The sequence below is a fragment of the Streptomyces sp. NPDC086835 genome (assembly GCF_044745705.1).
Classification (GTDB): Bacteria; Actinomycetota; Actinomycetes; order Streptomycetales; family Streptomycetaceae; genus Streptomyces.
The window spans coordinates 97,354-155,024 of the sequence record NZ_JBIVAU010000009.1; the positions used below are offsets into that span (position 1 = coordinate 97,354).

Genomic DNA, 57,671 nt, shown 5'->3' on the forward strand with positions numbered 1-57,671 from the left:
CTTCTTCCGGGAGATCTGGTCGACGGTCACGGCGAGGATGACGAGAATGCCGGTGATCAGCGTCTGGTAGATCGACGCGACGCCCATCAGCTGGAGCCCGTTGCGGAAGACGCCGACGATCAGAACGCCGATGAAGGTGCCGAGGACGGCGCCCCGGCCGCCGAAGAGGCTGGTCCCACCGAGGACGACGGCGGTGATGCTGTCGAGGTTGTCGGTCTGTCCGGCCTGCGGATCGCCCACGCCGGTACGGGAGACGAGCAGCAGGGCCGCTACGCCGTACACGAGCCCGGCGAGCGTGTAGACGCCGATGGTCAGCCGGGAGGTGCGGATGCCGTTCAGCCGCGCGCTCTCCGGGCTGTTGCCCAGGGCGTAGACGTGGCGGCCCCATGAGGTGCTGCTGAGCGCGTAGGCGAAGGCCAGGAACAGGGCGATGGTGACGAGGGAGCCGTAGGTGATGTCGGTCCGGCCCAGCGGGAAGGTCTCGCCGAGGGCGGTGAGCGGCGCGGGCAGGTCGGTCACCGTCTGCTCGGCGGAGTAGATGTGCGTCAGCGCGAACGCCACGTTGAGCATGCCCAGCGTCACGATGAAGGGCGGCAGCGGGATCATCTGCACGAGCAGGCCGTTGAGGAGCCCGAAGCCGCCGCAGACCACCAGTCCGAGGGCGATCGCGGCGAGCGGGGGAAGCGTTCCCTGAGCGGCCATCTTGGCGATGACGATGCTGCCGAACGCCATGACGGCGCCGCAGGACAGGTCGATGCCGGCGGTCAGGATGATGAGGGTCTGGCCGATGGCGAGGGTGCCCACGACCATGACCTGCTGGACGATCAGGGAGAAGTTGCCGCCGGACAGGAACTGCTCGGTCGTCAGCGAGAAGAACACACAGGCGAGCAGGAGTGCGGCCAGGGGGCCCGCGGTGGGTGTGGCGATCAGCCGGCGGACCGCGGTCGGTCCTTTCAGCTGGTCGTAGGGCGTGGTCGTGGCAGTCATGGTGGTCCTTGCCGGTGATGGACGCCCCGTTGCGTGCCGGGAACGGGCACGCGGGGCGGGTGCTGGAAGTCGATGCCCGAACGTGGTGACCGCTACGGGCTCAGCCCCAGCAGTTCTCCAGGCCGTACGCGGTGTCCTTGGCGTCGACCCCCGTCTGCTCCCGGTCGGTGATCAGCGTGACGCCGGTGTCGGTGTAACCGGAGGTCTTCTTGCCGTCCTCGGCGAAGTCCGCGACGGCCTTGACGCCGAGGGACGCCATCTTGAGCGGGTACTGCTGCGAGGTGGCGGCGATCTTGCCCTCCTTGACGGCCTTGGTGCCGGTGCAGCCGCCGTCGACGGAGACGACGAGCACCTTCTTCTCCAGACCCTTGGCCTTCAGCGCGGTGTAGGCGCCCAGCGCGGCCGGTTCGTTGATCGTGTAGACGACGTTGATGCCGGGGGCCTTCTGGAGGCAGTTCTCCATGGCGGTCTGGCCCTTGGCCTGGTCGCCGCCGGTGTCCTGGCTGCACACGATCGACGGGTCCCCCTCGGGGACGCCGAAGCCCTTGAGGAAGCCCTCGTGCCGCTGCACGCCCACGGCGACTCCGGGAGCCAGGTCGAGTGTGGCGATCTTGGCCTTCTTGCCGGCCATGGCTGCCTTCGCGTACTGGCCGATGAGTTCGCCGGCCTTGACGTTGTCGGTGGCGAACAGGGCGTCGGTGGCGTCCTGGGGCTCGGTCGGGCTGTCCAGGGCGATGACCAGTACGCCCTTGGCGCGGGCCTTCTCGAGCGCCGGCACGATCGCCTTCGAGTCGTTGGGCGTGATGAGGATGCCCTTCACGCCTGAGTTGACCATGTTCTCGATCGCGGTGACCTGGCCCGCGTTGTCCCCGTCGAACTTGCCTGCGGCGCTGACCAACTCGACGCCGCTCTCCTTCGCGGCCTGCTCCGCGCCCTCCTTCATCTTCACGAAGAAGGGGTTGGTGTCCGTCTTGGTGATCAGGCCGACCTTCACCCCGCCGGCGTCGGAGCCGCCCTGCGCGCCGGAGCCGCAGGCCGTCAGAGCCAGGGTCGCGGTGGCGGTGCAGGCTGCGACCCTGACCAGGGTGGTAACGGCACGGTTGTTTCGGGGCATGACTGACTCCTGCTGGTTTCGGCGGAGCGGCCGCGCTGTTCAAAGGCTCTGCGGCGCGAGGAGATGGCTGGGTGGGCGGTGTCATCGTTGACCGATGTCATCGTTGACACCGCTTGCGGAGGATGATGGACTCCGGCTCCCGGCAACGTCAATGCCTTGACGCCGTCACAAATCCGCAACGCCGCGACAGCCGCACTTCGGCGACGCCGGCCCTCGGCCCCCCTTCGCGGCGCGCCGCCCCCGCGCCGCCCTATCCGGAGAGAAGCAGTCATGCGCCTGCCTCAGATCACCGTCCTCGGTGAATGCGTCGCCGACGCCTTCACCGTCCCCGCACCCCCACCGGACGAGCTGACCCTGCGGGTCCTGCCGGGCGGCGGCCCGGCGAACACGGCCGTGGCACTCGCCCGGCTGGGTACGCCCGCCCGCCTGCTGGCCCGGCTCTCGGACGACGTGTTCGGCCGACTCTTCCGCGCCCGCCTCGAGTCCTCGGGCGTCGATCTGTCCCAGGCCGTACGCGCCGGCGAGCCGAGCACGTTGGCCGTCGCCGAGCTCGACGCGGCGGGTCAGGCCGCGTACTCCTTCCACGCGCAGGGCACCGCGGACTTTCAGTGGACGGCTGACGAACTGGCCGCGACGGACCTCGCGTCCACCGCCTGCCTGCACTCGGGATCGCTGGCCCTCGTACGCGAACCCGGCGGCCGGGCCGTGGAGGAGTTCCTGGCCCGCGCGTCGGCCACCGCCACGATCTCCCTCGACCCCAACGTCCGGCCGCTGCTCGTGGCGCCCGAGGTCTACCGGGAGCGCCTGCCGCGCTGGTGCGCGCTCGCCGACGTCCTGCGCGTGAGCGAGGACGACCTGGAGCTGCTGCTGCCCGGTCACCCGATCGACCGGGCCTGCGACGTCTGGCACTCCGCGGGCACCCGGCTCGTCGTCGTCACCCTCGGGGGACGCGGCGCGATCGCCTCGCTGGACGGCGAACGGGTCACGGTCGCGGCGCCGCCGACCGCCGTCGTCGACACCGTCGGGGCCGGCGACTCCTTCACCGCGGGCCTGCTCCACCACCTCGGGGCCAAGGGGCTGCTCGGTGGCCGGCTGACGGATCTGCGCATCGACGACGTCACCCAGGCGTGTGCGTTCGCGGCCAGGGTCGCGGCTCTCACCTGCTCGGTCAGCGGCCCGAACCCGCCGTGGGAGCGTGAGTTGCGGCAGCCGGTCACCTCGGTCGGGACGTAGGGCCGCGATCGTCTCCCGTCCCGGCGTCTCTGCCGGAACCATTGACGGACCGCCTCGGGCGCGCTCATCATCACTGGCCAGCGGGTGTCATCGCTGACATATGTCAGCGATGACACCACTGTTCCGGGCCGCCCCCACCGCCCGGCACTGCGATCCCCTTCGGCGTCGTGTCCCCGCAGCGGACGCGGGCAGGACGCCGCCGCCCACAGTGCAGGAGAGACCATGAGCCCAGGCCCCGTGTACCGACGTGCCCGGCTGCGCCTCGCCGCCGCAGCAGCCGCGACATGCGCGCTCGCCGTCACCGCCGTAGTCCCCCAGGCGGCGGCGACCGGCACAGCGCCCCACACCGAGACCTACCGGCCCCAGTTCCACTTCTCCCCGGAGAAGAACTGGATGAACGACCCCAACGGGCTGGTGTACTTCAAGGGCGAGTACCACCTCTTCTACCAGTACAACCCGAGCGGTAACACCTGGGGCAACATGTCCTGGGGCCATGCGGTCAGCAAGGACCTCGTGCACTGGGAGGAGCTGCCGCTCGCCGTCCCGCACGACGACGAGGAGATGGTCTTCTCCGGCAGCGCGGTCGTCGACCACGAGAACACCAGTGGCTTCGGGACCAGGGAGAACCCCGCGATGGTGGCCGTCTACACCAGCGCCTACAAGAAGGACGGCCGGCAGGCACAGTCGCTGGCGTACAGCACGGACCGCGGCCGCACCTGGACCAAGTACGCGGGCAACCCGGTCCTCGACATCGGCTCGAAGGAGTTCCGCGACCCGAAGGTGCAGTGGTACGCGCCGACGAAGAGCTGGCTGATGACGGTGTCCCTGTCCACCGAGCACAAGGTCCGCTTCTACTCCTCGAAGGACCTCAAGAGCTGGACGCACCTGAGCGACTTCGACCCGGCCGGCGCCGTCGGAGGCGTATGGGAGTGCCCCGACCTGTTCCCGCTGCCCGTCGACGGCGACAGCGGGCGCACCAAGTGGGTCCTGGTCGTGAACATCAACCCCGGCGGCATCGCGGGCGGTTCGGCCGCCCAGTACTTCGTCGGCGACTTCGACGGCACCCGCTTCACCCCGGACGACGACGGCTCGTACACGCCTCCCCCGGGCCGGGTCGTCCAGGACTTCGAGGCAGGCGACTACGGAAGCTGGACCACGACCGGCACGGCCTTCGGCGGCGGACCGGTCCCCGCGCCGGCGCCGGGCTCTTCGGGCACGAGCGGCGTCGAGGGCCAGGGGTTCGTCGACAGCTTCCACGGCGACGACGCCGAGACCGGCACGCTCACTTCACAGCCGTTCACCGTGGACAGCGCCTACCTCAACTTCAAGGTGGCCGGCGGCCGTCACCCGCACGTCCCCGGCTCTGTCCTGGGTGACGCACCGGCTCCGGAGGGCACGGTCCTCGCCGACTTCGAACAGGAGGGCTACGGATCCTGGACCGCCACCGGCACCGCCTTCGGCGACGGCCCCGCCACGGGAACACTCCCCGGCCAGCACCAGGTGTCCGGGCACACCGGCGACCGGCTGGTGAACAGCTTCCGAGGCGGCGACTCGACCACGGGCACCCTCATCTCGCCCGAGTTCACCGTCACGGCGAAGCACATCAACTTCCTCATCGGCGGCGGCCGTCACCCCTCGGGAGCCGAAGCGCCCACCGCCGTACGCCTCGTCGTCGACGGCCGGACCGTACGCAGCGCCACCGGCGCCGACTCGGAAGCGCTCAACTGGGCCTCCTGGGACGTCGGCGACCTCGCCGGCCGCACGGCGCGCATCGAGGTCGTCGACGAGAACACCGGCGGCTGGGGTCACATCCTGCTCGACCAGGTCATGCTCTCCGACACACCGGCACGGCCGCGTTCGACCGAGACGGCGGTCAATCTCCTCGTCGACGGCAAGGTCGTCCAGAGCGTGTCCGGTGCGGACAGCGGAAGCCTGGACTGGGCGTCCTTCGATCTCCGCGCCCACCGGGGCGAGCAGGCCGTCGTCCAGCTCGTCGACATGAACAAGGGCGGCTGGGGCCACATCCTGGCCGACCACTTCGTCGCCGCGGACCAGCCCGCGACCTCCAGCGTCCAGCGGGCCCACTGGGTCGACCACGGCAAGGACTACTACGCGGCCGTCTCCTGGGAGGATGCGCCGGACGGCAAGCGCCGCATGATCGGCTGGATGAACAACTGGCAGTACGGCAACAGCATCCCCACGTCCCCCTGGCGCAGCGCGCAGAGCATCCCGCGAGAGATGGCGCTGCGCACCGTGGACGGCCGGATCCGCCTGACGCAGCAGCCGGTGACGTCCGTGCGGTCGCTCCGTACCGGGCAGGCGGTCGGTGCCCGCGACCTCACGGTCACCGACGGCTCCACGCCACTGGCCGGGGGACGGGCCGACGGGAAGGCGCTCGATCTCGAGGCCACCTTCTCCCTCGGCGACGCCGAGCGGTTCGGGCTCAAGGTCCGTACCGGTGAAGGGCAGGAGACCGTCATCGGATACGACGCGAAGACCCAGGAGCTGTACGTCGACCGCACGAAGTCGGGCGCGGTGGACTTCCATCATGACTTCCCCGGCGTCCAGCGCGCACCGCTGGCCGCCGAAAACGGCAAGGTCAGGCTCCGGATCCTGGTCGACTGGTCGTCGGTGGAGGTGTTCGGCGGCGACGGCCAGGCCGTGATCACCGACCAGATCTTCCCCGACCCGGACAGCGAGGGCATCCAGCTCTTCGCGGAAGGCGGCTCCGTCGGCGTGGACAGGATCAAGGTCTGGCAGCTGCGGTCCTACCGCGACTGACCCGCTCACGGCGGAGCGGGCGGGGGGCGGCGACCGCCCCCCGCCCGCATCGCTGCCTGCTCCGGCACAATGCAAGGCCCCGCAGCTTGCTCAGCCCGCTCGGAGCATCGGACACACCTGAGAGGCACAGCACCCATGAGTGAATGGCAACTGGCCGAGACCTTCCGCAGCGTCTCGGGCGACGTCCGCTGGAGCAGCCTCGGACAACCCGGCCGGGATCCGGTCGTGCTCCTGCACGGCACACCCTTCTCCTCGTATGTCTGGCGTGCTGTCGCCCGTGCACTCGCCCGCCGCCACCAGGTGTTCGTGTGGGACATGCCCGGTTACGGGACATCGGAGAAGTTCGCCGGCCAGGACGTCTCCCTGGCTGCCCAAGGCAGGGTCTTCACCGAGCTCCTGGCTCACTGGCACCTTGAGGAACCCTTGGTGGTCGCCCACGACTTCGGCGGTGCCGTCTCTTTGCGGGCACATCTGCTGCACGGAGCTCGCTACCGAGCGCTCGCTCTGGTCGACCCGGTCGCGCTGGCCCCGTGGGGTTCGCCCTTCTTCCGGCTCGTCGGCGAGCATTCCGGGGTCTTCGAACAACTACCGCCCGCACTGCACCACGCGTTGGTACGCGAGTACGTAAGCTCGGCCAGCAGCCCTGGCCTGCACCCTGCCGTCCTCGACCGGCTCGTCCGGCCCTGGCTCGGCGACGTCGGTCAGGCCGCCTTCTACCGGCAGATCGCCCAGGCCGACCAGCTCCACACCGACGAAATGCAGGATCGGTACGGCGAGATCGGCATCCCGACGTCGGTGTGCTGGGGTCAGGACGACACCTGGATTCCCGTGGAGAAAGGACGGGAGCTCGCTGCCCGGATCCCAGGCGCGCGATTCGAGCCGATCGCCGGTGCGGGGCACCTCGTCCAAGAAGACGCACCCGCCGAGCTCACAGCCGTTCTTACGGCCTTCCTCCGGAAACCGCACTGACACACAGCACAACTCTGGTGAACACCATGGTCTGGAATCGGAGTGACACGCGTCCGATCGTCCGGCCGACCGATCAAAAGACACGCGGTGGTTGTGTCATGTGGCGGTGTGATCCGGGTGGCGCTTGCTACGGCGGGCCTCTTTCATCTCCGCTTCGTACAAATGGTCCTTCCCTTCCACGAGTTCATCGCGGATCGACTTTTCCAGATCCTGGAACGGACGGTAATAGGTGGCGTTGTAGTCTTCGATGATCTGGAACGTCCAGTGTCCCGGAATGACGTTGCGGCCCAAGATCTCGCGCTCCACACGATCTGCGTGCGTGTGATGCCCGGCCTTACGCAGGAGCCGTACGGCGTCGTCCAGGCAGAGGTCGGCGCTACCGGTGAGCTGGTGGAATTCGTACAGGGCGCCGCGTGCCCGTTCAGTCGTCTCGAGAGCTTTGGACAGGGCTCCGAGGGCGTGCACGGTGACGTCGGTGACGCCTTCCGGCCGTCGGTTCCGCGGGTCCCAGCGATCTTGTTCAGAGGCCATGTTTCGTCTGTTCCCTGCACGGTCGCCTCCTCACGGTTTCTCGTCCGGATGCCGCAGCCGGGGGCCGGCGATTTCAAGCGCAGCTGAATACCGGCCATGCGATCGCCGGCACCTCCGGTGATCCGTGTGGGTACATGTACCGCATGCAGACTTTCCTGCCTTTCTCCGACTTTGCGAGATCAGCGGCCGTGCTCGACCCCGGACGGCTGGGCAAGCAGCGGGTCGAAACACTGCAGGTGCTCCGTGGTCTGACCGTTTCGGGCTACGGATGGCGCAACCATCCGGCAGTCCGCATGTGGGCGGGATACGAGGAGGCACTGGTCCGGTACGGGTTGGACATCTGCCAGGTGTGGACGGCCGAGGGCCGTGCCGACACCTGTGCGGTCACTCTCGTGAACGACTTCCGAGCCTGGATGCCGAACGTGACGCCGCGTACCCAGGCCCGGCTCGGGGCCGCCGGCGATCTTCCTCCGTGGCTCGGCAGCTCGGAGTTCCACCGCAGCCATCAGTCGGCACTGCTGCGCAAAGATCCCGACTACTACCGCAGCCGCTTTCCCGGGGTCCCGGACGATCTGCCGTACGTGTGGCCGGCGTCGGACCGCGCCACGAAGCCGGGCACAGGCGCGAGGTAGGGACGGGGCCGTGACCCCGGCTGTCGCCGAGCTGACCGCCGTCTTCAGCGAACACCGGGCGCCCGTCGGCCTGGCGTGTCCGCGCGCCGGGTCGCCGTTACTTCTGTCGTGGTGGTTGCCGGTCCGTGCTGCGACGCAGCATGATCACAGAGGCAAGCACGCCGAGGCCCCAGGCAATCAACAAGGCGCCCCACAGCGGCATGGTCACCTCGGGGACGAGCAGGCGGATCTTCACGCTCTCGCGGTTCTCGAAGACGAAGACCAGCGCGATCGCGGTGATCACAGCGAACGGTACGAGGCGGCGGACACCAGGGCGCGAAAGGAATGACGTATGCGGCTTCTGCTCTTCTGTTCTGCTCCGAGCCATGAGATGCCTCTCAATCAGGTGGCTTCTGCGCCGGCGTCCCCTTCCGGCATGTTGCTCGCCCCCGAGGCCGGAGCAAGGCCGGTCGGGCTCAGCTCGGCAGGCGGCGCATCTCGGCCACATGCAGGCCCAGGGCATGCAGACACGCGAGCAGCCCGTAGAGGTGCGCTTCGTCGGTGACGGGGCCGATCAGGACCTTCTGGTGAGGCACGACGAAAGGTCTCCGGTTCGGGGAACGCTTCGGCCGGCGTCTGCGACATGTGTCCGTCGACGCGGATCTCGTAGTGCATGACCACGCTTCTCTACAGCCGTACAGATGGCTCGTTATCCCTCGTACCTCGTACCCCATGGTGGGTGGTACGTCCGGGCCCGGCATCACCCGGAACAGGTGACCCCGCTGGTGGCCGTCGCGCGTGACGGGTCATAGGAGACGCAGTTCGCGGGCCCGGCGCACCGCGTCCCGGCGCCTGGTCGTGGCGAGTTTGCGGTAGACGCTCTTCAAGTGGGTCTTGACGGTGTTGACTGACAGGTGGAGATCGTCGGCGATCTCGTTGGTCGACATCATCTGTGCCAGTCGCCCCAGGACCTCCTGTTCGCGGTCGCTGAGATGCTCGACGACGGGCGAGGGCACCGGCTCGCCCCGCTCCGCCGTCGACCGCTCCGGAAGCAGTTCGTCCGGCAGCCAGTCGTGGGTCAGTGTCAGCGCGGGCTCGGCGTGCAGCAGGCGGCGCAGCCACGGCCCGGCCTCCAGGAACGGCCGTCTCAGGCTTTCCGGCCGGGCGGTGGCGAGGGCACGGGTGACACGCTGACGGGCAGCGGCCGCGTCGTCGAGTGTGTCGGCGGCTTGTGCCTGCGCCAGCAGGACGCGCACAGCGACGGCCGGCGCGTCGCGGTGGTGGTAGCGCCCTGCGAGCGTGTCCAGGATCTTCACGGCACGCTCGGTGTCGCCCGCCGCCAGCCGGGCACGGGCGGACGCCACCGCCTGGTCCGGGCGGTCGGTCTCCCGATGCGCCAGAGCCTCGACCGCCTCCTGCGGGCGCCCCTGCGCCAGAAGTGCGTTGGACGCCGCCAGGGCCACCCGGTCGTTCACCCAGGGCGACTGCGCGGCGTGCGGTGGCCGGAGGGCGGCATCGAGGGCATTCAGCGCCGCGCCGGGCCGGCCCTTGGCCAGCAGCATGCGCGAGCGAAGGATTCCCAGTTCCGCGGTGACGATCGGATCGGGACGTGCCGCGGACGAGACAGCCGCCTGATCGAGGTGGCGCCCCGCGGCGCCAAGGTCGTCGCGGTCGATGGCGACCGCGGCCAGCACCAGCTCTCCCATGCCGGTGCGGGAGGCGGGCAGGAGACCCGAACGCTCCGCCTCCGCGACGGCCGCCCGCGCGTGCGCCTCGGCCCTGGACGGCCGGCCGTCCAGAAAGTCGATCAGCGCCAGCCTGCTCAGGGACTCGTGCCGGGGCAGCGCCGTGGCAGCACCGCCCGGCGCCTGTACGGCGGCGGTGAGTGCCGACCGGGCGGCCTCGAAACGGCCTGCCCACAGCTGGGCGGACCCGAAACCGGTGAGCAGCAGGGCGCGCAGTTCGGGGTGCTCGTCCAGGCACGCCGCCGGGAACTCCTGCTCCACGTCCTGGGCGTCCTTGGCAGCGGCTTCCGCCATGTCGACGCAGCCGATGACCCGGCTGGCGAGGACGCGCAGGACCGCACAGCTCAATCGTGCTGCCGGGCTCGGGTCCTTGGCCCTGTCGAGGTTCTCCTCGGCACGGCGCAGATGCCGGAGTCCCCGCTCGGCGTCGTACTCGCCGAGCGCCTGGGCAGCGCGGATCAGGTCTGCCGCGGGACCCGTGGTATCCGGTGGCATGGCGGCGAAGAGCTCGATGAGACGGTCGGACTCGAGTCCGGTGAACAGCCTCCCGATCGCCAGGTGGTCGACCAGCTGCGAGGCCGCGAAATCCCAGTCGCCGGCGTCGGCGGCATGCCGCAGGGCTTCCGTGAGGAGGCCGGCATCACTCAGCCAGCGTGCCGCTGACCTGTGCAACTCCGGCTCCAGGCGGGGATGGCGGGCACGCAGATGCACGCGCAGTATTTCGGCGAACAGCGGGTGCAGCCGGTACCAGGAGTGCCCGATGGGCCGCATGAAAGCGTTCGCACGCTCCAGCTGCGCCAGGATCGGCGCGGCGTCGTCCCGGCCGGTGAGGGCGTTCGCCAGATCCGGGTGGATCTGGCCGAGGACGCTGCTCCTCAGCAGCAGATCCTGCACTTCGGCGGTCTGGGAAGCGAGCACCTCCGTCAACAGGAAGTCGGCGACCATGCTCTGTCCCGCCTCGAACTCCTTCAGGAAGGCTTGGGGGTCCTCTGCCTGCTGCGCGGCAAGGACACACAGGCGTAGCCCGGCCGCCCATCCTCCCGTCCGGTCGGTCAGCGCCTGAACGCCTTCGGCCGCCAGGCTCATGCCGTGCCGGTCCCCGAGAACGGCGGCCTCCTGCGGGCGGAACGCCAGATCGGCGCCACGGATGTCGGTGATGTCCCCGGCGGCGCGGTACCGGTGCAGGGGCACCAGGGGCTCCGTACGGCTGATCATCACCAGGCGCAGACCGTTGCCCGCATGGCGGAGTACGAACTCGAGCCCCTCGGCGATCTCCGGCGTGCCGACGCGTTCGAACTCGTCGAGGACGAGGACCACCGGTTCACTGCGTCCGCTCAGATGAGCGGCGAGGCGGGCCAGCACCCCGTGGTCCACTTCACCAGGGCGGGCAGGGCTGCCGATGTCGGCGGGGAGCGCCGGCCCGTGGTGCCGGAAGGTCCCCAGTACGTACGCCCAGAAGATGCCCGGTGCGTTGTCCTCGGCCTCCACCGTCAGCCAGACCACCGGCCAGGAGCACGGTGACACGGCGATCCAGTCGGCGACAAGCAGTGTCTTGCCGGCCCCGGCAGGCCCGCCGACCAGTGTCAGAGGATGCTCCATGGCGCGAGTAAGGCGGTCGGTGAGACGCCGACGGCGGACATAGGTACTCGGCACGGCGGGAACGGCGAACCGTGCGGCAAGGAGCGGCTCTCCGCTCGGCAAGAGAGGTTCCTGAGCGGGATCCGGGTCACCACCCGTCGCGGAGGGCATCAGGCTCACCGCGGACCGCGGGGCGACTGCTCTGTCAGGCAACAGGTCACGCTTTGATCCTCACCCCGCCGTCCCGCGATCGCAAGGCAACCGCAGGTCGACGGCTCCGCCCGCCGTCGTGCGGGAGAGGAGCCGGCGGACACGGGTCATGTCCCGAGCGCGGCCTCCGTCCACACGGTCTTGCCCTGATCGGACCATCGCACGCCCCAACTGTCCGCGAGTTCACCGCAGATGAACAGTCCACGTCCCCCCTCGTCACCGGCCCGCGCGTGACGCAGATGCGGCGCGGCAGGGCCGGCGTCCAGGACTTCGCAGGTCAGGGTGTTATGGACGGTGTTGCGGACGAGGCGCAGCCGGACGGGGGGACGGCCGTGCCGGATCGCGTTGGTCACCAGCTCGCTCACGATGAGTTCGGTGGCCAGGGCAGCATCGTCCAACTGCCACTGTCCGAGTCGGCCGGTGGCATGTCGGCGAGCCTCGGACACGGAGCTCAGCTCGGCGGGGATGTCCCAGGACGCCACGTCGGCCGGATCGAGTGCGCGGGTACGAGCCACCAGCACGGCCGCTTGGTCACCGGGGAGCATGTCGGCGACAACCTCCGTCGAGCCGGGGGCCGTTCCCTCGCGAAGCCGACGCAGAAGCCCGACGTCGGGGACGTGGCCGGAGGACAGAACGAGCATGCTGCCGACCGGGAGGGAGAATTCGTCGGCCGCGAACGGCGGCCCGTCCTCCCCCAACTCGGGCGTCTCGGGCAACGGAACGTCGTTCCAGGTCCCGTCCGGGCAGCCGACAAGCAGAAGCTGGCGGCCGGCGCGGGCGATGGAGCACTCCGATTTCACCGGGTCGTGGATCGCGTAGACGCACCCGGCGGTCAGAGGCTCGGACGGTGCGGCGGACGGACGTTCCTCGTCCAACCGCCGCACCGTGTCGTTCAAGCGGGCCACCACGTCATGGGGCTCGAGGTCGAGGGCGGACAAGGCATGTACCGCCGAGCGGAGTTGGACCATTGCGGCCGCCGCCTTGGGGCCCTGCCCGTCGACTTGGCCGACCACCATGGCGATCCGTGCGCCGGAGAGCGGGAGGACGTCGAACCACGCACCGGCCCCCCGGCCTGTGGGCCGGTAGCGGTGCGAGACGTCCACCGCACCCTGGCGGGTGAGGGACGGCCGGAGCAGATGTCCTTGCAGTGCGAGGGCCACGGCGTGCGCCTGCTCGTAGCGCCGGGCGTTGTCGATACACAGGGCGGTGTGCGAGGCGAGATTCATCGCCAGCCGCACGTCCTCGTCCTCGAAGGGGTCCCTGCGGTCCCGCCGGAACAAGGCGGCGCCCAGCGGCACGCCTCGGCATGCGAGCGGGGTGACGAGGTCGTCGGTGTTCTGCGACCGCTCGATGCGCGGCTCGAGTCGGCGCACCACGTCGTCGAATGCCGCCTGATCGGCAGCCTCGCCGACGACGGGGGCCTCGCCCGCCCCGCTCGGCCAGGCGGCCGCCCACCGAAGCGGGGGATGATGTCCTTCCGGTAGCGCCGACTCCTCCCTGTAGAGCACCGCGTCGGTCAGGGCGACTGCCGCGACATCGGCCAGGACCGGTACAGAGACCTCTACGAGGGAGTGCGCGCAACGCAGTGGATCCAGGCTGCGGCCGATACGCCGACCGGCTTCGTGCATGACGGAAAGGCGCTCGCGGGCCTGCTCACGGTGCGTGATGTCGACAGCCGCGGCCACCACGCCGATGGGCATGCCCTCGTCGTCCTCCAGCCGGAACATGGACGCGGAGAAGACATGTTCGCGGTCCGGGTCCACAGGTGGACAGCCGCGAACGCGCAGATCGAAGACGGGTTCGCCGGTGGCGAGCACCCTGCGTACGACAGGCTCGACCTCGTCGGCGTCGAACGGGGCGTAGACCTCGGCCAGTGGCCGGCCGACAACCGCCGACGGCGGGACGCCGCGCATCCCTATCGCTCCGGAATTGACGCGCAACACCCGCAGGTCGGGACCGAAGACATGCAGACCGACCGGCGACTGACTGAACATCGCCTCCAGCACCTTCGCGCCGACCTCGCCCGGTATCGACATCGTGCTCGCTCCTCGCCGGCTGATCACCGCGGACCGGTGTCACATGTGATGAGCGCTGCTGCGGCCGCCGGTGCTCCCCGTGGGGCCGAAGTCGTCCTTGCGGACCACGCACAGTCCCCAGATGACAAGGGCGTACAGGGCGATGGCCACGATCGACCAGACCGGGTAGTACGGCAGCGACAGGAAGTTGGCGATGATGAGCAGCCCCGCCAGAGCCACGCCGAGGACGCGCGCCCAGACGGCGGCCTTGAACAGGCCGATGCTGACGAGGATCGCCAGTGCACCGATGATCAGGTGCAGCCAGCCCCACGTGGTGAGGTCGAACTCGAAGACGTAGTTCGGGGTGTTGACGAAGACGTCGTCCTCGGCGATGGCCATGATGCCGCGCAGGACATCGAGTATTCCGGCGATCAGCAGCAGGACGGCGGCGAACACCACCAGCCCGCTCGCAACCGCTGTCGACTTGTGGGTGTCCCGCTCAAGAGTGGAGGTCATGGTTCCTCGATTCGGTTCTCGTCGGCCGTGTGCGCGGAGCACACGGTCCGGCCTGGCGGCGACCGGGCGGTCAGCGCGGGATCGCCTTCCTGCCGGTGGACCCGTCCAAGATCCACCGCGCAAGCCGATGCCGGCTCACATCCAGTCATCATGGTTCGCTCTGCGCGGAGGCGCTTCACCCGGAAGGGGTGATCGACGGGGCAACACACCGTGACCGCATCACTGTCGAACGCGCCATGCCCGCATCACTGGTCGACCATGAGGACATGGACGATGGTCGCTACGGGCAGCGAAGCGGAGGCTTGATCCCATGAGCAGGCGCTGGGCCGCGAGACTGGCACTGACCGGGGGTGTCGCGGCAGTGGTGGTGCTCCTCGCCTTCGCCGGGGTGCGGAGCCTGGCTCTCGCGGCGTTGGGACTGGCAGGGCTGGCCGTCGCCGCCGCCGGTGCGTGGTGGGTGATCGCGCACAGGGGCCCAGTCAGGGCGCTCGGCGTCCTGCTGGCCGTGGCCGCTCCGGTGGTCGTCGTCGTGCTCTACGTGACGGCCGGTCTGCTGTGGGTCGTGGTCGTGTCGTTCGCCCTGTGGGCACTGGCCGTCACCGCCGGCAGAACCGCGCTGCGCGCGGATCTCGGCCAGGTGGTCACGCCGGAGCGTCCCGCCCCTCCGGCGACGCGACCGTTCCTGATCATGAATCCCCGCTCGGGCGGGGGAAAGGTCGGGAAGTTCCGGCTGGCGGACAGAGCGAGGGAGATGGGCGCCGACGTCGTCGTGCTGGACCCTGCCCGTCCCCAGGACGTGGCAGAGCTGGCGCGACAAGCCGTTCACAAGGGTGCCGACCTGCTGGGCGTCGCAGGCGGTGACGGTACGCAGGCCCTGGTGGCCGCGGTGGCCGCCCAGTACGACGTTCCCTTCGTGGTGATCTCCGCCGGGACGCGGAACCACTTCGCCATGGATCTGGGACTGGATCGCGACGACCCCTCGGCGTGCCTGGACGCGCTGACGGAGGGCGTGGAGCTGCGCGTCGACCTCGGAGTCATCGGTGACAGGATCTTCGTCAACAACGCCTCCTTCGGGGCGTACGCCGCCGTGGTGGAGAGCCCTGCCTACCGGGACGACAAGATCCGAACGACCCTGCAGATGCTGCCGGACCTGCTGACGCATCACAGCGGGCCACGTCTGACCGTCCGCGCCGGCAACGTGACCATGAACGGGCCCCAGGCCGTGCTGGTCAGCAACAACCCTTACGCGATGTCCGACCCGGCAGGGCTGGGCCGCCGGGATCGGCTGGACTCAGGCGTTCTCGGAGTACTCGGGGTCAACGTCGCCAACGCCGCCCAGGCGGCCCTGCTGCTACGCGGCAAGAACGCGCCAGGTCTCGACGTGATCAAGGCCCGGGAAGTAGTCGTCGACGCCGACCCTCCCGTCGTACAGGTGGGCATCGACGGCGAGGCAGTCACCCTTCCTGCCCCCGTCCGTTGCCGCATCCGGCCCGGAGCCCTCCGGGTGCGCGTGCCTCTCAATCGTCCCGGTGTGGTGCCCTCCGCACCGCCGATGAACTGGCGCAGGGTGCGGCAGCTCGCCCTGACGGTCGGCCGGGCAGCGGCGGGCCAGTGAATCACCCGTCGCGGGTGATGGCATCGTCGGTGCGCCTGCCGAAGCTGGTGGCCACGACCGGTGCCGCACTCCGGCAGGCACCGTGGAGGGCCACGAGGAGTGACGATGGACAGCCACCTGTTCCTGGCGTACGACTACCCGGTGCTCGGCGCGTTCTGGACCGTGATGTGGATCTTTCTGTGGGTGATGTGGCTTCTGCTGCTGTTCCGCATCATCGTCGATGTCTTCCGCGACGACAGGATGAACGGGTGGCTGAAAGCGGCCTGGTTGATCTTCGTGCTGGTCGTTCCCTTCCTCGGTGCGCTGGTCTATGTGATCGCCCGAGGCAAGGGGATGGGTGAACGGGAGCGGCGGCACACCCGGGAGCAGAAGGCCGCCGTCGACGCCTACATCCGGGAGGCCGTCGGGGCCGGCAGCAGCACGGACGAGCTGGCCAGGCTGTCCGAGCTCAAGGCAAAGGGAGACATCACCGAGTCGGAGTTCCAGAAGGCCAAGGAGAAGATCCTGCACTGAGGTGGGGTGCGCGGACGGACAGGGACGGCACGCCGTGCGACGGCGTGCCGGCTCAGGACACCTGGATGCCGATGAGGCAGGTGTCGTCGTCGGTGTCCGACTTGCTGTGCGTCAGCAGTCGGTCCAGGCGACGGTCGAGGGTCGCGGCGGGGGTCTGAGCGGTCGTGAGCAGCTGGGTGAGCGAGTCGTGCACCGCCGTGTCCCGGCGCTCGACGAGTCCGTCGGTGTACATCAGCAGGGTGTCGTCCGGTTCGAGCTGGACCTCGCCCTCCTCGTACCGGGCGTCCGCCATCGCGCCGAGGAGCATTCCGCCGAGCAGCGGCAGGGTGTCGGCCTGCGGGCCGCGTACCAGGACGGGCGGCAGATGACCCGCTCTCGCCCAGCGCAGGACGCGGGTGTCCGGGTCGTACAGGGCGCAGACGGCGGTGGCGGTGACCTGTTCGGTGAGATGGTGCGCGACGATGTTCAGCCAGGACAGCAGCTGGCCCGGTCCGGCGCCGGTGACGGCAAGGCCGCGCATCGCGTTGCGGAGCACCACCATCCCCGTCGCCGCCTCGATGCCATGGCCGGCGATGTCGCCGACGCAGAGCAGGACCTGCTTGGACGGCAGCACCACGGCGTCGTACCAGTCGCCGCCCACGAGGGACTCCGCCTCCGCGGGCCGGTAGCGCACGGCGACCTGCAGGCCGGGTGCGGCGTCGAGCGGGGCGCGGGTCGGCGGCATGATGGCGTGCTGGAGCTGCAGCGCCAACCGGTTACGTTCGGCCGACTCCTGTTCGGTGTGGGCGAGTTGGTCGCGGGTGGCGGCGAGGGCGACCTCGGTCCAGTGCTGTGACGAGATGTCCTGGTAGGCGCCGCGCAGGGCCAGGAGGCGGTCGTCGGAGTCCAGGACCGGTTCGGCGATGACCCGGATGTGCCGGGTCACTCCGTCGGGTCGTTGCAGGCGGAACGCCGTCGACGTCGGGCGCCGGTGGTGGAGCACCGTCCGCAGGAAGCGGCCGATGGCCACCGCGTCGTCCGGGTGGGCGTACTCGGCGAGGTCCTGCAGCGACACCGGGCTGTCGCTGACGGCGCGGCCGTACAGGCCGTAGAGCTGTGCGTTCCAGGTGATCCCGCCCGTGACGAGATTCTCCTCGAAACCGCCGATCCGGCCGAGGCGCTGCGCGTGCTGAAGCAGGCTGGCGAGCCGAGCCGTCTCGTCCTCGATGCGCCAGATGAGGAGCAGGCAGCCGCCGTGCCGGCTGATGCTGAGGTCCGTGACGGACGCGAGCGGCACCTGGTCGACGAGGGCGGTGAGCGTCATCCGCTCGGCGCGGAAGGGCTCGCCGGTGGCGTAGACGCGTTCGATCTTTCCGAACAGTTCGGCGTCACCGGCCGCCATGGGGTACGCCTCCAGCAGCAGGGCCCCGTGGACCGCGCTGCGGGGACGCCCCGCGGGGTCGAGGAAACGGCTGTTGGCGTGCCGGATGAGGAAGTCGGTGAGGTGTCCGTCGGCGTCGAGATGGGGTACGAGCACCAGAGTGGGGTCGTACAGCCCGTCGGCCAGGTCCACGAGTTCCGAAACGCCGGCCGGTTCCGTTGCGCCGGCCAGGCCGGCGGCAGGGAGGCTCTCCAAGGTGTGCGCGCACAGCTCTGCGAGGGCCTCGATCTGACGGGCGATCGCCGGGGACTGCGGCGCCAGCGGCTGGGGCCAGCAGATCTCCAGTACGCCGTGGATACGGCCGCCGGTCCCGGCGGGCAGGGCGATCCGGCCTCCGTCCCGAGACTGGTTCTGCCCGATCGAGGGGACGCCGGCCTCTGCGAGGGACGGGATCCGTACCGTACGGCGCTCGCCGAGGGCCTGCCGGGCGACGGTCGCGACGCCGGGCGGCACGTACCGCCAGCGTCCTGCCTCGTCGGCACTGAATCCGGCGTGGCCGCGGAGGGTGAGGGAGGAGTCGGACCCGGCGGTCCAGACGGCCACCGCGGTCGCTCCGAGCGGTGCGAGGGCGTGTTCGAGGAGGGATTCCGCGACGGCCTGGGTGTCGCCGGCCGCCAGCGCGGCGCTCTCCGCGGTGCGCAGCCGGACGGAGACGGCCGACCCGGCGTTCTCCGCGCCGGACACGGGGCCGTTCTTCACCTGCCGGACGAAGTCCTCCGCAGCCTCGGTGACCTGGTCGCGTGCCGCCTGGTTGATGATGTCTGCGGCCAGCTCCAGCTGTGACATGTGGGCCTGCTCGGCGAGTTCGGCGAGTTGCCGGGCCGCTTGGGCAGGACCGCACCGGAGCCGTTCGATCATGATGCCCTTGGCCAGTTCGACCAGCGCACGGCCGTCGGCGGCGGCGTGGGCCGCCCGTACCTCCGCGCGCAGCCGCTCGACCGTGGCCGCCAGACGGCCGACCGACGAACCCTGCCGCGAGCCGCCCGGCGATTCCGGGGCGTCGGTCGCGGCCGTGGACCCTGAGTCGGCACCGGGCACCGGGTCCACAGGGCCGGGAGTGGGCGCGAGGATGTCGGGACCGGCCGTCGGCCCTGGGACGTGGGGGCCGGTCCGGGGCCCGGCGGGGGTGATCACCCGGCGGGCGACGACACGCGCCGGGGCTTCGGCCGGGGCGGTGGCCGCACCGTCCTGACGGCCTACGGGATCCGGAAGCGGGCCCTCACCCGTTCTGTTCGTATTCTCGGGGACGGTCACGACACCACCTGCGCGTCGCCGGATCCCTTGGTCAACCAGTGGCGGACGCACGCGATGAGGTCGTCGGCGTCCACCGGCTTGGTGACGTAGTCGCTGGCACCGGAGGCGAGGCTCTTCTCCCTGTCACCCGGCATCGCCTTCGCGGTGACCATGATGATGGGCAGGTCCTGGTGACCGGGCATCTGCCGGATCTCCGCGGTCGCGGCGTAACCGTCCAGCTCCGGCATCATCACGTCCATCAGGATCAGGGAGATTTCGGGGTGCTCGGCGAGCGCCTCGATCCCCTTGCGGCCGTTCTCCGCGTGCAGGACCTGGACGCCGTGCAGCTCCAGGATGCCGCTGAGGGCGTAGAGGTTGCGGGCGTCGTCGTCGACGACGAGGACGGTACGGCCGCGGAGCGAGCCGTCCACGGCCCGCGGCGTCTGCGGGCGCGGTTCGTCACCGCGTACGAGCGGGACGACGTCGCCGGGCTGGTCGGCGGACAGGTGCAGCGCGATCCGTTCCCGCAGTTCGTCCAGGCTCGACAGCAGCTCCAGCGGGCGCTTCCGGGAGCGTGCCTCGAGCGCCCGCTCGTGCGCCGCGTCGAGGCGGCGGTTGTTGTGCGCCAGTACGGGGACGGTCCGCAGGGCGGTGTCGCCGTCCATCGCGTCGAGGAAGCGCAGGGCCTCGCTGTCGGCCATGTCGAGTCCGAGGACCACGCAGTGGAACGGCGCGGCGGCGAGCGCCCCGGCAGCCTCCTGCGGTCCGACCGCCGAGACGAGCTCGATGTCGTCGCGGTCGCTGAGGTCTCGGCCGCCGGTGAGTTCTGCCACCGCGCTCTCGGCGACGAGGGACAGCAGTCCGCGCGGCCGCTCCTCGATCACGAGCAGCCGGCGCGGTCCCCGCGCCTCGGTCTCGGCGACCGCGTGCCGACGGTGGTCGGAGGGCTGCGATGCGTCGGCGGCCGTGTCGTCGGTGGGGTGTTCCGGCGCGCCGTCGACCTGGTCGCGGAAGTCGGCGCGGGCCACGGGGAGGTACAGCGTGAAGGTACTGCCCCGGCCGGGTGTGCTCTCTGCGGTCAGGGCGCCGCCGAGCAGGTGCGCGATCTCTCGGCTGATGGACAGGCCCAGTCCCGTACCACCGTACTTGCGGCTGGTCGTGCCGTCCGCCTGCTGGAAGGCGCCGAAGATGACCTCGAGCTGCTGCTCGGCGATGCCGATACCGGTGTCCTTGACCCGGAAGGCGACGACGGAGCCGCCACGGTGGACGGGCGCGGGCAACTCGCCGTCGGCGGCCGGCTCGATGCGCAGTTCCACGCTGCCGCGTTCGGTGAACTTGACGGCGTTGGAGATCAGGTTCCTCAGGACCTGCCGGAGCCGGGAGTCGTCGGTGAGGAGGTCGACCGGGACGCCGGGTGCGGTGCTGATCGTGAAGTCCAGGCTCTTCTGGGTGGTCAGGGGGCGGAAGGTGGCCTCGACGTAGTCGAGCAGCTGCCGCAGGTCGACGACCTCCGGATTGATGTCCATCTTGCCCGCCTCGACCTTCGACAGGTCGAGGATGTCGTTGATCAGCTGGAGCAGGTCGGACCCGGCCGAGTGGATGATGCCGGCGTATTCGACCTGCTTGGCGGTGAGGTTGCGGGTCGGGTTCTGGGCCAGCAACTGAGCAAGGATGAGCAGGCTGTTGAGCGGGGTCCGCAGCTCGTGACTCATGTTGGCGAGGAACTCGGACTTGTACCGGGACGCCAGCGACAGCTGCTGGGCGCGGTCCTCCAGTTCCTGCCTGGCCTGCTCGATCTCCAGGTTCTTGCCCTCGATGTCGCTGTTCTGGGCGGCCAGCAGGGCGGCCTTCTCCTCGAGTTCCGCGTTGGAGCGCTGGAGCTCTTCCTGCTGGACCTGCAACTCCTCGGAGCGCGCCTGGAGTTCGGCGGCGAGCCGCTGCGATTCGCCGAGCAGTTCGTCGGTGCGGGCATTGGCGACGATGGTGTTGACGTTCACGCCCAGCGCTTCCATGAGCTGTTCGAGGAAGTCCCGGTGGACGGGTGTGAAGGCGGTGAACGACGCCAGTTCGATGACACCGAGGATCTGGTCGTCGACGACGATCGGCAGGACGATCAGGCTGCCGGGCGCCGTGCGGCCGAGTCCGCAGGAGATGCTGATGTAGTCGCCGGGGACACCGTCGGCCAGGATCACGCGCCGGCTGCGGGCCGCCTGCCCGACCAGGGACTCCCCGAGCTTGAAGCGGTCGTAGCCGCTCCGGCCGGCGGGACGCCCGTAGGAGCCGACGAGCCGGAGTTCGGTGCCGTCGGCGGTTTCCTCCGCGAGGTAGAAGGCGCCGTACTGGGCGTTGACCAGCGGGGTGAGTTCGTCCATGACGAGCTCGGCGACCACTGCCAGGTCGCGGTGGCCCTGCATCAGACCGGAGATGAGGGCGAGGCTGGACTTCAGCCAGTCCTGTTCCTGGTTGGCCCGGGTGGTCTCGCGCAGCGAGCCGACCATCGCGTTGATGTTGTCCTTGAGCTCGGCGACCTCGCCCGAGGCGTCCACGGTGATCGACCGGGTCAGATCACCCTCGGCCACGGCGCTGGCGACCTCGCCGATGGCCCGTACCTGACGGGTGAGGTTGCCGGCCAGTTCGTTGACGTTCTCGGTGAGGCGCTTCCAGGTGCCGGAGACCCCTTCGACCTCGGCCTGGCCGCCGAGGCGGCCTTCGCTGCCGACCTCGCGGGCGACCCGGGTGACTTCGGCCGCGAAGGAGGAGAGCTGGTCGACCATGGTGTTGATGGTCGTCTTCAGCTGAAGGATCTCGCCGCGGGCGTCCACGTCGATCTTCTTGGACAGGTCTCCGTTGGCGACGGCCGTGGTGACCAGGGCGATGTTGCGCACCTGTCCGGTCAGGTTGTTCGCCATGGAGTTGACGTTGTCCGTGAGGTCCTTCCAGGTGCCGGCGACGTTCGGCACTTTGGCCTGGCCGCCGAGCCGGCCTTCGGTGCCGACCTCACGGGCCACACGGGTCACCTCGTCGGCGAACGACGACAGCTGGTCGACCATCGTGTTGATGGTCTCCTTCAGCTCGAGGATCTCGCCCCGCGCCGCCACCGTGATCTTCTGCGACAGATCGCCCTGCGCCACCGCCGTCGCCACCTGGGCGATCGAGCGCACCTGGCCGGTGAGGTTGCCCGCCATGGAGTTCACCGAGTCGGTGAGATCCCGCCAGGTCCCGGAGACGCCCTTGACGTCGGCCTGGCCACCGAGATTGCCCTCGGTGCCCACTTCACGGGCCACACGGGTCACCTCGTCGGCGAACGACGACAGCTGGTCGACCATCGTGTTGATGGTCTCCTTCAGCTCGAGGATCTCGCCCCGCGCCGTCACCGTGATCTTCTGCGACAGATCGCCCTGCGCCACGGCGGTGGTGACCTGTGCGATGTTGCGGACCTGGGCGGTGAGGTTGCCCGCCATCGCGTTGACGGAGTCGGTGAGGTCGGCCCATGTACCGGACACTCCCGGGACCTCGGCCTGCCCGCCCAGCGCCCCTTCGGTGCCGACCTCGCGGGCGACACGGGTCACCTCGGAGGTGAACACGGACAGCTGGTCGACCATGCCGTTGAAGACGCCCGCGATCTCGCCGAGCAGGCCGTCGGCGTCGTTCGGGAGACGGGTGCCGAAGTCGCCGTCGCGCACCGCGGTGAGCCCGGCGAGCAGCTGCCTCAGCTCAGGCTCCCCGACCTTGCCTGCGCCTCGGGCGCGTGAGCGCGGCACCGGACGCGGGTTCTCGACGGAAGTCTCAGCCATTCCCATTCCTCGTCATCCCTCGGCAGGTGTCCCGTCGAGCGACGCGACACCGACACGGCCCAGGAAAACCGGCCGCGCCCCACGACGTGTCGCCACCAGGCGCGACTGTTGTCGTACGGCAAATACGTCGGGGAGGCTACCCCGGAGGGAGGGACGGGGGAAAGCTGGGAAGGCGCGGGGGTAGGCTTTCCGCCGTGCCGCACGACGCGCCGGCAGTCGGCGTCGCCGGACCAGGGGCGCGGCAGACCGTCCGGCCGCCTTGGCCCGCGCTCCACCCGCAGACATGCACGCAGCCCGGAGTCCCCCTGTGACGAACCCCCCCACGCATGCGCCTCGCGAGCGCTCCCGCGAGACCGCGCGTGCGGCATGCGACGTCGTCGAAGTCCTGGAGGTCGTGTGGGAGCGGGGCAGGGACACCGTACTGACGGCCGTCTCGACGCCTCAGCTACGGGTGCTGCGCGCCCTGGAACGCGAGGACGGGGTCAATTTGCGCACCCTCGGCCACGCCCTCGGCTCCACCCCTCCCTCCACGAGCCGGCTGTGCGACCGGCTGGAGGGCCTCGGGCTCGTCGAACGGTCGTCGAGCGCCGTGAGCCGACGGGAACTGGAACTGCGCCTGACGAGCCGCGGCAAAACGTATCTGCGCGAGCTGCGGGAGAAACGGGAGCTGGAGTTGTCGGCAGCGCTGAACGTGATGTCCCCCGCACGGCGCGCGGATCTGCTGCGCGGCCTCAGAGGACTGAAGCAGGCGCTACCGGGACTGTGAGCGGCCCCAGCTGGCGCGCACCGTCTTGCCGCCGGAGTTCTCGAACACCTCGACACTGTCGGCGAGATGCTGCACGATGCGCCAGCCCCGTCCCCCGACCGCGTCCGAACCGGGATTGCGGAGCGCGGGAGGAACCCAGCTGGAGTCCTCGACGTCCACCACCAGGCCCCGCGGCTGGACCTGGACCTTCAGGCGCCACCAGCCGACGGTGTGCCTGACGGCGTTCGTGACCAGTTCGGACACCACCAGCACCACATCGTCGACGGCGGCGGAGACACCGCTGCGTCCGACGAATTCGGAAGTGGCCCGGCGGGCAGCCCCGATGTCGGCATCCGCCGAAGTAATGATCATCACGCTTCGTCCTCCCTTTCGTTTCACGGCTTTCACGCTGCCTCCCTATGGCGGCTACATGTGCAGCGTCAGCGGCCCCAAGTCCCCTTTCACAAACCCTGGTTATCGCGTGCCCCTGTTTGCGTACATGACACGGCCATGTTGCAAACCGGTACGGGTACGGCAATCCGGCCGCGACCGTCGCCCGCGGAAAGATATGGTTGCCGAAAGGACGTCTGATACGGAGTGCCACCAGCAATGGACGCGAACGCAGCCGCCGGGAGCGAGTCGCAGGACGCCACGCGGGCGGCACGCGAGCTCATCGAGCTGCTCGAAGTGCTGTGGGAGCGAGGCAAGGACATCGTGCCCTCGAACCCCGTGTCGGCCTCCCAGCTCCGTGTCCTCTACAGCCTGGACCGGGAGGAGGGCATCAACCTCCGCACCCTCGCCGAGCTGCTGGGCTCCACCCCTCCATCGGTGAGCAGGCTCTGCGACCGGCTGGAAGCCCTCGGCTATGTGCAGCGGGCCGCGAGCCCGGTCAGCCGCCGGGAACTGGAACTCCGCCTGACCACCCACGGCAGGACCTATCTGCGGAACCTGCGGGCGAAGAGACAGGACGCGCTGCAGACGGTGATCGCGGAGATGACCCCTGCGGAGCGCAGGGCGCTGCTCGCGGGGCTCACAGGCTTCCAGGACGCCTTGGACGAGACGGGCTCCGTCCCGCGGCGCAAAGTAGCGGGCGACGACGCCCGGTCCGCCTGACCGCAAGGACCGCCGGGCGTCGACGGGCTTGGTCCCTGCCGGACGGTCCGCACGACCGCGGGCCGGCCACGTCCGGCAGGGACCGGCGGGCCGGCCTCGCCGCAGAGGCCGACCGGCGGCCGATGACTGCGTCGTCGGCGCGCCGCCTGTGCGGCCGCCTCGAGAGGCTGGGCTTCGTGGAGCGCACCCCCGAGCGCGGTGTGCCGGCGTGAGCCGACGCTCCGCCTGACGAGCCGCGGCAGGGCGCCCCTGGACGAACTCCGGGTGCGGCACGTGAAAACGCTGCTGCCGCCGATCGGCGGCGTGACGGAGTGCAGGCCTCGGGATGCGGGCGGTTCGGCAGCCGGGCGGAAATGGAAATTCCAGGATTCATCGGAATCCTCGGTAAGGCCAGAACGCACTTCGGATCGCCGCGCCGCCGTGCCGGAAAAAATCCTCGAGCATGTCGGAGCGGAGGCCGAAGAACCTGCCGAGGCGCATTCCGAAAAGCCTGCCGGAGCAGAATCCAGCGACCGGCCCGAGCACATTCCGGGACGGCCGGAGGAAATTTCGGTAACGGCCGGAGCGGAAGCCCGAAACGGGGGCGAAGCGGGAAATCCCCGGTCCGCCCCCGCTCCGGGGAGTCGCCGCGTCAGCCCATGAAGCCGCCGTAGTAGCCGCCGAGCCTTTCCCGGTAGCCCGCGTCGTCCGCGTGCTGCTCCTTTTCGAACTCGGGCGCGTTCTTGATCTCTTCCTTGGTGCGGGAGACATGGATCGTCTCCGCGGCGATGTCGATGCCCGAAATGATGCCGGCAGGCAGCAGGACGTGCTTGCCGAAGATCCACGGGCCGGTGTCGACCACGATGTGCGCGGAACCCACCTCGTCGGAGTGCTTGTCGACCTTTCCGATGCCGCCGTCCGTCGCCTCGACCTTGTAGCCGACGAGACTGTTGTGCTCGGTGCGGCCGGAAGCGGGGGTGTAGGCCCAGAGGTTCGGGTCCATAGGATTTCCTCTCGTTCACGGGTTTTCGCGGGACGCCGCTGGTCGGCGACCGCCGGGAGTCAGGGAAACAACTACCTACCAGCGGTACCAGCGGCCCCGTCGTCCGCCTGAAGCGGGCGGCCGGACCACGAATCCGAGCAGCCACACCACAAGGACGATGACCGCGATCCACCAAAGCGCCTTGAGCGCGAAACCGGCTCCGAAAAGGATGAGCGCGAGCAATAGGACGAGAAGCAGGGGAACCATTTCTCATCACCTCCGGAATTCCGTCTGCCCGGTTCCGGAAGTGACATTCGCACAAGTTGTTCGGTTTCTCGGACGCCTCGCCGGGTACACGCGCGCGTCCGAAAAGGGCCGGACGATCACTCGGAGGCGGCCGCTTCGGTGCGTCCGTACCAGTCGAGGCAGACGACCAGGGCGTCGTCCTCGAGCGGGCTCTGTCCGTGGTGCCCGGCGAGTTCTCGCAGCACGGCTCCGGGCACCTGGGTCGGCGGCAGCAGAGCGGTGCTGGTCAGCGCCCGGGCCAGGGCTCGGTCCCCGTAGTGCTCCCCTGTCGGGGACACGGCGTCGTAGACGCCGTCGCTGCCGAAGAGCAGCCGGTCGCCGGGGCGCACGGTGAAGTGCTGCGGCGTGTAGACCGTGTCCTCGAACATGCCGAGGGGAAGCTGCTCGTCGAAGGGGATCGGCTCCACGGAGCGATCGCGCAGGCGCCACAGCCGGGGCGAGCCGGCGTCGACCGCTTCCACCGCGCCGGTGTCCAGGTCGAAGCGCAGCAGCAGTACGGAGACGTGGGCTTGCCCCTGGTACTCGGCGTAGACCGCCTGGTCGGCGAGGGTGGCCTGACCCGCGAGGTCGAGGCCGGCACGTCTGGCGTTGCGCAGAGCGTTCACGGCGAGGTTGGTGAGCAGGGCCGCTTCCATGCCCTCCCCCATGCCGTTGGTGATCGCGAGGGTCAGGTGGTCCGCGGAAGCGGACCAGTCGTAGTTGTCACCGAAGATCGCGTAGGCCGGCTCCAGTTGCGCGCCCAACGAGAACTCCGGACGGGCGCAGGAGCGGCCCGGTAGCAACTGCCACTGCATCTCGGCGGCCAGCGTGAACCGAGCGGCCCGGCGCGCCAGTACGTAGAGGTCGGTGTCCCGGTCGGCGACCACGATCTCGTGCCCCAGCGCCTCGCAGATGTGCAGCAGCTCCGGCAGGACCGCCTGAGTGAAGCCGTCCTCCGGCATGGTCACGGACAGCACGCCCATCCGGTCGCCGCGGACGGTGACCGGGAGGTGCACCTCGACCGCCCGGGCGGCGGGATCGTCGGAGACGACCGCTTCCTGGGCCCCGAACGCGCGACCCTGGGGGCTGTCGTGGACGGGCACGGAGTCGGGGGCGAAGGGCGCGGTCCCGACGATCTGAAGACTGCGCATGCTGTGGTCGGCGAGCCTGAGCTCGACCCGCCGGGCGCCGTAGCGCTCGCAGAGCTCAGCCGTCACGACGTGGAGCAGAGCATGGGGGGCGGCCGTGCGCAGCGCCCGTTCGACAGCAGTAAATGTGTCCACGTCGTTCCGCTTCTCATGGAGGGCGCCGACCGCTTCTCGCGCGGGCACCGTGCGTCCTCATCTTAGCGAACAGACAACAGTTGCCGTGAAGCAACACTTTCGGTCGCGGCCATTCCGGGCCGCCGCCGCTGCTGACCTGCGTCCGGGAGCCGCGTACAGTCGTCGGGCCCCAGGGCACGTGGACGAGCCACGCGCCCGCTCCCCCACCAGGTGATCCCATGTCGACAGGGCTCGAGCAGCCTGAGAGCGTCCCTTCGTGCCGGGAGAGACCCCGTACGTCCCGGGAGCGCAAGCAGCGCCTCCGCCGCCGCCTGGAGCGGCTGATCGGGATCGCCGCCACCGAGGGCAACGCACTGACCGTCCTGCGGAACGGCGACGAGATCTTCCCCGCCATGCTGTCGGCGATCGAGAACGCCCGGTACACCGTCGACATGATGACCTTCGTCTACTGGCGCGGGGACATCGCCCGGCAGTTCGCAGCGACGCTCGCCGCGAGGGCCCGCGCGGGTGTCCGCGTCCGGCTGCTGCTCGACGGTTTCGGCAGCCGGCTCATAGAGAAGGACCTGCTCGACGACATGGACCGGGCCGGTGTCGAAGTGGCCTGGTTCCGCAAGCCGTTGTCGCTGTCACCGTTCAAGCAGAACCACCGCTGTCACCGCAAGGTCCTTGTCGTCGACGAACAGACGGCCTTCACCGGCGGAGTGGGGATCGCCGAGGAGTGGTGCGGAGACGCCCGCAACGAGCACGAATGGCGCGACACCCACGTCCAGGTGCGCGGCCCGGCGGTCGACGGCATCGCGGCCTCCTTCGCCCAGAACTGGGCGGAGTGCCACGACCGCCTCTTCGACGAGCACGACCGGTTCGTCGAGCACCGCCCGAGCGGTAGCGCGACGGTGCAGGTGGTGCGCGGCTCCGCCAGCTTCGGCTGGCAGGACATGCAGACCCTGATCCGGGTGGCGCTGGAGTCCGCGGAGGAGCGGATCCGCCTGGCCACCGCCTACTTCGCCCCCGACCCCTTCTTCATCGACATGCTCTGCGAGGCGAGACGACGGGGTGTCGAGGTCGAGATCCTGCTGCCCGGCCCGCACACCGACAAGCGGGTCTGCCAACTCGCCGGACAGCAGCACTACGAACAGCTTCTGGGGTGCGGGGTCAAGATCTGGCACTACCGGCCGACGATGATGCACGCCAAGATCATCACCGTCGACGGTGTCGCCGGCCTCGTCGGCTCCACGAACTTCAACCGGCGCTCGCTCGACCACGACGAGGAGGTGATGCTCGCCGTGCTCGACGAGACGTTCACCGCCCGTCTTGACGCCGACTTCGATGCCGATGTGGCCGTGAGCGACCGGATCCTCGACGCCGGCTGGAAGCGGCGATCCCCCCTCCAGCGGATCCGGGAAGGGGCGGTCACGCCGATCAGACGCTTCCTGTGAGCCGCCGCCGCGGCCCTCGCGACAAGCCGGCCCTCGGCCGCGGGTACGGGGCCGGGCCCCTCGCCTTCCGGGCTCTCCCCGGTGCGGCGCCGTGCCGCCCGTCGCCCGGTGCGGGCCGCGCCGCCCGTGTCCCTGTGCGGCGCCGTGCCACCCGCGGCCCGGTGCGGGCCGCGCCGCCCGTGGCTCTGTGCGGGCTGTGCCGCCTGTGCTGTGTGCGCCGGTGCGGGGGTCTGCGGGGTCAGTGGCGGCGGGCGCCGGTACGGCCGCGGAGGGCGTCGACGAGCCCCCGGACGACAGACACCTTCGAGACGCCGTGCGGTCCCCTCCCGAGCCGGGAAGGCGGTGAGGCGGGACGCCGGCGCGGCGCGATGCCGTGCCGGCGTATCACACGGACGATCGTTGTCAGCGGCGTGGAAGACATGAGAATCCCTTCGGGTCGGATGCTGCGCGGACGGTCCGCTTGGACCCCGTTTGCCCCCTGAGGCTCGAGCCATGCCCGCTTCCCTTCGCGCGGAGCGCGTCTCCACTGTTCACTCACACTTCGCGGGCACGCGCTCGGCCCCGTTGCAGGGGCACCTCGAGCTCCCCAGCGGAGTTCCACGGCCGGGGTGGCGGGTTTTCCCTCGACGAGTCCTTCCTGGTCGACGCCGTCCTCGTCGACGAATCAGGTACGGATCTCCTCGGCCATGCGGTCACGGGCCGCGGCGTCGCGGGCGGTCTCCCGCTCCCCGCCCTTGAAGGGCCGCCCCCTCGTCGGTTCCTACCAGTCGACGTGTGCGCTGATCCATTTGGCCAGGCCTTCTTCGTCCCCTTCGGGGGGCAGCTCGGACGCGCAGGTGAGAGGGGTGTAGGACAGCTGGAGGTGGATGAGGTAGCCGTAGGGGCCATTGTCGGAAGCCGGCCCCAGAACCAGAGCGTGGGTGGGGGTACGCCAGATGCGGTGTGTGAGTGCGGGCGCGGGTTCCACCACGGCCGCGGCTGACAGGATCGTCCGCTCAGGAGCTGTGCCGAGGTGTTCGGTCACTGCCGGCGCCGCCTGAGCAAGAACGGCCTCACAGTCCTCGGTCGTGCCGGGTCTGCGGCCGCTCCAGCCGGGCAACTGCTGCCAGTCGTCCATGAGGCCGTACAGCCACGGACCGTTGGTCATGTCCTCGTCTTCCGGGTCCACAGGGTAGACCTCGCCGAAGACGAGGAAGTGCCGGGCGTCGGGACAGCCGAATGGAACATAGGTGTCGGCGCACAGGACGTGTGCGTGAGCGGTGCGGACGGAGTCGCAGACCAGGTCGTGCTCCCAGCTCCATCCTCGCTGCCGCATCTCTGTGTCGAGCGCTTGGTCGTCGGGGGGTGTCGGCACGGTCGGCAGAGCCACAAGCTCGGCGACCGCCGCCGCGGTCAACGGCCGATGGGCGAGGGCGTGAACGGATGTTGGCATACGGAGCACTGTAGAAGCGGTACCAGGCAAGCCCGAGGACGCAGGCGCCAGTTGTCCGCGTCTCAGCCACCGAATCGTCTCAGCAAGGTGAGTTGCTGAGGAATGCGTTCGTCGGACCACGACCTGAGCCAGCCCGCGTGGTCCGGACCGTAAGCCCGGGGGACACTTTCGACGCGCATGATCAGTGCGAGATAGATGCGGTACAACGCGAGCCGGACACGGGCAGCCTCGGTGTGCGTCTGCAGGCCGGGTTCGACGGAGCGGTAGCCCGCCATCAGGTCGGGGTCGTCCTCGGCGGCGTCAAGGGGGTCCAGACCGACGAGCTCTGCGAGGGGGTCACCGAAGAAGGCGCGCTCGCCGTCGATGAGGCCGCCGAACTGCCAGGTCCCGTTCGCGTCCCGGGTAAGCACCACGTTTCCGTCCCAGGCGTCGAAGTGGACGAGCGCGGGACGGTTCACCTCGTCGAGTGCGCGTGCGAAACGGTCGGGCAGGGCAGTGAGCGTGTCGGCGGCGGGCAGCGGGACGTCGAAGCGGGACGCGTCGTCGAGGACGGCGTGCATCATGCCGGTGAACGCCTCCCGCCAGGTACGGCCCTGGAGTCCGGGAACGGGCTGCGGGTAGCCGAAACGAGTTCCGGTGACCGCGGCCGTGCGGGCAAGGGCCTCTCCCAGGCTGTAGCGCAGGGCGGCCTGCCTGTCGGCGGGCAGATCCGCCCTTGTCTCACTCCAGGCACTGCCCTCGAGGTAATCGAGCAAGAGCCACTCGCCGGAATCGTCCAAGCCGGCCGGTTCGTGGTGAAGCACTGACGGGACGGCCACACCTCTGGCGGCGGCGAGGCGATGGAAGAGCGTCTCGGTTCCCAGCAGTCCTTGCTCGTGGGTGAGCGCGGGGGCATGGGCCTCCGGCGCGGACTTCAGCACCACGCTCCGCCCGTCGGCGAGTTCGAGCAGTTGGACGCAGTTGTACAACCCACCGGTCAGGACCCGTGATCCGACAACTTCGACCGGGCCGAGCACGCGCCGGACCCTCCGCACGGCGCGCTCGTCAGCGGCGCCGAGCGCCAGGGTGTCTGCGTTCACCAGGCACCGCCGACGGTCAGCCTCCGGACGGCCTCAGCGGTGGAAGGGCAGCAGAGGCCGATCGAGCACCACCGGCCTCCCTCGGCCGCGGTAAGCCCCGCCCAGGGATTGTTCGAAGCGCGGAGGACGGAACTCACGTGGAGACGCCCACACCGACGTGCGCGGGCCGATCGGCGTGCCCTGGACCAGCTCCAGGGAGAGCATGCGGCCTGGGCGCTGATGTCTCGCATCCAACCTCCTGTGTCGAAGCGCTTCGCAGCGTCCCTCCAACTGAAGCTTCGACACCGTTACAGCAAACCCCCGTCGGGTCAAGGCCTTTCAGAGGAGTCGGGCACCGACCAGGAAGACTGGGCGGTGCTGAACTCCCTTGTCAATCAGTCTTGCACTGCTCGAAGCGCTTCACCGATCCTGACCTTGACCGGTCCCCCGCTGAAGACGACCAAGTAGGGCGGGAGGGGGAGGTGCATCGCCGGCCGGAAGCTGCTGAACTCGATGTATGGACCTTGATGTATGGATCTTGATCGGACCGACTCTGCCGACGGGTTCACGATGCCCCGGCTCGAGCTGATCACCTTCGGCCACAGCACCGCAGACCGAGGAGCCCTGGCAAAACTCCTCCGCGAAGCGGACGTTGCCGCCGTCGTGGACGTGAGGACCGCTCCCGGCAGTCGCCGGGACCCGGACCTGTCACGGCAGCGGCTCGAGCGGTGGATGCCCGAGGACGAGGGCATCGCCTATCGGTGGGAGCCGCGCCTGGGCGGCTTCCGCAAACCGCCGCCCGACTCTCCCGACACGGTATGGCGCAACGAGTCGTTCCGCGGGTACGCCGCTCATACCCGCAGCCCGGAGTTCGTCGCCGCCATGGATGCCCTCGTGCACCAGGCGGGCGAGGAGCGCACTGCGGTGATGTGCAGCGAGGCGGTGTGGTGGCGATGCCACCGGCGTCTGATCGCTGACTTCGCCGTCCTGGCCCGCGGCGTGCTCGTCCACCACCTGATGCACGACGGACGCCTCACGGCGCACAGTCCGACGCCAGGCGTGCGCCTCCGTAGTGACGGCCTTGTGGTGTACGACGACGCCTGCTCGCCGCCGCCGTGAGGTAAGCCGCTCGGCGCCGAGGGGCGACACCGCGGACGTAGTCCTCGCCGAGACCCGCATCAGCGAGGTGATGTCCTTGAGGTCACGGCCGACCCGCTGCCGGGACGGTGACTTCCGTCATGAGGACCTCGCCGGTACCCGCCGGGACCGGCTCCGGTCCGTCGCTCCATTCGGCCGCGACCACGAACAGGGTCGTGCCGTCGGGGCCGCCGAGCGTGCAGGCGAAGCCGCCTCGGTCCAGTTCGACGGTCTGCAGGACCCGGCCGCCTTCGGCGACCCGCACGCACCGCTTGCCGGGCACGTCGGCGTACCAGACGGCGCCCTCGGCATCGAGGCAGATCCCGTCCGGGGTGCCTTCGCCGAGATCGGCCCACACCCGCCGGCCGGAAAGCCCGCCGTCGGCGTCGATGTCGAAGGCCGCGAGGCTGTGGCCGTAGGACTCGGCGACGACGAGGGTCGAGTTGTCGGCGGTCACCGCCATGCCGTTGGGGAAGGCGAGGCCGTCGGCCACCTGCCGGACCGCTCCGTCCGGCGTGGCCAGGACGACGACGCCCGTCTCGTACGGCGCGCCGGCCATCATGTCGAAGCCGATGCTGTTGACGTAGGCGTTGCCGCGGCCGTCCACGACGATGTCGTTCCAGCCCGGCCGCCTGCCCAGCTCGGCATGCGTGACCAGCGAGCCGTCCAGCTCGCGGCGCAGTAGGAGCCCGTCGGGGGACGAGACGAGCAGCATTCGCCCGTCCGGAAGGAAGGCGGTGCACAGCGGCAGCGACTTCAGGCGCGCGACCGTCTCGCTCTGGCCCGCGAGGTCCACGGCGATCACCTCGCCGGCGGACCAGTCGGAGAAGTAGAGCCGATCACCCTGCCATCGTGGCGACTCCACGAGGCCGTGTCCGGTGAGCAGTGTTCGCAGAGCCACTTTTGCCTCCGTCGTCGGCCATGTACCCGTTCTGACCGCCGGCCGACGGAAAACTCATCGCCCGTGGCCGGCCGAGCCACACTACGAACCGCCGTCGGTGCCGCATCCTCACCCAGGCCGAGGTTGCTCACGGGCGCCCCTTTCCCGAGGTGCGCGTCGGCTTCGCCTCCCGCCACTGGCCGACCTGGGACCACGACAACTTGGTCCACCTGCTGAGCGACCAGCGGGACCTGTACGCCTACCTGCACGACCAGACTCTCCGGATGCTCAACGACGGACTCGTGGCCGCCGAGATCGCGGAGACGATCCAGTTGCCGCCGGCCCTCGAGGAGGCCTGGAACACACGCGGCTACTACGGCTCGCTCAGCCACAACGCCAAGGCGGTCTACCACCGGTATCTGGGGTGGTTCGAAGGCAATCCCGCCACCCTGTGGGAACACCCGCCCACCGAGCAGGCGAAGCGGCACGTCGATCTCGCCGGGGGCCGGGACAGCGCCTTGGCCAAGGCGCGCGCCTACGCCGAGAAGGGGTTCTCTGACCACCGCCCTCGAGCTGCGCTCCGGCGTCGGAGGTCACGTCGCCGATGTCACCAATCCCGAGATGATCGTGGCTCTCACGACCGAGCAGTTGCTCGACTCCGTCGCCATCAGGTTCGACGGGCCCCGGGCCGGGGGCGAGGATCTCACCATCGACGTGGTCCTTCCCGAGGAAGGACGCAGGCATCGGCTGACCCTGCACAACGGCGCTCTCCCGCACCGGCCCGTGGATGCCGACAGCCCGCCCCGCACACCCGCCGGGCTCACGCTCACCGTCAGCAGACCCCAGCTGATCGGCCTCCTCGCGGGCCAGGGCGTCGAAGAGGTCGAGCACGACGGCGACCTCGGCCTGCTCGAGCGCCTGTTCGCGCTCACGACCGTCCCGGCCAAGCGATTCCCGATCGTCACGCCGTGAGACGCCCCGGCCCCCGACGCGGGGACCGCGGCCGTAGGGCCGGAGCATGGTGGGTATGCAGCCGCGTGGGGAGTTCATCCGGCCGGCCGAACGCGGCCGGCCGCTCCGGTAGCGGGACCCGGAAGGAGCGCTTTTGCTGGACTGGCGGGTCTCCGCCGCTCGCGAACCATCCCCCGAGTGCCCTCTCAGGAGATCCGTATGGAACCCCAGCCGAACCGGCCGGATCGATCACACGGCATCCCCTCTCCGGCGGGGGTACGGACCGGGGTGCCGGACCTCGAGCGCCGCAGCGCGGAGTTGGAGAGGGGCGGGAGGCCGCGCCGTCACCGGGGGCGCTCAGCCCGCCTGCGGGACGGCGAGAGAGCGCCACGCCCCTCATGAGCACGCCGCAGGAACGTGACCAGGGCCGGTGGCTACGCTCCGGCCGCCTGCGTCTGCTCCTGTCACTCCTGCGTGCGTCGGTCGTGGTGGCCGCGACCACCACGGCGTACTACCTGCTCCCCTTCGACCGTGATGTCGACGGGAGCACCGCCACGGTTCTCGCCCTGGGACTGGTGGGAATCGGAGCGTTGCTCGCCCTGCAAGCCGTCAGCATCGCCGCCTCGTCGTACCCCCGGTTGCGCGCCGTCGAGGCGCTGACCACAGCCGTCCCTCTCTTTCTGCTCCTGTTCTCGGCCACTTATCTCCTGTACGCCGAGGAGCAGGGAGCGCGCTCCTTCTCGGAACCGCTCGACAAGACCGACGCCTTGTACTTCACGGTGACGGTCTTCGCCACCGTCGGCTTCGGTGACATCGTGCCCGTCTCTGAGACCGCGCGGGTGCTGACCACGATTCAGATGGTGGCGGACCTCATCCTGGTGGGCCTGATCGCCAAGGTCATGGTCGGTGCGGTACAGGTCGGGCTCGAGCGACGCCGGTCCTCCTCCGCGCCGGAGCAGCGTGAACCATGACCCTTTCGTCCCGCGTCCGGAAGGACTGACCCCCTGACGGCGCCGAAGGCCCCCTCCCCACAGCCCGCCCAGTCCGCCGAGGCCGACCGGCTGCGGGATCTCCTGCGTACACCCGCATACCGCAAGGTCCTGGTCTTCAGCGCTCTGATCGGCATCCCGATCTCCCTGGCGGCGTTCTGGTTCCTCGTCGCCCTGCACGAGCTGGAGCACGTGATGTGGGCGGACCTGCCGAAGGCGTGGGGTTGGGACGTCCCTCCGGCCTGGTGGCCGCTGCCCCTGCTCGCCGTCGCCGGCGTCGTCGTGGGGCTGGTGGTGACCCGTCTGCCCGGCGCCGGCGGTCACGTTCCCGCGTCCGGCCTGCACCCTGGAGGGGCCTCGGCGGCCGCTCTTCCCGGGGTGGTCATCGCCGCGACCGCGAGCCTGCCGCTCGGTGCGGTCCTCGGCCCGGAGGCGCCACTGATCGCGCTCGGCGGTGGTCTGGCCCTGCTCTTCCGGCATCTCGTCCGCGCCCCCGCCACCCCGGAGAGCACCGCACTGCTGGGTGCGGCCGGCGCGGCGGCGGCCATCGCCGCGATCTTCGGCAATCCGCTCATCGCCGCGGTGCTGTTGATCGAGGTGGCGGGTGTGGGCGGACCGCAACTGTTCGTCGTCATACTTCCCGCGCTTCTCTCGAGCGGCGTCGGGGGGGTCGTGTTCACGGGCTTCGGACGCTGGACGGGGCTCGAGACCGGCAGTCTCTCCGTCCACTTCCCGACATCGCCGCCGCGTCTGGACGCCGGGGACGTGGTGTGGTCGATGGTGCTGGCGGTAGGCATCGGTGTGCTGGTCCACCTCGTGATCGCCGGGGGGCGTCTGACAGCCGCTTTCGTGGCGGGGGCCCCCTTCGTCCGTACGGTGGTCTGCGCTGTGGCCGCCGGCGGCTGCGCGGCCCTCTATGCGGTCGCCACGGGCCGCACTCCGGTGGAGGTCGCCTCGTCCGGCCAGGCCACGTTGACCGGGTTGGCTGCCGATCCGCATGCCTGGAGTGTGGGTGCGCTGCTGGCCGTCCTGCTGTTCAAGTTCGCCGCGTACGCCCTGTGCCTGGGCAGCCTGCGTGGTGGCCTGGTGTTCCCGGTCCTGTTCCTGGGCGCGGCGGCAGGTGTGCTGCTTGCTCCGCTCCCTGGACTCGGGGTGATCCCCGGTGCTGCCGCCGGGATGGCCGCGGCCTCGGCAGCCGCGCTGCGGCTCCCGGTCAGCAGCGTGGCCCTGGTCGTCCTGGTTCTCGGGAACGCCGAGACGATCCCGGTGGTGATCCTGGCGGCCGTGACCGCCTTCGTCACCACGGAACTGCTCCCGCAGGGCCCGGCGGCCACGCCGCAGCCCCCGCGCGAGAGGGCTGCGGGCGGCGGCAGTATGAGGTCCTGATCGGAGGTGGAGGAGCGTCGTCCTCTACACCGGCAGCCCGCCGGCGTGATGTCCCGGCGGACCGCACCGGGGCAGGTGGCTGTCCTCGTTCACAGGGGCTCCGTCCAGCCGTTCCGCACAGCGTGGGCGCCGAGCTGAATCCGGGTCCGGACTCCGGCCATGTCCATGAGATGACGCAGGCGCCGGTGCAGCGTGCGCGGTGACAGACCGAGTTGCGTCGCGGCCGTCAGGTCCGTGAGACCGGCCAGGAGCAGCGCGAGGATCCTGCGGTCGAGCTCGGTCGGGCCTTGCGGACCGAACTCGACGGTGGGTGGGGAGCCCGCGGGGCCCGACAACTCGAGCGGGTGGGCCGTGCGCCATACCGTCTCGAACAGCGCGTCCAGCGCGTCCAGCAGGCCGCTGCGGTGCAGCAGCACGGCGCCTGGCTCTCCGGCCGGTGTGACCGCGAGCGGGACAAGGCCCAGGTCGGCGTCGGCCAGCACCAGTTTCATGGGGAGATGGTCGGCGACGCGCAGTTGCACGCCGTTGCGCTGGGAATCGACAGCGTCCTGGACGATGCCAGGCTCTGCCAGCACGGCGCGGTCCAGTACCGCGCGGAAGAGCACTCCGCGGTCGAGGGCCATGGGCTCGGCCGTGTTCTCGTCGGGAGGCAGGGCGACGAACGGTGCGGTGATGAAGGAGCGGACCTGTGTCCGGGCCGCCTGCTGCACCTGGAGAAATCGATGACGGATGGCGTCGGCGCCCGTGACGACCTCGATCAGATCGGTGATGCTGCTGCCGGTCATCGCGGCGCGGTGTTCCTCGGCGAAGGTCACCAGTGCCTGTTCGGCCCTACGCAGTCCGTCCCGGCGCTGGCTGATGAGAGCACCGAGTGCCATCGCCGGCGGCGCGGCGGTGAACCGCTCGTCCGCCGACCTGGTCACCAGCCCCCACTCGACCAGGCGGCACAGCGCCTTGTCGACGTGGGCCTGCGACACGGCGACCACCTCCGAGAGATGGACCGCGGTGGAGTTCGGCTGTCCGAGCAGCGTCCGGTAGACGCGCTCGTCATCGGGTTCGAGGCCCAGAACATCCAGCATCGGCGACCGACTCTCTTCCGCTTGCCGCAGCGGGGAGAGTATGCGCCATGGCAGCAGATCTCGAACAGTCCCTGCTGGGAGCGGGTGCGGGGGGAGCCCCGGGGAGTCGCCTCCCCGGGGCCCGACAGTGCGGCTCATCGCAGGCCGTACGCCCGGATGATCTCGTTCTTGACGCTGTATCCGCTGTCCGTCCCGGCGCTCGCACGGACCGAGAGGAAGCCACCGGGCTTCTTGGCCGTCCTGAACGAACCCGTCCAGTAGCCGTCGGCGCCCTTGGTCAGGGTCACCTTCTGCCAGGTGGCGCCGTCGTCGTACGAGACGTCCAGCGTCACCGTGGTGACGGTGCCCGGCACGGTGCCGAGGTCCATCGACACCGGCTTGAGCGCGAGCTGCTGGGTCGCGTTGGCCCTGACGTCACCGTGCAGGTCCGTCTCCAGCTTGTAGTCCAGGTTCAGCACCGAGAATCGCTCGAAGAAGTCGGAGTCGACGGTGTCGGACATGAAGGTCCACTCGCTGTGGGTGCGGGTCGACAGCCGGAAGACGTCACCGGGCCGCTCCACGTCCAGGACGGCGCGGTAGGGGAGCTTGCCCGCCGGCACCGCCACCCACTGCATGTCGCCGCCGACCGGGTTGTTGTGGATCAGCTTGTCGCCCTGGAAGATCCGCAGGTGGGACGGTGTCTCACCCCACGGCAGGTAGCCGCCGAGACGCATGGTGTCGCTTGCGGAGGCCCACGCCTGCACGTTCCAGGTCATGTAGTTCTGCCAACGGGAGTTGTACACCCCGAAGGACTCGCTCTGGGCGGGCCGGGTCGCCGGGGAGAACCAGTCCAGCCGGGTGGTGCTGCCCTTGGTGTACGTGTTGTCGCCCGACACCATCGACCATGGCAGGGGCCCGTCGACGCCCTGCGTGTGGAACTCCCTCCAGACCTGGCCGGGAGTCACCCACTCGGTGCGGGTGCCCGGGTGCCACTCGCGGTCGGGGAAGTTGAACGACGGGCTGAGGGTGAAGTCGGACCGGTAGCCTTCCGCCGAACGGCCGCCGGCGGCGGCGTAGTAGCGGGCTTCGACGCGGGCGAGGTCGCCCTGGGTGGGCTTGTAGACCAGGGCCCGGTCCGGCACCTGGCCGGGGTACTCGCGGGTCAGGTCGTAGACGAACGGCGTGTGCTCGGTCTGCTTCACGGTCAGCTTGAGGTTGCCGGCCTTGGCCATCGAGATGAGGGCCTTGCCCGCGTCGCGGTGCACGGTGGCGACGGGAACGGTCGACTCGCCGACGTACTCCATCAGGGCCCCGACCCCGTCGTTGACCACGATCAGCGCCTTCGCGCCGGCCGCGACCGCGGCCTCTGCGCGCTCCTGCGGGGAGACCTGGTCGCTGCGCCCGACAACGACGACCTTGCCCTTGGCCCTGACCTTCTCGTACGCGGCCGCCGCGCCGTCGCCCGCGTAGACGGCCTCCAGTCTGTCCGTGGTGGTGCCCAGCGCGCTGCCCGCCTGCACGAGCGTCTCGAACCGGAACCGACCGTCCAACGAGCTCAGGCTGAGCTGCGGCTCGCCCTTGCGCCAGCGGGTGGTCAGCATGAACTCGCCCTGCTTCATGGGCGCCGTCGGTGCCACGTAGACGTCGTCGTACGTCGGCGGCAGCACGTACGCGCTGCGGTAGTCCATGTACGGGTCGAGGCCCTCGTAGTGGACGTTGAAGTCGACCTTGCGCTGACGGTCCTCGGTGCGCTGCGGCGCCTCGGTCTGCAGCAGGCGTGCCTTGCTCGCGTCCAGCACCACATCGGCGGAGCCGTCCTTGAGCACGGTCTCCGGGTCGACCAGCACGGCGAGACCTGAGCGGTCCGCCTTCTCGCCCGCCACGTCGAGGTACCCCGCGACGGTGTAGAGGCCGGGCGCCATGCGCATGGTCGTCGAGCCGGCGACGTAGAGCGACCACGGCCAGAGGTCGCCGGCCAGGTTGACCGAGACCCAGCCGGCGGCGGGCTTACCGTCCTTGCCGACCAGCTTGATGTTCAGGTCGTAGCGCTCCTCCTCCTTGAGCAGCGCCAGGGACGTGCGGGTCGCGTGCTTGCCGGTCGCCGCGTCGGTGGCTGTCACGTATCCGACGTGCCGACCCGCCGAGGCGGTCCGCGGGTCGCCGGTCACGGGAACGGCGGCCGTGCCGCCCGCAGGGACGGTCACCGTGGCGGCGCCCAGCGTGAACGGGCCGTCGGTGTTGCTCAGCGCCAGGTTCAAAGTGACGTCGGCAAAACCGGTGTTGGTGAAGGTCAGGTCCTTCGTGACGGCGACGTCGCTCGGCTCGTGCGGCCATGTGTGGTTGCCGAAGAAGAGCGATCCGGTGCCTCGGACGGTGGTGCGCACGGCCGTGGCCACATCGAGACGGCCGGTGCCGACCTCGTACGGCGAGTATCCGCCGTCCAGGCCCTTCGCGGTGCTCGTCAGATGCTCCTTGAGCTGCGCGCCGGTCCAGTCCGGATGCTGCTGGGCCAGGATCGCCGCCGCACCGGCCACGTGCGGGGTGGCCATCGAGGTACCGCTGATGGTGCGGTAGAGGCCCTCACCACCGCCGGTCATCTCCTGAGACCGGGCCGCGGTGATGTCCACGCCCGGCGCCGCGATGTCCGGCTTCATGCCGCCGGAGTGGGCGAGCGGGCCGGTGCTGGAGAAGGACGCGAGCCGGTCCTGCTTGTCCGTGGCCGCCACGGTCAGCGCCGCGGCGGCCGCACCCGGGGCGGAGATGCTCTCCGGGCCCGAGTTGCCGGCGGCTATGACGAACAGAGTGCCGTACTGCGCGGAGAGCGCGTCGACCGTCTGCGACATCGGATCGCTGCCGTCCGTGGGATAGGAGTCGCCGAGGCTCATGTTGACGACGTCCGCACCGGACTCGGCGGCCCACTGCATGCCGGCCATGACCCAGGAGTCCTGGCCGTAGCCCTCCGCGCCGCCGAGTACCTTGCCGACGTACAGGTCGGCGCCGGGGGCGACGCCCTTGTTCTCGCCACCCGAGGCGGTGCCCGAACCGACGATCGTGCCGGCCACATGCGTGCCGTGCCCGTTGACGTCGTCGACGGCCTCACCCGGCACGAAGCTCGCCGTGCCGTCGATCAGGCCGGCGAAGTCGGGATGGTCGGCGTCGATGCCGGTGTCGAGCACCGCGACCTTGACGCCCTTGCCGGTGTAGCCGGCCGCCCATGCCTCGCCCGCGCCGATCAGCGGCACGCTCTCCTTGAGGCTGGCCTTGACGCGACCGTCGAGCCACAGCTTGTCGACACCCGCGCCCAGCGTGGCGCTGCCTTGCGGCGCGACGGAGGTCCAGAAGGTGCGGGCCTGCCGCTTCTCGGTGCTGAGCACCGCGCCGCGGATGCCCTTGAGCTTGCGGGTCAGCTTGCTGCCGCGGGGGGCCGTCGGCTCAGCGGCGGCGCGGGACTTCGGCTCGGCGTAGGTCGCGATCAGCGGTACGGCGGCCGACTTCGCGTCGTCGTACCCCATCTCGATCAGGTCGGTGACGTTGAACAGCCGCCGGTCCAGTTTGTCCGTTCCCAGCAGCGGCACCGCTTCGTCCGGGATGGCGAACAAGTCGCCCTTGATCTCCTGGAGTTTGACGCCGCCGACGGCGCTGTCCGGCCGGTCGACCTCGACGGTCTGCTTGCCGTCGGCGGTCGTGGTGACCGTGACGACGTCGCCGGTGACAAGGGTGACCTTGTGGGTCCCCGAGGGCTTGGCGGTGACGGTGGGCTTGATCGGGGCGGCTTGTGCGGGTGCCTGCAGAACGGCGAGACCCGAGGCCAACAGCGGCACCGCGGTGGCTGCTGTGAACAGCCGCCGGCGTCTGCGCCGGAAGGCGGAAGCTTGGGAGGGGGAGTGCATGCCATGGGTCTATCGACCGGTGACTGCCGGCGTGAAGGCCTCATGATGGCAAGTCCTCGCCATGGCAGATGCTTGTCAGCCGGGAACCGCGCATTCCGGTCGGAAGGACGCCGTACGGACGCGGGTTGGGCCCCGTCTCGTCGACGTGCTCCCGGGGACGACGGGGTCAGATCGGCGCAGGGGCCGCCGAAGAACGAGCGAACTGCTCATCACCCTGCGTGCGAGAGACCGTGTGAGGAGCCTGCTGGACGTCATGCCTGATGACTTCACTCCTCTGCCAGGAGTGACCTCGCCTGACAAGGCATGCAGCTCAGCGGACTCTTGGACCGCGCGCCGAGTGTCAGGGAACGGCTGATGTGGGCGGCGACGGGGCCGGCCTCTCCTGCCCCGCACCGGTGGACGCGCCTCCTTCGCCCTGCTGAGGGCACGCATTCTCACGAGACCCTGAGCCGAAACCGAGCTCAGGCGGGGCCCACTGCCTTGCCGGACCTGCGGATCGGTGAGCCAAGGACCTTGTCGACCTCCGCGGACACGGTGTCGAGGAGTTCCTCACCGAACAGGCAGAGGGACTCTTCCCAAGGGTGCCCAAAACTGCCGTAGCGGAAGTCTTCCGAGAGATAGATGTGGTAATCCCCGTCGGGGTACGGGCTCAGAGGCCAGGCCGGCCGCCCAGGACCACCAGCCTCCTGCGGTGCGAAGCGATACGACGTGTGCTGCCAGTCGAGCGCGAGAAGCGTGCCCTGCGGGCCGACGCAGGAGGCCAGCCCCTGCTCGACCACGTCGACCATGCGGTCCAGGCACTCGTAACCCGGATCGTCGTCAAGCGCAGTAAGGCTCCAGGTGACCGACGCGACAGGCTCCTTGATGGAAGGCCACTTGAACGAACTCATACTGGGACGGAAGTTGAAGTCCTCGTAGAAGCGGTCCCAGACGCGTCGGTACTCAGCCTCTGGCAGCGCGGCCACGGGATGCTTCATCATGGCGCGATCCTATCGAGTCGCCTGAGTGAGGATCGGAGCGAATCAGCCTTCGGCACTCGCTCCGTCAACGTGGCTGAACGCAGGCACTGCCGCCGACCACGGTCGCCGAGGAGCCCGCAACAGCGTGGAGTTGCTGCTGCGTCGATATGCCACGTACCTCAACGTCCGTCAGGAAGTGGCGAATCGGCCCAACAAGGAGCTGCTCCGCGAGTACGAGCGATGTCGCACGCGCGCCTGATAGAGGCAGGAGGACGACAGCGGGCGCTGCGTCAGTAGTACTGGCGCATGATCTCGGTGGCCCAGGCGGGCTGGGTGGTGGCGCCGAGGGGGCCGAATTCGACCATGTAGGGCTTGATGTCGAGTACGGGCGTACCGTCGACCGCGTCCAGGCCCTGCACGTGGACCTCGAGTCCATCGACGCGCAACAGGCGACAGCGCGAGACACCAAGACGGTTGGGACGGTTCTTGCCGCGCTGGGCGAAGATGCCCACCAGCGGCCAGTCGGTGTTGCCGCGTGGGTGCCGGGCCCCTGTTTCCACCTTCTCCACCGGGACCCGGTCGAAGTGGTAGACGACCTCCACATGGGAGAAGGAGTCCAGGCCGGCGAGTGCGTCAGGCCCGAATCGCTCGTCCAGCCGGATCACCGCGGACACCTCCCCCCATTCGTCGTCGCGGACCTCGGCCCGTCCGCCGACCACCCAGGCGACCGGATCCGAGATCACCTCAACCGGGTTGCTGCTCTCCGACATGTGCTGCGCCTTTCACAGGAAGCGAGCAATCATGGTCCACCGTACGTCGGGCGCGGGACTCTGCGACCGGGTGCCACCGCATTCGGAGACAGGTCGAGGGCATCACGGCCGGGCCGCTGGTGAAGAAGATCGACGACCTGCACGGCGACATAGGGGACGAGCCGAGGCCCCCGGATCTCGGGCGCCCAAGTGGACGAGATCCTGCACGAGGTTTACCAGGGCCCGGCCTGGACGCACTGGCAGAAGCAGAACCGCCTGGACCGGGAGCAGCGGGTCGCCGGTTCTCCGTGACGGCGCGAGGTCGTCGAGGTGGGGTTCGGGGCCGTCGTCGGGGCACCGTCGTGGACGTGGACGTGGACCAGGATGCCGCCGTCACCCGGCAGTCGCTGGGCCTGCCAGCCCCAGCGTGCGTCGGGCCGGCGGCGCGGAGCGCCACCGTCAGGGCACACCGTCGCCGTATGGTCGGGGCGAAGCAGGGCGGGGTCGGCCCCCGGTGGACGTACACTCCACCCATGCGTTGCACACATGCGGTGAGGAAGGGCCTGCGACAGGCACCTCGCGCGCTGTGCACCACCGGCCCCGGGGCCCGCTGCCGCGCTTTGCACGGCCACGGCTGACCTGCTCGACGGGCACTTTCCCCCTTCCGCCCCGCCCGCGGAGCCCTTTCCGCGCAGCCGGGGCTTCTTTCCGGTTTCCGGAACACCGCTCCACTGATCTGTCTGCTGAGCACCACCCCAGCGACTCCTCGGCGTGCCGTCCGGCATCGCCCTCGGTGACGGCCGGACCACCGGCCCAGTCGCACCCTCGAAAGGACCCCTGTGAAGTTGAGCGAGTTGCTGGCCGGGCACGACCATGAGGTTCTACTGGGTGATCCGGAGACGAGGATCACCGCGGGAACGTGCTTCGACGCCGACCGCGTCTCGCCGGGTTCGCTGTTCATCGCGGTGCCCGGTCACTTCGAGGGCGGCCCCGAGCTCGTCGGCCCGGCTCTGGCACGTGGCGCGGTCGCGGTGCTCGTCGACGACGCGGCGCCCGATCTCGCGGCAGGGATCGTGTCGTCGACCGCCGGAGTGTGTGTCGTACGGGTCCCTGACACGCGCAAGGCGGCCGCGGTGGTCACCTCCCGCTACTACGGCGAGCCCGGGCGGGAGATGGACATGGTGGCCGTCACGGGCACCAACGGGAAGACCTCGGTGTCGTACATGTTCGAGTCCGTGCTCCGGATCGCCGAGGGCGCACGAGTGGGGGTCATCGGGACGGCCGGCAGCCGGATCGGCGACGAAGTGATCCCGATGCCGAGATCGGTGCTGAGTACGCCGGAGTCGCCGGACTTCCAGTACCTGCTGGGGTGCATGCGCGACCGCGAGGTGAGCACCGTGGTCCTGGAGGCCACGTCGATGGGCCTGTTGACCCACCGGGTGGACCGCGCGTTCCTTGACGTGGGGATCTTCACCAACCTCACGCAGGACCACCTGGACGATCACGGGACCATGGAGAACTACCGGGACGCCAAGCTGCGCCTGTTCCAGGGATTGTGCCGGCGCGCGGTGGTCAACGCGGACGACCCTGTGGGAGCCGGGATCCGGGCGATGATGCCGGGCGCGGTCACGACGTACGCGCTCGACGCAGAGGCCGACTACCGCGCGACCGACCTCAGCATGGACGCGCTCGGTACTCGCTTCACCCTCCACCACGCCGGACGCAAGTACCCCGCTGCGATCCCCGTCCCCGGGCGGTTCTCGGTGGCCAACGCGCTGGCCGCCGTGGCGGCCTGCCATGTCCTTGGGCACGACCTGACAGGACTGGTCACCGCGCTCGACCGGATGCCCCCGGTCCCGGGGCGCTTCGAACGCTTCAAGACTCCCCGCGGCACAACCGTGATCGTGGACTACGCACACTCTCCCGACTCCCTGGACAAGGTGCTCACGGCCATCCGGGGCTTCGCCACCGGCCGGGTCATCACCGTCTTCGGCTGCGGAGGCGACCGGGACGTCACCAAGCGCGCGCGGATGGGGGAGATCGCCGGAACTCTCTCCGACCTGTGCGTCCTCACCTCGGACAACCCGCGGAACGAAGACCCCGAGAAGATCCTGGACCAGATCACGCCGGGGCTCACGGCGACCGGGACCCGGTTCGAGCGGTTCGCCGACCGCCGCCGGGCGATCGACTTCGCGCTGTCCGCCGCGGAAGGGGACGACATCGTCCTGGTCGCGGGGAAGGGCAGCGAGCCGTACCAGATCATCGGCGAACAGCTGCTCCCCTTCAGCGACATGGCGACGGTGCGCGAACTCGCCGCCTTGCGGGGCTAGTGCCGGATCAGGCAACGTTCGCCCTGCTCGCGCGAGCTGGGCCGTCAAGACAGACTGCGCCGCATGGAGTTGATCGCGCAGGGCCGGGATGCTGATGTGTATGCCCTGGATGAGTCCAGGGTGCTGCGGCGATACCGGCACGGGGGGCCCACCGGTCTGGAGTCACGCTTGATGACGCACCTTGCGGCATGCGGGTATCCGGTGCCACGGGTGTACGAGATCACAATGTCATTCTGACCCGGCGAGGCCCGGTAGTGACCGACTGGTGCAATGCGGGCGCTGGTGATCCAGCTGCCGATGTGGCGATGACCATGGTGACCGTGAGCAGTGCGGACGTGCCGGGACTCGCCGCCCGCCTCGGGCGGGAGCTGTTGCTGCGCGGTATACGCGGCGGCTGCCGGACCGACCCGGCGGGACGCATTCAGGAAGCGGTCAGGGCGAAGCTGGACGACCCGAATCCCTCGCCGGTCCACTGGCCATGTACCGGGCGGCCGGTGAAGGGCACGACGGCCCGCAGGCGGCCTATGCGGCATGACCTGGCCCCCCATCCACGGAAAACCCGCTGATGGGCGCCTATTTTGTGCCAACCCTGACTTGGTCGTCCGGCGCAGGCGCTGACCCTGTTGGCCCGGTTCCAGACCTGGACCCCGGTGACCTGCTGCTGACCGGCACCCTCGGCGGTACGGCCCTCAAGGCGCCGTCCAAACCGGTCGAGAAGATCGGCTCGCTCCTGCCGCCCGCCGGGAAGTGGAAGGCGTTCTTCAAGAGCCAGGCGAAGAATCCGCGCTACCTGCGGCAGGGCGATGTGGTGACCGCGACGATCGCCACACCGGACGGGCGCATCGACTCCGGCGAGCAGCGCACCCCCGTGGCCGACTCGAGCTGACCGACGCGAACCGAGACCCGAAGTGAGCCGCACATGACCGTCGACCAGGCCGCCGGACCCCTGGAGACCATGCGGGTCGTCGGCGTCGAGGAGGACGCCGGCGGGCCGGTCCGTGTGACGTACCGGGACGACGAGGGCGATCACCTCCTGCGGGCGGACGCGGTCCTCGGCTGCGACGGCGCCAACAGCGTGACCCGCGACGCCATCGGCGCGGTGTGGGAGGACCTGCGTTTCGAGGAACGCTGGACCGCCATCGACGTGCGCACCAGCCTCCCGGTCCGCAGCTGGGAGGGCGTCGATCAGGTCTGCGACCCGAACCGGCCGGCGACCTTCATGCGTATCGACGAGGACCGCTACCGGTGGGAGTTCCGGCTGCTGGACGCGTCGGAACTCGATCACGAGCGGTTGCGCGCGCTGATCGCCCCGTGGGATGACCTCGCACACGGCACCGACTTCGACGTGGTGCGACAGGCGCAGTACACCTTCCGGGCCAGCATCGCCGACCGGTGGCAGCGCGGCCGGGTGTTCCTCCTCGGCGATGCCGCGCACCTCACCCCGCCGTTCGTCGGGCAGGGACTGTGTGCCGGACTGCGCGACGCCTGCAACGTCACATGGAAGCTGGCGCGTGTCCTCCGGCAGGGCGCGGACGAAAGGCTGTTGGAGACCTACGAGAGCGAACGCAAACCGCACGCCCGGCATGTGATCCGCCTCGCGGTCGGGATGGGCTGGGCCATGACCGGCGGCCAGGACGGCGCCGCCGCCGTCCGGCGCAGAGTCCTCGGCGCGGCCTGCCGCATCCCCGGCCTCACTACGGCGGCGGGGCGCGACCTCAGTCCGGCCCTGGCCGCGGGTCCGCTCGTACGGCGTCGTGCCCTCCCCCACAGCGCGCCGAGTGGGCGTGGGAGGTTCCCCCTGGGCGGGCGCGGTCTCGTGGGCCGCTCCTGCCCGCAGCCGTGGGTAACCATCGACGGGCGGCGCGCCCGCCCCGACGACGTGCTCGGCGACTCCTTCGCCGTCCTGACCGCCGCTCCTCTTTCACCTTCGCTGACAGCGCTCGCCCACGGGCTCGGCGCGCGCGTCATCCCTGTGACCGGCCTCGGCGACGACGGCCACCTGGCCGACTGGCTGCGTGAGGGACGGGCGGAAGCGGTGCTGCTGCGCCCCGACCGTGTCGTCGCGGACGTCGTCCCATCCGGGGGCCGCGACTTCACGGACACCGCCGGCTGGGCATCCCTGCTGCACACCACACGAAACTCCCTCCCTTCCCGACGGACCGTCGAGAGAGCGCTGTTGAGGAGCACGACGTGATGAACACGCCGTATCCGACCCCCTTCTTCACTCCCGAGCCGGAGGCCGCAGGCGCCAGTCGCATCGTCGACTTCGCCCGGTGGGCAGCAGCCACGCAACGGGGCGGCAAGACGGTCGAGGATCCCACCGACTACACCGCCCCGCACCGCTGGTCCGTCACCGACCTCGAAGGGTTCTGGGGCCGCGGTCTGGGCGTACTTCGACATCGGAGCATCGACCCCGTACGAGCGGGTATTGGCCGAGGAGACCATGCCCGGCGCCCGCTGGTTTCCCGGCGCCACCCTCAACTACGCCCACCACGCCCTGCGCAACCTCGCCGACGAGGACATGGCGATCGTCGCGCTCGACGAGACCGGCTCCGGATACGAAGTGACCGGCGAGCAGTTGCGCGCCCAGGTCGCCTCCGTCGCCGCCACCCTGCGCGACCTCGGTGTGGGGACGGGCGACCGGGTCGTCGGCTACCTCCCCAACACCCCGCAGCTGCTGGTGGGACTGGCCGCACCCGCCCTCGGTACGGTCGCCGCGGTCGGGCTGGCGCTGCTGATGACCGGGGCCGCGGTGGTTCACCTGCGCCACGGCGATCCGCCCGTACGAGCCCTGCCTGCCGCCGCACTGGCCTGGGCGGCGCCGGCGTACGTCGCTGTGTCGGCGGCCGCTTGACCCCGGGCCGCACACGGCGCGTCGGTGCCAAAAAGGCCACCCCGCCGAAATGAGTCGGGGTGGCCTTCGGCTGTTCCCTGAGATCAGGGCCGAGGCAGGGGCGCTATCCGTAACCTCCGGACAGGGCTACGGTGTTGAGTGAGGCCCTGGTCCCCGGCAGCAATGTTCTGTTGTGCTCCGGGAAGGTTGGCCATGTCCGTCCTACTTCTCATCCTCCTCGTGGCCCTGTTCGGCCTCGGCTTCCTCAGCCCCGTCTGGTGGGTGGCCGCAGCCGTTCTCATCTTCGGTCTCGTGCACTCCGGCCGAGGAGGCGCCAGGGGTGGGTCCCGCGGCGGCGATTCCGGGTACCAGGGATACCAGGACTACCGGGCTTACAGGGATCGTCTGGACCGGTGGGACCGCCGGTACAGGCGACAGCGCCCGAGCCACTGGAACCGTCAGGACCGTCGGGACCGCGAGCGTCACGAGTGACCGATGGGGCACCGGCGAAAAGAGGGCCTGTGAAGCCGGCCGCCGGAGCAAGGTGCCGCGGGGTCGCTGGAAGGCTGTGGCCGAGGAACGGCTGCCGGGCCGTGGACGCGAGGGGCTATGCTGCGACGGACGTCCCAGACCTCGGCGTGGCCCATTGCTGTTGTCGTGCTGGTGCCTGCGGGGAGCGGACAGGACGTCCCGATCCTCAGGCCCGCATTCGAGGCGAAGTGGTCGGGTTCACGGCCCTGCAACAGGGTTGCCATCCGTCGCTCCCGCCTGACCTGTAAAGGCGTCCGACCACGCGGAATGACGTGCCAGACGGGCCGAAATTCCAGGCCCGCCCGGCGCTGCACCCGGTGGTCACAAGAACTGAGGCACTATGCCTGTTCTCTCAAGCTTGAGCATCCACCGTCGCGACCGGGGAAGCCACGCGACCATCGCCCTGGCGGGTGAACTCGACCTGGAGACGGCGCACTCCGTGCGCGGGGTGATCGAAGACTGCCTGGGGGACGGAATCCGTACGGTCGACATCGACTTGACCCTCCTCACCTTCTGCGATGTCAGCGGCCTCAATGCCTTCCTCGTCGCATCTCGGCTCACCACCACGGCCGGAGGGTCTCTGTGTCTGCGCCACCCGAATCCGATGCTGACCCGCCTCCTGGATCTGACCGCCACCGGCTTCCTCCTCGACGAACGGCCCTTGGCGTCCGCGTCGCGTGCCGCCGTCGCGGACGACCTGGCCGCCGGGCGTCCCACATCGCTGGCCTCGTGACCGGGCCGGGAAGCATGACCAAGAGCCCGCTCGGCGCCGGCGGCACGGGGCAAGGTGGTGGTGGGTGATCAGTGACCGCATGGTCGGGGTTCTGCGTCTGCTGCAGTCCGACGACGGCTTCGGCCAGATCGCCGACGTCACCGCGGTCGGCGCCGCCGCGTTGGGCGTGGACGGTCTCGCGGTCTGCCTGGTCACCGAGGGCGACCTCACCGAGCTCCTGTGGTGCTCGGACGCCACGACACGCCGCTTCGAGGACCTTCAGCTCACCCTCGGGGAGGGCCCCGGGCCCGACGCGGCCCGTACCGGCGCGATGGTGTGGGTGCCCGACCTGGTCGGCGTTCGCCTTGCCCGCTGGCCCGCGCTGGCCATGGAGGCCCCCGCCCTGCCGGCCCGGGCGGTCTTCTGTTTCCCCATGGGGATCGGCGCGATCCGCACAGGTGTCCTGACCGCCGTACGCCGCACCCCGGGCCCGCTGACCGCGCAGCAGGCGGACGACGCGCTGATCCTGGCCGACGCGCTCACCGCCCGGTGCCTGGGCATCGGCGAGTCACGCGTTGCCGGGCCGACCCCCGCCGACTCCCCGCCCACGCTGCAGCACGCCGTGATCCACCAGGCGACGGGCATGGTCAGCGTCCAACTCTCCCTGCCCCTGCCCCAAGCCCTGCTGCGGCTGCGTGCGCATGCCTACAGCAGTGGGCGCTCCCTCACCGACATCTCCCAGGACGTGGTGGACCGGCGGCTTCGCCTGGACCACAACGGCAGGCCCCCGACCGTCGAGGACAAGGACTGATCGACATGCCCCGCGAACAACGGCTCACCGAGGTCTTCGTGGAAGTCGCAGACTCCCTGACGGACGACTTCGACCTGATCGACTTCCTCCAGCAGCTCTCGGTGCGCTGCATGGAACTGCTGGACGTGGCGGCGGTCGGCATCCTGCTGGCCGACCAGCACGACGTCCTGCAGACCATCGCCGCCTCCGACGAACATACCCGGCTGCTGGAACTCTTCGCCCTGCAGCACGACCAAGGCCCCTGCGTGGACTGCTACAAGAGCGGTCAGGCCCGCACCAACATCAACCTCATCGATCCGAAGACCACGAAGAGCTGGCCGCAGTTCGCCACCCGTGCTCACGAGACCGGATTCGTGGCCACCAACGCACTACCGCTACGACTGCGCGGCCGCGTCATCGGCGCACTCGCCCTGTTCCAGACCGACCCCGCTCCCCTCAGTGATCAGGACATCACCCTCGCTCAGGCACTGGCCGACATCGCGACCATCGCCATCCTGCAGCAGCGCACCCTGGACCACAGTCACATCGAGCGTGCCCAACTCCAGTACGCCCTCACCAGCCGCATCGTCCTGGAACAGGTCAAGGGCATCCTCGCGGAACGCTGGCACATCTCACTCGACGACGCGTTCACCGCCTTCCGCTCCTACGCCCGCGCCCACCAACGTCAGCTCGCACAGCTCGCCCGCGAGATCGCCGACGGCGACTTCGACACCGACCTGATCCCCCACCCGGCCACTCGCCACCCGAGCGGTGACCCTACGGCCCCCGGTGTCGTCAGCCGGTACCCGGAACGTCCGCTGCCATAGAGGTCTCGGCGCCGGCTCCGCCCACCGCTGCCTGTCGGGTCCGGAGCGACGGGCAGCGACTTCCAGAAGTCCGCGCTCCAGTCTTTCGGCGTCTCCTCGAGCGCCCGTTTCCATGGCGACCACGGCCTCGGCGAGGCTTCGGAAGACCCGGGTGCGTGGCCCAGGCCCGTTGCCCCCACGGGCCGATGGCTCACGCCTCTGGCGCTCGCAAGTCGGCACGGTGCCTCCGAATCATGCCCGACAGTGCAACTCGGACAGCCTCCATGACGGCCTCGTCGCAGCTGTCGCGGAGGCTCCCCACCGGCCACCCCGCTTCGGCGTCCGGTCAGGGAGCAACGGCTCGATCCGCGCCCACTGCGCGTCAGTCCACGACACCCGAACCAACGATCAGATGATCCGAACAAGACGGCCCTAGGGGTGTGACCGAGGTACGCGCCAAAGGGGCAACGAGATGATCTTGCGGCCCTGAGCGCTCGGCCCCCGTATTTCAGAGGGACACGCGCATTTCAGAGGGACACGCGCACTGCTCTGCCAGCGGCAGAACACCGGCCGGACCGGGCTCGACGATCACTACAGTCCAGTCTCATGACGACGATTACGACGCGTACGGTCGAGTATCCGGCCGACGGTTTGACGATGATCGGGCACCTCGCGCTCCCGGCCGGTGTCGACCGCCGGCCCGCGGTGCTGCTCGGACCAGAGGGCATGGGGCTCAGCGACGTCGAGCGCCGCCGGGCCGATGCTCTCGCCGAGCTGGGATACGTAGCGCTGGCCTTCGACCTTCACGGCGGGCGCTATTTGGGCGACCCCGAGGAGATGCTGGCCCGTTGCCTGCCGCTGCTCGCTGATCCCGACCGGATGCGGGGCATCGGCCATGCGGCGCTCGACGTGTTGCGCACCGAATCGCGGGCCGACCCCGACCGGATCGCCGCCATCGGCTACGGCACCGGAGGCGCCGTCGGGCTGGAACTCGGGCGCGACGGCGTCAACCTGCGCGCGATCGGGACAGTCAACGCACTGACCACGGGCCGACCGGGCGAGGCAGCGCGCATTCGCTGCCCGGTGTGGGCCGGCGTCGGGTCGGAAGACCCGATCATGCCGCCCGCACAACGGAACGCGTTCACCGCCGAGATGCAGGCCGCAGGCGTCGATTGGCGCCTCGCGGTCTACGGCGGCGCCTTGCACGCCTTCCACCACCCGCCGGTCGACCACCCCACGGTCCCCGGCGTCGGCTACCACCCACAGCACGCGCAGCGAGCCTGGCGCGACGTCGTCGACCTGCTCGCCGAGTGCCTGCCCGTGACGGAAGATCTGCGGGCATGACCCAGGCAAACAGCTTGGCGCCAGGCCTGGTCCGCGTCGGGCACTCACAGTCCCCTCCCCTCAAGCCCCCATAACAGAACCACATTCGGGCGGATGCTCGACCGCGGAGGTGCGTTCGCAACTGCCGCAGTAAATACCGGATTTACTGCGACGGAGCCCCTGCCGTGATCCTCGCGACCTGCGGCGGTCCGTTCCGGCCGCCAGGGCGAGGTCTACGCATTTACTGCGGCTCCACTGTGCTGACCACGTGCGAAGTCGCATCAAGATCAACTCATCGCCCCGTCGGCGCGTAACCAGGCCGCTGAACAGCAACTTCGATGAAGCCTGTTCGACCGGGACGCGCCCTGAAGGCAATCATGGGCGAGTGACGTCGACCGAAGCAGCAGGTCGGGGAACATCGGTACAGCCGATGGCGCTGAGAACGATCATGGTCTGCTGGCACACCGGCCGGGGCTCCGCTGGGTTCGGGGGAAAGATCGCCCGGCGGGCGCCGGTGCTGGCTACGGTCCGCCTCGTGCCGGTGGGGTTCTGACTGATGAGCAGGCTGAGGCGTACGGGAAGTTCGCCGAGGAGCGACCCGCCCCGAGCTGGAGCGGTTCTTCTTCCTGGACGACGTCGACCGCGATCTCGGGGAGGGTTCTACGCTCGTCAGTCCGCCGCGGGACCGCCCGAGGGCGTAGACAGCGGACGGCACCGGCCGTCGGCTGCCGGCCCTGGCCGACCAGTCTTGAGCTCCGTTTCGTGGGGCATGAGCCCCGACTGCGGGGCGCGCAGGGCCGATCCGGCCGAGCGGGCGTGGTGCTGTGCGTGCCGTTCGACAGCCGCGCGCTGAAGGTCCTGGTTTCGGGCGCGACCAGCGAGGTGCGGCGGGATCGCAGTGGCGGACTCCCAGGGCACAGGTTCCACTTTCCCACCGGCACCGGTCACCGTGTCTTCCTGCGGTCGTACGCCATGGTCGACAGCGGCACCACCAGCCCCCCCCAGAAGAGGAACTCGGGCACACTCCGGCCGGTCCACGGGATCTGGGAGATCAGCAGTGCGCAGAGCGTGGTCAACGCCGCCTGTCCCAGCGCGATCCGGGCCCAGCGCCCGCGGCGTACGAGGGAGCGGATGTTGAGCTGTACGCCCTTACGCATCCGGTAGTAGCGCAACAGCGCTCCGAAGCCCCAGATCGCGACCATGACCGCCAGCACCCAGAGACGGTTGCCGAGCGGTACGGGCAGCTCCCGCAGGGTCGGGTCCTTGGCCGTGGCGAAGAGGTCGATCATCGCTCCCGCAGCAGCCAGACAGCCGAGCGCGAGCCAGCGGGTACCCCGCAACAGGCGGTACGTGGCGTGATCGAGGCCGCCGCGCAGCATCGAGGACTGGGGAGCGCCCGCCAGCCCCGCGGAGTACTCCTCCGCGGCCCGGGCAGCCGAGACGTCCGGGGCGTTGGCCGTCGCATCGGTGTACATGGCCTGTGCCGTCGTATTGGACGGGTCGAGGCGCAGCCATTCGACCAGGGCCCGCTTCGCGACGTCCTGACGCTGCGTGCGTACGGCCGCGAAGCACAGGGCCTGGTGGGCGTCCGGCTCCTGCGGGGCGAGGCGCACGGCCTCGTGGGCCGCCTCGTACGCCCGCTCGTGATCGGCGGGCGGGGCTGACGGATGGGCGACGAGTACGCCGGACAGCGCGAAATGCGAGGACCACTTGTCGGGCGCCCTGCTGACGGCCTCCTCGGCCGCCGCCCGCGCCTCGGACTGCCTGCCCAGGCGGAGCAGCACCCGGGACAGCAGAATGAGCGCGCCGACGTGCCCCGGGGATATCCGCAGCATCTCGGTGGCGGCCCGCTCCGCCGGCTCGTACTCGCCGAGCTTCTCATGGGCGACGGCGAGCAGCTGCCAGGCCCATTCGTCGTCCGGAGCCTCGGCGAGGTGGCCGGCCAGCAAGGGCTTGGACTCCGCGAACCGCTCTGCCGCCTGCAGCGCGCCGGCACGCGCCAATACCGGAGCCACGCTCACAGCTTCCGCCTCTTCTTCAGGTAGGTCACCAGGTCGTCGTACATCCCGCCCTCGTTCGCGAACATCGCCACGTTCCGCGCCGCCGCGAACCACGGTTCGGTCGACGGGACCACGGACTTCGCCGCGTCGAGCAGGTCCTTCGTGCCGATCATGCGGATTCGGCCGGTGCGGGCCGAGTCGAGCAGCGCGCTCTCGGCCGCCGACTCGCACACATGGGCCAGGTCCGCGCCCGAGAGGCCGTCCGTCACCTTGACGAGACGCCCCAGGTCGACTGCCTCGATGGGCCGTTCGCGCAGGTGGTAGCGGAGGATCGCGTCGCGCGCGGCTGAGTCGGGCGGCAGGACGAGCAGCGTACGGTCGAGCCGTCCCGGACGCCGGAGCGCGATGTCCACGTCCCAGGGGACATTGGTCGCGGCGAGGACGAACACGCCTTCGTTGGCCGCGGAGTCGATGCCGTCGAGCTCGGTGAGGAGCTGGTTGACGGTGTTGCGCATACCGCTGTGGTGCGTTCGGCTGCGCTTGGCGCCGAGCGCGTCGAGCTCGTCGAGGAAGACGACACAGGGTGCCTGACGACGGGCGGTCTGGAAGACCTCGTGCATGTTGCGTTCGGAGTTGCCCGTCCACATGTCGAGGACGTCGTTGACGGACACGGACAGGAAACTTGCGCCGAGTTCACCGGCCACGGCGCGCGCGATGAAGGTCTTGCCGCAACCGGGCGGCCCGTAGAGGAGGAGGCCGCCGCGCAGGCTCTTGCCGTACAGCTTGCGCAGTTCGGGGTTGCGCATCGGCGCGAGGAACGCGGCTTCGAGGCGGTCCTTGACCTCCTGCATGCCGCCGACGTCCGCGAGCCGTACGGTGCCGGGACCGGTCACCTCCCAGGCCTCGGCGTCGCCAGGGTCACCGCTGCCGTCGGCGGCGAGCGGGGGCTCGACGAAGCGGGGTTCGACGATGCCGTCGACCTCCTTCTCGGCCGCCCGCCAGTCGAACCCGCCGACATGGCGGGCCGGTTCATCGGCGGTGGGCGATGGCGCAGGCACGCCCGGCTCGGACGTGCCGGCCGCTTCCGTGGGCGCGGCCGGCTCGGTGGACGTGCACGGCCCCGCATCCCGGGCCGGGGACACCGAGGACACGGGAGCCGCCGGATGCCCCATCGCCCGCATCATCAACTCCCGCGCCGCCGCGTCCCCCGGCGCTTGCTGCAACACCGCCGCGGCCTCCGTCACGGCGGCGTCGTGAAGCCCCACGGAAAGCAGCATCTCGGCCAGGTGCAGCCGCAGAGGGACGTCTCCGGGTGCCGCGGCGACGGCCGTGCGCAAGCTCTGTATCAACGGGGATTCGGGGGCTGGAGGCTCTTCCGGCATGATCCATGTTCTACGCGGGGACCCCGAGGTGAGTCCAGGCAGGGCGCTGTGCGGTGGATCACCCCAACGCCGACCCATTGCACACCGGCACCGCCAACCAACCCGGAGCGCACCCACCGCCAACTGCCGGAAGGTGGCTTACTCCTGGCCTCGACAGAGCCCGCTTTCTACCCCTCCCTCACCCCGAGGGGGTACATGCACGGTGTGAGGACGCATCCCGTGGGGCGCGCGGCGGGCTCGACGAGCCGAGCCGGCAGGACGACTCCCGCCCTTCGTCCTCTCTACCCTCGGAGCCGGGGCGCCGATGACGCCACAGCCGGCCGACGGCAGGCGCACACCTTCACCGGCGCCCGCTCTCCAACCGGCCGACCGTGTTGGAGCCGTGCGGGTGCAGCGGCGGCCTGGACCGGCGGTGGCAGTAGCTCGCGTGATCAGCCTCAGTGGATCTCCGTGGTCGGCATGCCGGCGTGTTCCGTCGTAGCGCACCGTGTCGCTCCGGTACCGCACGCAGAGCCTCGTCCCCGAGCGCACCGGGCGGTGCGCACCAGGAACGGTGACCTGCAGGGCCTCCTCGCGCTGGGCGAGGGGCACGTACCCCCCGGCGTCCGGGACCGCCTTTTCGACCAGCGGGCCGATGAAGGACTCGAAGATCTCGTCGACCGGCTCGCCGGCCTGCATCGCCCGCCGGAGGTCGGCGCGAGCCTGCTCGTCAGCGGCGGAACGGGCACGGTCACCGCACCCGGCGGCTTCGATGGTGGGCACCGTAGCCGCGCGCCGCGGTGTACCGGGCCCGGGGCCCAGCACCGCCCCCATGGTGGGCGCACGCACCTTCGCACGTATAACTATGGTGTCCCACCACATACGCCCCTGACCTGGCCCTTCCTACGGTGTGGCGACACGGAAACGTCCCCGCCAACTGTCCGGAAGTGGTGTCCATGGCCGCCCCCGCAACCGCCCCGCCCGAGCCCAGCTCGCTCAAGCGCATCGTCGCCGCCAGCCTCATCGGGACCACCATCGAGTGGTACGACTTCTTCCTCTACGGGTCGGCCGCCGCGCTGGTCTTCAACGAGCTGTTCTTCCCGGATTCCGACCCGCTGGTCGGAACCCTCCTCTCGTTCCTCACCTACGCCGTCGGCTTCGCCGCGCGTCCGCTCGGCGCGCTCGTCTTCGGGCACTACGGGGACCGGCTCGGGCGTAAGAAGCTGCTGGTGCTGAGCCTGCTCCTGATGGGCGGTGCGACGTTCGCGATCGGACTCATGCCGACCCACGCGACGATCGGCTCCGCCGCTCCGATCCTGCTGACCGTGCTGCGGCTCGTGCAGGGGTTCGCGCTCGGCGGCGAGTGGGGCGGCGCGGTGCTGCTGGTGTCCGAGCACGGCGACGCCAAGCGGCGCGGGTTCTGGGCGTCGTGGCCTCAGACGGGCGCCCCGGCCGGGCAGTTGCTCGCCACCGGTGTGCTGTCCGCGCTCACCGCGCTGCTCTCGGACGCCGCCTTCTCCTCATGGGGCTGGCGCATACCGTTCCTGCTCTCCGGTGTGCTGGTGATCGTCGGCCTGTGGATTCGTCTCTCTGTCGATGAATCGCCGGTCTTCAAGGCCGCCCTGGCCCAGGCCGAGCAGCGCAAGGCGGAGGCCGGTCAGGTGGAGAAGATGCCGGTCGTCGCCGTGCTGCGTCACCACTGGCGCGACGTCCTGATCGCCATGGGTGCGCGAATGGCGGAGAACATCAGCTACTACGTGATCACCGCGTTCATCCTCGTCTACGCGACCACTGCCGTGGACATGAGC

At 70.0% G+C, this 57,671-nt stretch carries 43 protein-coding genes and 6 pseudogenes (2 of these 49 only partly in view); 25 read left to right on the forward strand and 24 right to left on the reverse strand.

From position 1 onward, the window contains the following. Together ACIPJI_RS26500 and ACIPJI_RS26505 are read right to left on the reverse strand one after the other, a co-directional pair. Positions 1-987: the 5' portion of an ABC transporter permease gene (locus ACIPJI_RS26500; RefSeq protein ID WP_307705001.1), read on the reverse strand. It extends 9 nt beyond the left edge of the window; 987 of the gene's 996 nt are visible here — the first part of the coding sequence; it begins with the start codon at positions 985-987; its stop codon lies beyond the left edge, outside the window. Positions 988-1,087: 100 nt separating this feature from the next. Beyond that, positions 1,088-2,101 (reverse strand): sugar ABC transporter substrate-binding protein, encoded by a 1,014-nt coding sequence (locus ACIPJI_RS26505; RefSeq protein ID WP_356620472.1) that lies wholly within the window; start codon positions 2,099-2,101, stop codon positions 1,088-1,090. A gap of 270 nt (positions 2,102-2,371) precedes the next feature. On the opposite strand from ACIPJI_RS26505, the gene ACIPJI_RS26510 reads away from it, so the two are divergent. The 3 genes from ACIPJI_RS26510 to ACIPJI_RS26520 all read left to right on the forward strand — a co-directional run bounded on the left by ACIPJI_RS26510 (position 2,372) and on the right by ACIPJI_RS26520 (position 7,084). Further along, positions 2,372-3,334 carry a carbohydrate kinase gene (locus tag ACIPJI_RS26510; RefSeq protein WP_402249274.1) on the forward strand — a complete coding sequence of 321 codons (963 nt, stop codon included), beginning with the start codon at positions 2,372-2,374 and terminating at the stop codon, positions 3,332-3,334. A gap of 222 nt (positions 3,335-3,556) precedes the next feature. Further along, positions 3,557-6,115, forward strand: a complete 2,559-nt coding sequence (locus ACIPJI_RS26515) for a GH32 C-terminal domain-containing protein (protein WP_402249276.1) — start codon at positions 3,557-3,559, stop codon at positions 6,113-6,115. A 135-nt stretch (positions 6,116-6,250) separates the two neighbouring features. Next, positions 6,251-7,084 (forward strand): alpha/beta fold hydrolase, encoded by an 834-nt coding sequence (locus ACIPJI_RS26520; RefSeq protein WP_402249278.1) that lies wholly within the window; start codon positions 6,251-6,253, stop codon positions 7,082-7,084. Between the two features lie 96 nt (positions 7,085-7,180). Here the strand turns inward: ACIPJI_RS26520 and ACIPJI_RS26525 are convergent, their stop codons facing one another. Next, complete coding sequence (locus ACIPJI_RS26525) at positions 7,181-7,615, reverse strand: hypothetical protein (RefSeq protein WP_402249280.1); 435 nt, start codon at positions 7,613-7,615, stop codon at positions 7,181-7,183. A 143-nt stretch (positions 7,616-7,758) separates the two neighbouring features. Between ACIPJI_RS26525 and ACIPJI_RS26530 the strand changes: the two genes are divergently transcribed. Then, positions 7,759-8,247 carry an MSMEG_6728 family protein gene (locus ACIPJI_RS26530; RefSeq protein ID WP_402249282.1) on the forward strand — a complete coding sequence of 163 codons (489 nt, stop codon included), beginning with the start codon at positions 7,759-7,761 and terminating at the stop codon, positions 8,245-8,247. Between the two features lie 97 nt (positions 8,248-8,344). On the opposite strand, the gene ACIPJI_RS26535 is transcribed toward ACIPJI_RS26530, so the two are convergent. The 5 genes and pseudogenes from ACIPJI_RS26535 to ACIPJI_RS26555 all read right to left on the reverse strand — a co-directional run bounded on the left by ACIPJI_RS26535 (position 8,345) and on the right by ACIPJI_RS26555 (position 14,290). Further along, a complete protein-coding gene (locus ACIPJI_RS26535; protein ID WP_402249284.1) occupies positions 8,345-8,530 on the reverse strand; it encodes a hypothetical protein in 186 nt (61 codons plus the stop codon). A gap of 172 nt (positions 8,531-8,702) precedes the next feature. Further along, positions 8,703-8,901, reverse strand: a pseudogene (locus ACIPJI_RS26540) (hypothetical protein). 131 nt (positions 8,902-9,032) lie between these two features. After that, a complete protein-coding gene (locus tag ACIPJI_RS26545) occupies positions 9,033-11,570 on the reverse strand; it encodes a LuxR C-terminal-related transcriptional regulator (protein WP_402249285.1) in 2,538 nt (845 codons plus the stop codon). Between the two features lie 296 nt (positions 11,571-11,866). Continuing rightward, complete coding sequence (locus tag ACIPJI_RS26550) at positions 11,867-13,795, reverse strand: PAS domain-containing protein (protein WP_402249287.1); 1,929 nt, start codon at positions 13,793-13,795, stop codon at positions 11,867-11,869. Between the two features lie 39 nt (positions 13,796-13,834). Then, positions 13,835-14,290 carry a hypothetical protein gene (locus ACIPJI_RS26555; RefSeq protein ID WP_402249289.1) on the reverse strand — a complete coding sequence of 152 codons (456 nt, stop codon included), beginning with the start codon at positions 14,288-14,290 and terminating at the stop codon, positions 13,835-13,837. 310 nt (positions 14,291-14,600) lie between these two features. On the opposite strand from ACIPJI_RS26555, the gene ACIPJI_RS26560 reads away from it, so the two are divergent. Both ACIPJI_RS26560 and ACIPJI_RS26565 read left to right on the forward strand, forming a co-directional pair. Then, positions 14,601-15,905, forward strand: a complete 1,305-nt coding sequence (locus ACIPJI_RS26560) for a diacylglycerol/lipid kinase family protein (RefSeq protein WP_402249291.1) — start codon at positions 14,601-14,603, stop codon at positions 15,903-15,905. Between the two features lie 105 nt (positions 15,906-16,010). After that, entirely contained in the window at positions 16,011-16,418 is a 408-nt protein-coding gene (locus ACIPJI_RS26565) for an SHOCT domain-containing protein (protein WP_356620461.1), read from the forward strand. 52 nt (positions 16,419-16,470) lie between these two features. On the opposite strand, the gene ACIPJI_RS26570 is transcribed toward ACIPJI_RS26565, so the two are convergent. Both ACIPJI_RS26570 and ACIPJI_RS26575 read right to left on the reverse strand, forming a co-directional pair. Further along, complete coding sequence (locus ACIPJI_RS26570; RefSeq protein ID WP_402249550.1) at positions 16,471-18,876, reverse strand: SpoIIE family protein phosphatase; 2,406 nt, start codon at positions 18,874-18,876, stop codon at positions 16,471-16,473. Positions 18,877-19,088: 212 nt separating this feature from the next. Further along, positions 19,089-22,865 (reverse strand): HAMP domain-containing protein, encoded by a 3,777-nt coding sequence (locus ACIPJI_RS26575; protein ID WP_402249293.1) that lies wholly within the window; start codon positions 22,863-22,865, stop codon positions 19,089-19,091. A 307-nt stretch (positions 22,866-23,172) separates the two neighbouring features. On the opposite strand from ACIPJI_RS26575, the gene ACIPJI_RS26580 reads away from it, so the two are divergent. Beyond that, entirely contained in the window at positions 23,173-23,631 is a 459-nt protein-coding gene (locus ACIPJI_RS26580; RefSeq protein WP_402249295.1) for a MarR family winged helix-turn-helix transcriptional regulator, read from the forward strand. Here the strand turns inward: ACIPJI_RS26580 and ACIPJI_RS26585 are convergent. Then, a complete protein-coding gene (locus ACIPJI_RS26585; RefSeq protein ID WP_307705017.1) occupies positions 23,617-23,982 on the reverse strand; it encodes an ATP-binding protein in 366 nt (121 codons plus the stop codon). The genes ACIPJI_RS26580 and ACIPJI_RS26585 overlap by 15 nt on opposite strands. A 237-nt stretch (positions 23,983-24,219) precedes the next feature. Here ACIPJI_RS26585 and ACIPJI_RS26590 point away from each other — a divergent pair, with 237 nt between their 5' ends. Beyond that, positions 24,220-24,723, forward strand: a complete 504-nt coding sequence (locus tag ACIPJI_RS26590) for a MarR family transcriptional regulator (RefSeq protein ID WP_356620457.1) — start codon at positions 24,220-24,222, stop codon at positions 24,721-24,723. A gap of 631 nt (positions 24,724-25,354) precedes the next feature. Here ACIPJI_RS26590 and ACIPJI_RS26595 read toward each other — a convergent pair. The 3 genes from ACIPJI_RS26595 to ACIPJI_RS26605 form a co-directional block, all read right to left on the reverse strand. Then, a complete protein-coding gene (locus tag ACIPJI_RS26595; RefSeq protein WP_307705019.1) occupies positions 25,355-25,705 on the reverse strand; it encodes a PRC-barrel domain containing protein in 351 nt (116 codons plus the stop codon). Between the two features lie 75 nt (positions 25,706-25,780). Beyond that, complete coding sequence (locus ACIPJI_RS26600) at positions 25,781-25,951, reverse strand: hydrophobic protein (RefSeq protein WP_307705020.1); 171 nt, start codon at positions 25,949-25,951, stop codon at positions 25,781-25,783. A 116-nt stretch (positions 25,952-26,067) separates the two neighbouring features. Next, positions 26,068-27,252 carry a PP2C family protein-serine/threonine phosphatase gene (locus ACIPJI_RS26605; RefSeq protein WP_356620510.1) on the reverse strand — a complete coding sequence of 395 codons (1,185 nt, stop codon included), beginning with the start codon at positions 27,250-27,252 and terminating at the stop codon, positions 26,068-26,070. Between the two features lie 218 nt (positions 27,253-27,470). Here ACIPJI_RS26605 and ACIPJI_RS26610 point away from each other — a divergent pair, with 218 nt between their 5' ends. After that, on the forward strand, positions 27,471-28,688 hold the full coding sequence (locus tag ACIPJI_RS26610; protein ID WP_356620455.1) for a phospholipase D-like domain-containing protein: 1,218 nt from the start codon (positions 27,471-27,473) through the stop codon (positions 28,686-28,688). A 760-nt stretch (positions 28,689-29,448) separates the two neighbouring features. Here the strand turns inward: ACIPJI_RS26610 and ACIPJI_RS26615 are convergent. Continuing rightward, positions 29,449-30,120 carry a hypothetical protein gene (locus ACIPJI_RS26615; protein WP_402249297.1) on the reverse strand — a complete coding sequence of 224 codons (672 nt, stop codon included), beginning with the start codon at positions 30,118-30,120 and terminating at the stop codon, positions 29,449-29,451. 62 nt (positions 30,121-30,182) lie between these two features. Beyond that, on the reverse strand, positions 30,183-31,199 hold the full coding sequence (locus ACIPJI_RS26620) for a phosphotransferase family protein (RefSeq protein ID WP_402249299.1): 1,017 nt from the start codon (positions 31,197-31,199) through the stop codon (positions 30,183-30,185). Between the two features lie 510 nt (positions 31,200-31,709). Between ACIPJI_RS26620 and ACIPJI_RS26625 the strand changes: the two genes are divergently transcribed. After that, complete coding sequence (locus tag ACIPJI_RS26625; protein ID WP_402249301.1) at positions 31,710-32,297, forward strand: DUF488 family protein; 588 nt, start codon at positions 31,710-31,712, stop codon at positions 32,295-32,297. Positions 32,298-32,379: 82 nt separating this feature from the next. Here ACIPJI_RS26625 and ACIPJI_RS26630 read toward each other — a convergent pair whose 3' ends face one another. Further along, the gene (locus ACIPJI_RS26630; protein ID WP_402249303.1) at positions 32,380-33,216 is read right to left on the reverse strand and encodes an SMP-30/gluconolactonase/LRE family protein; all 837 of its coding nucleotides are present in this window, start codon (positions 33,214-33,216) and stop codon (positions 32,380-32,382) included. 263 nt (positions 33,217-33,479) lie between these two features. Between ACIPJI_RS26630 and ACIPJI_RS26635 the strand changes: the two are divergent. The 4 genes and pseudogenes from ACIPJI_RS26635 to ACIPJI_RS26650 form a co-directional block, all read left to right on the forward strand. Continuing rightward, a pseudogene (locus ACIPJI_RS26635) lies at positions 33,480-33,686 on the forward strand (alkyl sulfatase dimerization domain-containing protein); the annotation flags it as partial. 130 nt (positions 33,687-33,816) lie between these two features. Then, complete coding sequence (locus ACIPJI_RS26640) at positions 33,817-34,167, forward strand: alkyl sulfatase C-terminal domain-containing protein (RefSeq protein ID WP_402249305.1); 351 nt, start codon at positions 33,817-33,819, stop codon at positions 34,165-34,167. 377 nt (positions 34,168-34,544) lie between these two features. Continuing rightward, complete coding sequence (locus tag ACIPJI_RS26645; RefSeq protein ID WP_402249553.1) at positions 34,545-35,117, forward strand: potassium channel family protein; 573 nt, start codon at positions 34,545-34,547, stop codon at positions 35,115-35,117. Between the two features lie 213 nt (positions 35,118-35,330). Beyond that, complete coding sequence (locus ACIPJI_RS26650) at positions 35,331-36,521, forward strand: chloride channel protein (RefSeq protein WP_402249307.1); 1,191 nt, start codon at positions 35,331-35,333, stop codon at positions 36,519-36,521. Between the two features lie 89 nt (positions 36,522-36,610). Here ACIPJI_RS26650 and ACIPJI_RS26655 read toward each other — a convergent pair whose 3' ends face one another. From ACIPJI_RS26655 to ACIPJI_RS26670, 4 genes are all read right to left on the reverse strand, one after another. Further along, a complete protein-coding gene (locus tag ACIPJI_RS26655; protein WP_402249309.1) occupies positions 36,611-37,600 on the reverse strand; it encodes a helix-turn-helix domain-containing protein in 990 nt (329 codons plus the stop codon). Positions 37,601-37,734: 134 nt separating this feature from the next. After that, entirely contained in the window at positions 37,735-41,469 is a 3,735-nt protein-coding gene (locus ACIPJI_RS26660) for a S8 family peptidase (RefSeq protein WP_402249311.1), read from the reverse strand. A gap of 461 nt (positions 41,470-41,930) precedes the next feature. Then, the gene (locus ACIPJI_RS26665) at positions 41,931-42,449 is read right to left on the reverse strand and encodes a DUF2716 domain-containing protein (RefSeq protein WP_402249313.1); all 519 of its coding nucleotides are present in this window, start codon (positions 42,447-42,449) and stop codon (positions 41,931-41,933) included. A 269-nt stretch (positions 42,450-42,718) separates the two neighbouring features. Next, positions 42,719-43,198 carry an SAM-dependent methyltransferase gene (locus ACIPJI_RS26670; protein WP_402249315.1) on the reverse strand — a complete coding sequence of 160 codons (480 nt, stop codon included), beginning with the start codon at positions 43,196-43,198 and terminating at the stop codon, positions 42,719-42,721. A gap of 818 nt (positions 43,199-44,016) precedes the next feature. On the opposite strand from ACIPJI_RS26670, the gene ACIPJI_RS26675 reads away from it, so the two are divergent. The 10 genes and pseudogenes from ACIPJI_RS26675 to ACIPJI_RS26720 all read left to right on the forward strand — a co-directional run bounded on the left by ACIPJI_RS26675 (position 44,017) and on the right by ACIPJI_RS26720 (position 52,523). Continuing rightward, the gene (locus ACIPJI_RS26675; RefSeq protein WP_356620443.1) at positions 44,017-45,507 is read left to right on the forward strand and encodes a UDP-N-acetylmuramoyl-L-alanyl-D-glutamate--2,6-diaminopimelate ligase; all 1,491 of its coding nucleotides are present in this window, start codon (positions 44,017-44,019) and stop codon (positions 45,505-45,507) included. 188 nt (positions 45,508-45,695) lie between these two features. Further along, positions 45,696-46,073 (forward strand): phosphotransferase, encoded by a 378-nt coding sequence (locus ACIPJI_RS26680; RefSeq protein WP_402249317.1) that lies wholly within the window; start codon positions 45,696-45,698, stop codon positions 46,071-46,073. A gap of 33 nt (positions 46,074-46,106) precedes the next feature. Further along, a pseudogene (locus ACIPJI_RS26685) lies at positions 46,107-46,393 on the forward strand (fumarylacetoacetate hydrolase family protein); the annotation flags it as partial. A gap of 33 nt (positions 46,394-46,426) precedes the next feature. Then, positions 46,427-47,701, forward strand: a complete 1,275-nt coding sequence (locus ACIPJI_RS26690) for an FAD-dependent monooxygenase (RefSeq protein ID WP_402249319.1) — start codon at positions 46,427-46,429, stop codon at positions 47,699-47,701. Continuing rightward, positions 47,701-48,229: pseudogene (locus ACIPJI_RS26695) on the forward strand (acetyl-coenzyme A synthetase N-terminal domain-containing protein); the annotation flags it as partial. The gene ACIPJI_RS26690 and the pseudogene ACIPJI_RS26695, both read left to right, overlap by 1 nt. A gap of 12 nt (positions 48,230-48,241) precedes the next feature. Then, positions 48,242-48,361 (forward strand): annotated as a pseudogene (locus tag ACIPJI_RS26700) (invasion protein); the annotation flags it as partial. A gap of 868 nt (positions 48,362-49,229) precedes the next feature. Then, entirely contained in the window at positions 49,230-49,604 is a 375-nt protein-coding gene (locus ACIPJI_RS26705; protein WP_356620442.1) for an STAS domain-containing protein, read from the forward strand. Between the two features lie 64 nt (positions 49,605-49,668). Then, positions 49,669-50,394, forward strand: coding sequence for an ANTAR domain-containing protein (locus ACIPJI_RS26710; RefSeq protein ID WP_356620441.1), 726 nt, complete (start codon positions 49,669-49,671; stop codon positions 50,392-50,394). A gap of 5 nt (positions 50,395-50,399) precedes the next feature. Beyond that, positions 50,400-51,200, forward strand: coding sequence for a GAF domain-containing protein (locus ACIPJI_RS26715; protein ID WP_402249321.1), 801 nt, complete (start codon positions 50,400-50,402; stop codon positions 51,198-51,200). A gap of 585 nt (positions 51,201-51,785) precedes the next feature. Then, entirely contained in the window at positions 51,786-52,523 is a 738-nt protein-coding gene (locus tag ACIPJI_RS26720) for a dienelactone hydrolase family protein (RefSeq protein ID WP_356620439.1), read from the forward strand. A 923-nt stretch (positions 52,524-53,446) separates the two neighbouring features. Here the strand turns inward: ACIPJI_RS26720 and ACIPJI_RS26725 are convergent. The 3 genes and pseudogenes from ACIPJI_RS26725 to ACIPJI_RS26735 form a co-directional block, all read right to left on the reverse strand. Continuing rightward, complete coding sequence (locus tag ACIPJI_RS26725; RefSeq protein ID WP_402249323.1) at positions 53,447-54,517, reverse strand: hypothetical protein; 1,071 nt, start codon at positions 54,515-54,517, stop codon at positions 53,447-53,449. 2 nt (positions 54,518-54,519) lie between these two features. Further along, a complete protein-coding gene (locus ACIPJI_RS26730; protein ID WP_402249325.1) occupies positions 54,520-55,884 on the reverse strand; it encodes an AAA family ATPase in 1,365 nt (454 codons plus the stop codon). 546 nt (positions 55,885-56,430) lie between these two features. Then, positions 56,431-56,869 (reverse strand): annotated as a pseudogene (locus ACIPJI_RS26735) (hypothetical protein); the annotation flags it as partial. Here ACIPJI_RS26735 and ACIPJI_RS26740 point away from each other — a divergent pair. Further along, a protein-coding gene (locus ACIPJI_RS26740) for an MFS transporter (RefSeq protein ID WP_307705044.1) crosses the window boundary here: on the forward strand, positions 56,820-57,671 show its 5' portion. The gene runs 537 nt beyond the window's last position; 852 of the gene's 1,389 nt are visible here — the first part of the coding sequence; its start codon is at positions 56,820-56,822; its stop codon lies beyond the right edge, outside the window. The pseudogene ACIPJI_RS26735 and the gene ACIPJI_RS26740 sit on opposite strands and share 50 nt — an antisense overlap.

Excerpts from the sequence above, each read along its gene's own strand:
- ACIPJI_RS26545 (WP_402249285.1), bottom strand. The coding sequence starts at position 11,570 with ATGGAGCATCCTCTGACACTGGTCGGCGGGCCTGCCGGGGCCGGCAAG.
- ACIPJI_RS26625 (WP_402249301.1), top strand. The coding sequence starts at position 31,710 with ATGGATCTTGATCGGACCGACTCTGCCGACGGGTTCACGATGCCCCGG.
- ACIPJI_RS26595 (WP_307705019.1), bottom strand. The coding sequence starts at position 25,705 with ATGGACCCGAACCTCTGGGCCTACACCCCCGCTTCCGGCCGCACCGAG.
- ACIPJI_RS26720 (WP_356620439.1), top strand. The coding sequence starts at position 51,786 with ATGACGACGATTACGACGCGTACGGTCGAGTATCCGGCCGACGGTTTG.
- ACIPJI_RS26645 (WP_402249553.1), top strand. The coding sequence starts at position 34,545 with ATGAGCACGCCGCAGGAACGTGACCAGGGCCGGTGGCTACGCTCCGGC.
- ACIPJI_RS26525 (WP_402249280.1), bottom strand. The coding sequence starts at position 7,615 with ATGGCCTCTGAACAAGATCGCTGGGACCCGCGGAACCGACGGCCGGAA.
- ACIPJI_RS26560 (WP_402249291.1), top strand. The coding sequence starts at position 14,601 with ATGAGCAGGCGCTGGGCCGCGAGACTGGCACTGACCGGGGGTGTCGCG.
- ACIPJI_RS26680 (WP_402249317.1), top strand. The coding sequence starts at position 45,696 with ATGCGGGTATCCGGTGCCACGGGTGTACGAGATCACAATGTCATTCTG.
- ACIPJI_RS26730 (WP_402249325.1), bottom strand. The coding sequence starts at position 55,884 with ATGCCGGAAGAGCCTCCAGCCCCCGAATCCCCGTTGATACAGAGCTTG.
- ACIPJI_RS26690 (WP_402249319.1), top strand. The coding sequence starts at position 46,427 with ATGACCGTCGACCAGGCCGCCGGACCCCTGGAGACCATGCGGGTCGTC.
- ACIPJI_RS26585 (WP_307705017.1), bottom strand. The coding sequence starts at position 23,982 with ATGATCATTACTTCGGCGGATGCCGACATCGGGGCTGCCCGCCGGGCC.
- ACIPJI_RS26670 (WP_402249315.1), bottom strand. The coding sequence starts at position 43,198 with ATGTCGGAGAGCAGCAACCCGGTTGAGGTGATCTCGGATCCGGTCGCC.
- ACIPJI_RS26660 (WP_402249311.1), bottom strand. The coding sequence starts at position 41,469 with ATGCACTCCCCCTCCCAAGCTTCCGCCTTCCGGCGCAGACGCCGGCGG.
- ACIPJI_RS26615 (WP_402249297.1), bottom strand. The coding sequence starts at position 30,120 with ATGCCAACATCCGTTCACGCCCTCGCCCATCGGCCGTTGACCGCGGCG.
- ACIPJI_RS26520 (WP_402249278.1), top strand. The coding sequence starts at position 6,251 with ATGAGTGAATGGCAACTGGCCGAGACCTTCCGCAGCGTCTCGGGCGAC.
- ACIPJI_RS26510 (WP_402249274.1), top strand. The coding sequence starts at position 2,372 with ATGCGCCTGCCTCAGATCACCGTCCTCGGTGAATGCGTCGCCGACGCC.
- ACIPJI_RS26575 (WP_402249293.1), bottom strand. The coding sequence starts at position 22,865 with ATGGCTGAGACTTCCGTCGAGAACCCGCGTCCGGTGCCGCGCTCACGC.
- ACIPJI_RS26550 (WP_402249287.1), bottom strand. The coding sequence starts at position 13,795 with ATGTCGATACCGGGCGAGGTCGGCGCGAAGGTGCTGGAGGCGATGTTC.
- ACIPJI_RS26655 (WP_402249309.1), bottom strand. The coding sequence starts at position 37,600 with ATGCTGGATGTTCTGGGCCTCGAACCCGATGACGAGCGCGTCTACCGG.
- ACIPJI_RS26555 (WP_402249289.1), bottom strand. The coding sequence starts at position 14,290 with ATGACCTCCACTCTTGAGCGGGACACCCACAAGTCGACAGCGGTTGCG.
- ACIPJI_RS26530 (WP_402249282.1), top strand. The coding sequence starts at position 7,759 with ATGCAGACTTTCCTGCCTTTCTCCGACTTTGCGAGATCAGCGGCCGTG.
- ACIPJI_RS26610 (WP_356620455.1), top strand. The coding sequence starts at position 27,471 with ATGTCGACAGGGCTCGAGCAGCCTGAGAGCGTCCCTTCGTGCCGGGAG.
- ACIPJI_RS26600 (WP_307705020.1), bottom strand. The coding sequence starts at position 25,951 with ATGGTTCCCCTGCTTCTCGTCCTATTGCTCGCGCTCATCCTTTTCGGA.
- ACIPJI_RS26505 (WP_356620472.1), bottom strand. The coding sequence starts at position 2,101 with ATGCCCCGAAACAACCGTGCCGTTACCACCCTGGTCAGGGTCGCAGCC.
- ACIPJI_RS26590 (WP_356620457.1), top strand. The coding sequence starts at position 24,220 with ATGGACGCGAACGCAGCCGCCGGGAGCGAGTCGCAGGACGCCACGCGG.
- ACIPJI_RS26715 (WP_402249321.1), top strand. The coding sequence starts at position 50,400 with ATGCCCCGCGAACAACGGCTCACCGAGGTCTTCGTGGAAGTCGCAGAC.
- ACIPJI_RS26665 (WP_402249313.1), bottom strand. The coding sequence starts at position 42,449 with ATGATGAAGCATCCCGTGGCCGCGCTGCCAGAGGCTGAGTACCGACGC.
- ACIPJI_RS26565 (WP_356620461.1), top strand. The coding sequence starts at position 16,011 with ATGGACAGCCACCTGTTCCTGGCGTACGACTACCCGGTGCTCGGCGCG.
- ACIPJI_RS26640 (WP_402249305.1), top strand. The coding sequence starts at position 33,817 with ATGATCGTGGCTCTCACGACCGAGCAGTTGCTCGACTCCGTCGCCATC.
- ACIPJI_RS26515 (WP_402249276.1), top strand. The coding sequence starts at position 3,557 with ATGAGCCCAGGCCCCGTGTACCGACGTGCCCGGCTGCGCCTCGCCGCC.
- ACIPJI_RS26650 (WP_402249307.1), top strand. The coding sequence starts at position 35,331 with ATGTGGGCGGACCTGCCGAAGGCGTGGGGTTGGGACGTCCCTCCGGCC.